Raw genomic sequence first — 57,671 nt, 5'->3', positions numbered from 1 at the left:
AAGGCTGCCAGTACGTAAATCCTCCGCCAATTCCCCAAGTAAAATTTGAAGGCTATCCCCGTCGCACACCATCAGATCAATACTTGCAAACAACAGAGAGCTTTTTTGCTTTTCTATGACCTTAAATGTAAACAACGGCCATTTACCGTGATCATAGGTTTTATGAGAAAGCTGCTCCCGTATTTTAAGTGCTTCTTCCTCAATCCTGCTTTCGCTCCACAATCCGGCATCGACAGCCTCTACTTTGTACTTCGCTGTATTCTGCATCACTTCCTGCATTCCATTTTTATGAAATACGGTACGCAGCGCCTCATGCCTCTTAATCAGTTTTTGTACACTGCGCTCCAGCCTGCTTGCAGAAAAATCCATATCAAGCTCAAAATAATAGTGTGCGTTATACCTCCCTAGCTCAAAGCTGCTATTTCTGCCCGTATAATACGCCAACTGCACACCAGTCATCGGATACTCATTTTTTAGTTCAGCCGCCGTTATGTTTTTTTCCTCATGCCGTACCGCAGAGCGTTCAATCTCTCTCGTCACCACTGCGGATAAGCTGCGGATATTTCCCTGTTCAATGATTGTGGTAAAAGGAATTTTAACTCCAAACTTCTTCTGAATCGACGTTCGTATCCTTTGCGCTGTAATTGAATCGCCTCCCAGAGCAAAATAATCATCATAAGGGCCAATCGCATCATAGCCTAAATTTGCGGCCCATATCTCCTTGATCTGCGGTTCTATTTCTCCCTGAAACGTTCCTCTTCCTTCCTCCGGAGCCTGTACATCCATGTGTGACAATGCTCTTCTGTCCAGCTTTCCGTTAGCGGTTAACGGCATTTCTGAAAGATGATGGAACTGTTTCGGAATCATGTATGGCGGAAGAAATGCCGCTAGGGACTCTTGTATCGCTTGCGCCTCAACTGCTTCATGCGAGGTATAATAAGCGACTAATTGCTTCCTCTTATTCAGTAAAACCACAGTCTCCTTAATGCGTGGAATTTGACGCATCTGCCCTTCAATTTCTCCCAATTCAATACGGTGTCCTCCGATTTTTACCTGTCCGTCTCGTCTGCCGAGAAAAACGACATAGCCGTCTCTTGTAAATTTTCCATAATCACCTGTTTTATAGAGCCTCCCGAAAACGTTTGCTTGGATAAATGCCGCATTGGTTTTCTTTTCGTCATTCCTATAGCCTTTAGCCAATCCAACGCCACCGATATAGATTTCTCCCGGCACGTCATAAGGGCAGATCTCATAGCTGCCGTCCAATACATATATTCTCTGATTGCTTAGAGGATATCCATAAGGTATGCTGTCCCATTCGGGTGCCACCCGGTCAATCGGGTAGTATATTGACCATATCGCTGCTTCCGTAGCACCTCCAAGGCTGACCGTTTTTGCGTTTGGAAAATGGTAGCGGATTTTTTCCGGCAGATCCGTACTGATCCAGTCGCCGCTCAGCAGCACAAGACGCAATTCAGGATTGATATATTCGTCTGTGACGCCTTCCAAGAAGAGCTCCATGAGAGCCGGAACCGAATTCCATATTGAAACAGCTCCTTCCTTCAACACATTTTCTATTTCTGCAGAATCTCTGGTTTCAGAAATCAGAGAAATCGTTCCGCCTGCCAGCAACATACCAAATACATCGTATACCGACAAATCAAAATTCAGCGCAGACAAGGCAATTGCCGTAGAAGACGCAGTAATACAAAATCTCTTGTTTATATCCAAAAGAGTGTTCACAACTGCACCATGTGTCATCTCGACACCTTTCGGCTCTCCAGTGCTTCCGGAGGTATAAATGACATATAAAGAGTCCTCTAGACTGCAAGGGCTTATTTTCTGCGGTTTGGCAGTTTCGTCCATATTCTGGTACAGCTCAGTTGCATCGAGGATCCCTTTAGCACCGGAATGCTTCTCGATATACTGTACACGCTGCTGTGGGTAGGCAGCCGGAACAGGAATATACACAACTCCCATGCGTACCATTGCGGTCAGTACGGCAATGGTTTGTATATTTCGCCTTGTAAGAACGACAATGGAATCCCCTTTTTCTATGCCTTGTGTTTGGATGTTTGCAATCAAGTGCTCACTTTTCTCATATAGCTCCCTATAAGAAAGTCTCTTTTCACCTTGAATGACCGCAATGTTATCGTTATATTTCAAAAGTGACTCTTGCAGCAGCAAATCCAAGGGCGCACCCATTTGCTTCTCTTGCGTTTGATTATATGCGCTGACCGCGCTCTCATCAGGAAAAATCACCCGATCCGTACTTTTTTGCATCAGGCTTTCAAGCATTTGGCAGTAATAACGAAACATGTCTTCTATCATATGCTCTGGATATAGCTTAATCAGATAATCCCAAGCGATTAAATAGCTGTCTTTTTGGCGGTGCACCTGACTGTCCAAACTAACCTGTGATGTTTGCGTAAGACTGTATTTCACACAATCCCAATCAAAATTTGAAGCACCATCAAACAGCATGCTAGTGAAAACGATTGGCATCAAGCTTTCAGTCTTAATTTCCTGTACCTTTGCTATTTCACGAATCAACTCAATTCCTTCAAACGCCGAATGGTCAAAGTACAGGTACATCCGGTCTCGCAATTCTCTAAGCCTACCGATAAGATCTGTTCTGCCATCTTGACAGGAAGTATAGTCCAATAAGACATTTGTTGTAAAGTCACCTACAACATTTTCAATGCCGTTCATTGTAAAAGGACGGTCAAAAACAGTAATATTGATGGCAAAGCGCTCACTGCCTGACCACTTTTCCAGAGTTTTTAAATAGCAATAGCACAAAACAACACTGACCGTCACAGACGCATCCCTTGCAAAGGCCTCCAACCTGCTCCATTCCTTTGACGAGTAACGCCGTTCCAAACGCTTTGTATCATTGCCTGAATGAGACATCTTTACATTTACAGGAAGAGCCGGAGCAGGGGGAAAATTCGATGCTCGTTCAACCCAAAATGCTCTGTCCTCTTTGTATTTTGAACTGGATTTTATTTCAGCAAGCTGCTCCAAATATCTGCGGTAGGAAATCGGTACATCTTCCAATGGACCTCCCTTATATAAAGCGATAAAATCCCGCAGTAATATGTGCATGCTCATCCCATCCGCTATGAGCATATCTATATCAACGATTGCCAATTGCCGCCTTTCTTCCGCTTCATTTATCTTTACATTTTTAACAGAAAACAGAGGCCACTTCCCGGGGTCAAAAACGGAATGTAAGCTTTCTTCACGGTTTTTTTGCAAATAAGCGGTACGCTGCTCTTCTTCAATGGAATCGGTTTGCAGAGAAAACGGTGGCAGCTCTTCTGCATTCATAATGTGCTGCTGGTTTTCAGAGAAAACGGCACGCAGCATTTCATGCCTTTTTATCAGCGCTTGCAGCGTTTCCTGAATTCTACTCTCATCCAAATTGTGCTGAATCTCCATGTACATATGGGTTCCGTTCTTTCCGCCAAAGAAAACCTGCTGACGGCCCAAATAATAAGCTTCCTGTATCAGAGTCACAGGCAAAGCACTGCTGCATGCTGCTTTTGTTTGATTTTCTCTTCCAAGCTTATCTTGCATCCTTCGAACTAAATCATGAACCGTATTACACTGGACTAGATCAAACATGCCAAGCTTTAAATGATAGTGCTTATTTAACAAGCCTAAGCAGCGAAACATCATCAGTGAATCGTTCATCACATCGTAAATGGCCGTATCCAGAGAAATATCTTCTTTTACAATTGTCTGTAATTGCCTTAATATATCTTCTGTCCCGCAGCAATCTATACTCTCTTTTCCGCCGCATTGGATACCGTCTCTATAGCTCTGAAGCAGCTGTGGCTTATTCACTTTACCAACTTGTGTCATAGCAAGGCTGCTTACAAAAATAACATCCTCTAAGCGTATTCCGGATTTGGAGTATACCCTTTGCATAATCTTTCTTTTTTTCTCCGTTATCTCCTCTTCGGTTATTTTCAGCTCTATAAACACATAAATAAGCGACTTGCCTTCCTGTGCAATATTTTCGCCACATGCAGCACACCTCCAACCGAATTCTTCCTGAATCATCTGCTCAATGTCTCGAAGAAAAATATTCCGTCCATTTAAAAAAAACATGTCCTTTTTTCTTCCAATAATAAAAAGCAGCCCTTGATTTATAAAACCGATATCGCCGGTATTAAGCCATCCATTATTAAAAAAATCGTCATTTTTTATATTGAGATAGCCTTTGCTTAACGTTTTTCCTCCGATTTGTATGTATCCAACAGTATCTTCACCCAGCTCGACTTCATTCTCATCAACAATCTTCATCGATACCCCTGAGATTGGCTTTCCTTGGCAAACGATATCTTTCAGCAGCAATTCTAACGCACTTTCATTAAATTCAATTCCCACCTTAAGCTGCCGGGCAGAAATCTGAGGACACCAGCCCTGAGTATTTGTAATAGGGGTACCACTGGCTTCAGTCAATCCGTACATAGGAACCATGCGATCGGCAGATAATCCAAACCTCTTTGTTTTTAAAGAAAATTGCTCTGTTACTTCGTGCGAAATCGGCTCTCCTGAATTAAGCATCAGCCTTATACTATCAAGCCTCCAGCTGTCCTGCATAGTGATGAGCTTACTCATCCGCTGAAACGCAAAATTCGGTGCGGAGGATATGGTGGCCTTATATTTTTCAATCGCGTCAAACCAGCTTTTTGGGTTTTCTGCAAATGCTTCCTTGTCTAGATGCACAATCTCGCAGCCCATAAAAATCGGCAGCAGCATAAAATAAGTAAGTCCTAGTGTATGTTCAAGGGGATACCATGCCATAAAAATATCCTCAGAAGTTACCTTATATTCCTGTGCAGTTGCAGACAATATACTCAGAACACTGTTATGTGTCCATACAATTCCCTTCGGATCAGATGTGCTTCCTGAGGAATATAAAACAGCGGCTTCATCCGTCACAACTGATAAATCATCATACTGTTTAAAAATGCTTTTGCCTCTTGTATCTTCTGCCTCAAATTCGTTATCCTCCAAGACGATAGATGCAGGGCTATCCCCGCTATAAAAATTGAGATACTTTTCTCCCGACTTATCACACAGTATATGAAACGCAGGATTTTGCTCAGAAATCCTTTTAAATTGCCGATATTGAACCTCATTGATGCAAACAGGTAACAGGATCGGAATTGCTCCCATATAAATCAAGGAAAGAATCGTGATAAACACATGTTGTTTCTTGTTCATTTGAAGAATAACACGCTCTCCTTTATGAATCCCCTTTTGCATCAGCAACTCGCTTATTTTGCATATGCAACGCCCAAGCTGCCTGTAATTTAAAACATTTGTACCATTTTGGTCTATAAAAATAATCTTCTTACCGCTGTTTACACACTGATATTGAATCATTTCACGCAAATTTGGAAATGACATCTCCATACTTTTCATTTTTTCACCTCATCTGTTTCAATAAGCCCAATTTACCCATATTTTTAAATCGACATATTCCAATCATTTGTCTGAATGATTGCTTTCAAAAGAGCCAAGTGCGACTGGTACATCGCCTGAATCTGTTTTTCCGTAAAAGCTTCTGTAACATAGTCCCAATTTACCGAAAGCCGGCCGGAAAAATCGGTTGCCTGATAGTCGAGAACAACCTGCGGTGTTTGGCTGATGCAGTAAATTTCTCTCATCCCCTCCGGAAAATAATTTAATTCGGACTTCAGCCCCTGTAAAACCCCTGTAAAAACCACAGGCATAACTGCTTTTCCCGGCTGGCTTCTACTCAATTTTTTTATCAAATCCACACCGTGATAATCCTTATATTTCACCAATGTCCAAAATTGTGCCTGCGTAAGCTTTACTTCCTCGAGAAAGGTTTGCCCCTCGCCTTCGTAGCTTGCAAGTGCATTATTTGTAAAATCGCCTAAAACCCGCGTGACATCTCTGTGAAGCGGAAGTCGATTATAAAGAGTGATATTGATCGACAGACTTTGCTCCGTACTAAATTCGGACAGAGTCTTCATGTAGGCGGTGCAAATAACTGCGGCCGGTGTCAAACGATATTGCTTGGCTCGCTCATATAAAATTCTGGTGTCCTCCTTTGATAAATAGGAATGGAGCCGGAAAAATCGGGGACTCTTTATTTCAAATAAATTTTTACAGTAAGGCAGCTGCGGGGAGGGAGGCATTTCGGGTGCCCTTCTACTCCAATATGCCTCAGCTTGAAGGGATTGCTCCTTCTTATTTTCTCTGTAACTGCTTTCCTCCAAGCAATACTGCCGAAAGCTATAATTGGGCCACGTAACGTCTTTGCCCTGGTATACTTCCATCAGGTTATGGAGCATCATTAATAAGCTCCATGCATCTAATATCATGCAATCAAAACTGATATGCAAATGCCAGTCACAGCTCTGCACGGAGCTAATGTGAATATCAAACATAGGCCATACTCCATAAGGGTATTTATGATGCGACCAAGCTTCCCTGCTCTCTTCACGCTCCTGCTCCGATTGAAATACATGCACGGGTACGGAATATTCTGGCACCCTCTCTTGAATCAGCTGCAAGCCGTTTGGGAGTATCACATTACGCAAGGCATCCTGATGCTGGATAACCGTATTCACTGCTGACTGAAACCGATCACAATCAATTTCCCCATACTCTGCTTCCATATAATAATGTGCATTTACATTTCCTAATTCATAATCTTCTCTCCGTCCCATGTAATAGGCACTCTGTATCGGCGTAAGTGGCAGTGCCTCTGCACTGCCACAAAGCGCATCCAGCTTTTGAAGGTAGAATATAATATCGTTTTTGCTTTCCTTAATCTTCTCAATTAAATTTTTTGTTAAGGCATTTTTTGGTGCTTGATACCTGAGCTTTTCTCCTTCTGCCCAAAGCTTCACTCCTGAAGCTTCACACAGGCTAAATACCTCTGTGCAGGCTTTTATATTTATTATTCCATCATGCATTGAGTAACGCCTCCTTAAGCATCGACGCTAAACGAATCGCATTTTCCTTATTTTCAAGACAAGTATAATGGTTTCCGTCAATTTCTGTGCGGCTAAATTCGCCAAGGCAGACATTTTCCCAATAATCCAGCAGCATATCCAGATGCTGAAATACTCCCCTCCTATCCTTCGACGCATAATAATGAATATCCCCAAAATAAGCTTCTGGTACAAACTGCAATGCTTGAAAAGACTGTTTAAAAGTATGAAAAAGTGTAGTCATCACTTTCGGTTCAATAAGCATACCGCTGTTTTCCCTGCTGATCTGCGCATACAATTCAAACCGATCCGGCTGTGAAGCCAGCCTCAGCTCTTCAATGCGTTCTCTGTCGCCGTCAGACAGATTCATGTCCACCAATGCCAAGGTTTTGTTTTTACTCTGCTCGATCTGCATAAAAGCTTTCTCCAGCAATGCCTGACTGCCAAATCCCAAGTCTTTTAATGTTACATGGATATTGTCAAGAAATAACAATTCATACAGCAACTCCTCCTGCAGCTGAATCGGCATAGTTCCTCCGTCAACAATTGACACGTCATCGACCTCAATGCCCCTTTCTAAAAGGCGCTTAGCCAGCTCAACTGCAACCACACCGCTGAAGCTGTAGCCGATTATCTGAACATGTTTGACTTTCATATCGCACAAGAGCTCCGTATATTGATCGGCTAAAAACTCCACCGCCTCATCCGCTTGCAGCTTGCAGTACTGCTCTATATCCGCAATACCAATTGCGAAAACGTTTCCCTGCTTTTGCTCTGCAAGTGCCGGACCTAAATGACGGAAAATATCTACCGATCCCAACACACCGTGTATCAATATCCGAGCCCGCTGCTCGCCAGAGTCTCTGCCGTAATTTTGAATATAAGCAAATGAATGGTTGTCATTAAAATCTTCTTTTTCGTCAACTTCACTCTTATCCTTTTTCTTTTCATGTGAAATAAATTGTGCCGTATCCTTGACTGTCGGATAATTAAGCATCTGCCGCAATATCGAATCAAATGGAATATCCAATTTTAATACATTCCTTATCTTTGTTGCAGCTTGTGCCATGATTAGCGAATCTGCCCCAAAATCATAAAAATTTTGATTTTTTCCTATCTTATCTATATTGAGCTGTCCCTTCCAGATTTGTGCCACCTGCTCTTCAAGCTTATTTTCAAGCTGCATCGACGCATCCTCACCCACATCTGCCTCATGTGAATTTGTAAAAACCTCTGCCCATTTCAACGCTTGCTTTCGATCTACTTTACCATTTGAAGTCAGCGGAAACCGGTTTGTGAAAATAATATGAGATGGCATCATATATTCCGGTAAATGTAAAGAAAGATAGCTTTTTAACTCATTCTCATCCACAATGCACTGATCTGTTTTATATTGCTTGATGAAGAGAGAAACAGATAGCTTTTGAAGTTCTGAACCATCCTTTGGTACCACTTTTACTGGCGAATCTTCTCCTAGAAGTCGAATCCAATCTTCAACGCTCGAAAATAGCGATTTATTCCTCAAATCATCTTGCGGCTGATTCATCATTAAGGCTTGGGAAGCGAGCAGCCAAGTCTCCTCCTGAACCGGCTCAGAAAACAAGAAATATCCCTTTGGCGCAATTAATTCTTCTATCTGTTTAAGGCTTTTTTTGATATCTTTGGCATTATTCATAACATAAGCACCTACAATAATGTCAAAGTAATTTGATGCAAACCCTTGCATTTTCATATCATCGTCAATGTCCAACAGGCAAAACTTTATATTAGGATTGATAAATCTTTCTTTTGCCGCCGGAAAAAAGTATTTGGTAACATCCGTAAAATAGTATTCAAATTCCGCTCCTTCCAAAGCTCGAAGGACATATTCTGTTGTTGCCCCGCTTCCCGCTCCTATTTCAAGAACTCTTAGCTTCCGTCCAGATGCCTTTGATACAATTTTTCGTAATGTTTCTTCAATGCAACGATTCAAATACGCTGCCATGGAATTATTAATATACAGAGCTTCTACAAAACGATCCTCTCCATTTGAATAAAGGAATCCCACGGGATCAGCCTTTCCGGATAAAATCTCCGTGAGGTTGTCTGCATTCAGCTTAATATAGTCAATGATATCTTTGCTTCCCAACGCAGTATCCCAGGCCCGGTATGCCTCACTCCACTTTTTAGCTACTGCATTTCGGGAGATATCCAAGCCGTCTCGCAACCCGTCGGCCTGTTGGTTAAAATACCCCTGTTTCTGTAAATGCGCCGCCCAGTGCCGTACGATCCAATGGTACTTTTCATCAATATGCTCCAATGCATCGGTAGCGAAATAACCACTTTCCTCAATTGCCCGACACATTGCATATGCAGCGGCAGTATTTCTGCTTTGAAGGGCCTTATCAAAATTTTTACCGTATAGTTCTTGATTCTCTTTTATAGCCGATATCTCAATGTCCTTTGTAAGCATCAAAAAATCTTCGCTAGATTTTTTTTTATCATAATTTCCGTCCTGCCGAATTTCTGCCAATGCTAAAATTTCATTTTTATTCTGATTCACACAGGCGACTGCGGACTGAACTGACGGTGCGTGGCTTAATACATGTTCGATTTCCCCTAATTCAATGCGGTTCCCCCGTATCTTAATTTGCGTGTCCTTTCTTCCTAAAAATTCAATCTCTCCGCCAGGCAGATAGCGTGCCATATCTCCCGTACAATAGATACGTTCTCCGGTATGCGGGTGGCGGACAAATTTTTCATCTGTTAATTCAGAGTCGCCGAAATAGCATTCCGCAAGACCGCTGCCCGCTATGTAAAGAGCGCCGGCCTTCCATACCGGACAATCCTGAAATTCGGCATCAAGTATATAGTATTTCTGGTTTGAAAGAGGTCTGCCATACGGAATGCTGACCCAATCTTTTTGTACCTCCTGATATTCGTGGTAATTGGACCAAATTGATGCTTCCGTCGCTCCACCCAGTGAGACAAGCCTTAGCTCCGGAATTTCTTTAAGAAGCTGTTCGGGCAGCTCCAAAGGAATCCAATCACCGGATAAAAGTGCGATCCGTAGCGGTATGTCTTCTTCTTGATATGATTTTAAGTATGTTAAGAACATTTGCATCAATGCTGGCACGCTGTTCCAAATGCTGACACGATACTTCTTGATCAGCTCACTCCAATGCTCTGGATCCATATATCTTGCGGCATCCGGATAAACCACTGTACCACCTGCCGATAATAGCCCAAAAAGATCATATACCGATAAATCAAAATTCAACTGTGAGATTCCGAACACCGCATCATTATGCCCGATCTGGTATCTTGCATTGATGTCCTCAATGGTATTACGAGCCGCCGCATGAGAGATAACGACGCCTTTCGGTTCGCCGGTAGAGCCTGATGTATAAATGATATATGCAGGCTTGGAAGCGCCGGTCAGTCTTGGAACGAAGTCAGTTTCTGACAGATTCAATTGATCTACTTCAATCACCGATAATTTTTCATCAAATGCCGTTTTCAAATCAGATGTCGTCAAAATAATCTCACTTTTGACATTCTCAAGGATTTTATTTCTCCGTATTTGAGCCTGCTTCGCATCAATCGGAACATAAACACCACCCATATAAAGTACGCCTAGTACGCCTGCCGCCTGATAGCGACACTTTTCCATGATGACGGCAATGTTATCCTGCTGCCTGCCGCCTGAACGAATAATTTCTTCAGCAACCTGCCTGGCCAGCTGGTCAAGCTCTTCATAAGACAATTCCCCATGTGCATCAGCAACTGCCGTATGTTTTGGATACTTTTTCACCATTTCAAGAAATTTTTCATGTAGTACGCCATTTGGCAAGAGAGCCTCTGTCGCATTCGCATGTTCTCTTTCGCTTTTTTGCCAATCCGGCAGGCTCACATGCAGAGGATTCTTCCAATTCTCACACTGCTCAGCCAGTAGATTCAGCTGCTGTTCAAATGCGCAGAACAGATCGGAGATCAACCCGTCGGGAAAAATTCCTTTCCGAACGTCCCAGTTTACCTGTAGTCCGAAATAACCGTCCATCGCCTGGCAATCAATAAAGACCTGCGGTGTCTGCGTAATCCCATAATCTCCAAACTGTCCAATCAATTGATTATTTGAATCTACCAATCCGATTGCACTTGTAAATACAATCGGCATAAGTGACAGTTCACGCCCATGAATTTTTACCAATTCACGAATCATCTCGACGCCGGAATAAAGCCTATGATCCAAATCGTTGAATAGTCTGCTGTTTATATTTTTTGCCCGTTGGACGAAATTATCTTCCCTGTTATAATAAACCGGCAATAAATTCAGCGATGTGAAATCACCAACCACGCGGTTAATATCCTTAAAGATCGGCATCCTGTTCAGTACCGTCATATTTATGCAAAAGTCCCGATTTAGACTCCAACGGGCGAGTGCATCGGCGTATGCCGTAAGTACAGAAACGGTGGGCGTAACTCCCACAACCTGAGCGTTTGCTTTCAACGAATTCCAGCGATCCGGATTCAGACGCAGCATATACCTCTCAAACTTCGGCCGAATGCTTTCTGAAAGATTACGTTTCAAGGGAAGCTGCGGTGCAGACGGAAATCGTTCCAACTGCTCCAACCAATATTTTCTATCCCTTAGATAAGAATCTCCGTTTTTGATTCTTTTTTCTCCTAACACACAATCACGGAAAGTGACACGTATTTCCGGATTCACCTCTTCTTTATTAAAATAAATTTTTTCAAATTCAGCAAATAAGGACCATATGCTGACCCAATCAGCCAAAAGAAACTCCATTGAGAAATGAAGAATATCTTCGTGACTATGTTTGGATACAGCAATTTCAAACATAGGCCAATTTCCAAGCGGGTACATGCGGTGTCCCATATCCTCACGCAGCCTCACCAATTTTTCTTCATCATCTCTCATATCGTAGCAATTCACGCGGATTTCAGGAATATCCTCCAGTATCGCTTGGTATCCATTTTCATACATTACTGCATGAAGCATGTCGTGACGTTCAATCAAGGTTTGCCAAGCAGCTTGCACCCTTTCTTCCTCAAGTGATTCATACAAAAGCTCTAAGTAAACATGGCAGGCAACCCCACCATATTGGAAGGTATCTTTCCGCCCCAAAACATATGCGGTCTGAATATCGGTCATTGGAAACGGATCATACTTAGATTCCGGATCCGATTTCACCTGCTCCTCCTCACTTGCCGTCATGTAATCAACAAGTATTGCTTTGTTATCTTTGAGTATCTGCAATGTTTCCTCAGACAGGGAAGATAAAGGCGCTTTATAGCGCAATTTTCCTTCTTCTGTCCACAGTTGGATTCCTTGATCCATAAAATATTCAATTAATTCTTTTCCCTTTTGAAATTCCATATTTTTCGTAGCTCCTTATTTAATACTGTCAGCAGTCATTTTAATCATTTGAAATGGAGTGTAGTGACGCTCATTGTCCTCTGTCAAGCGTGCATAGCCAAATGTTTTTGTCATTTCCGTCCATTGTAATGCGCATAAAATTTCCTGCTGCGCCTTTTGATTCACATTCTTCTCTCCCAAAATTAATTCTCTTACTGAAATTAAATCCTTCGAAATGGCATATGGCCACCCCTGTGTCACAACAGATTTAAAACTTCTGCTTTTATAGTCTCCCAATATTTCCATTGAATTTTCATCCAAATACGCAGGATATGTCTCCTCTGCGTTTGCCGTATTGTACAGCAATGTCGGTATATGCATCCGCGGCTTCCAGGTCACCGGTCCAAAGGTGTCTTCCAAGGTAAGGCGTCCACTTTCATACACCAGCGCAATATTGTGCAAAAGGTGCATGTAATTATCCGGGTCATGCGGATTGATTTGGTTATGGTATTCAATTGTAATAGGGATAGAGCCCAGTTCTCCAACCAATACATCAAACGGCCCCACTTCCTGAGTTAAATGATAAATCTTCCAGTTTCGGACAGACGGAAGAGCCTGCATGAGTATATCCATCGCAGGGTAGGAAACCTGCGGCGCAAAGGATGCATTGACATAAACGGGAGCCTCCGTCTTATTCAGTTCTCTGGCAATTGTTATAAAACGCTCTACTTCCGGGAGATTTGGATACAGATCTCCTGTCATAAAGTGCACCTTATGCTTTCGGGCAGTTCGATGGCATAATTCCAAATCCTTTGGATGAATTGGCTGCTCTTGTATCACACTGATTCCTTTTTCCAAAAATTGCAGAGCTACTTCAGTTCCCTTGCCTCCAATTGCACCGGAGCGAATTACAACACAAGCTAGGTCAATATCCTCCGGTAAGTCTGCCATTGACGTATATAGCGGGATATTATGCTTTTCCGCACATAACCTTGATCGCTCGCTCCCCTTTGCAAAAAGTCCGGCAACTTCAAACTGCCCACGCAGCTGTTCCAATGCTTTTAAATAATGCTGACCGAATGTCGTTCCGCACACAATAACGCGTATTTTACCACTCATATTAAAGCGCCCCCTCTACCTCTTCATACAATTCTCCAATTGTATGCTCATAAATCTGTATTCCCCCAGAAGGAGCTATTTTCATCAGTTCCTCCGTGTATCCTTCCGTGTGTGGGCTTTTCCCAAGAAGATATGATCCTTTTGGCATTTTATGTTTTGATATAGCCAAAACTACAGCCGCAGTCGCTGAGGCAGTGAAATGAGATGGGCTTCTGAACAGACAACGGAGTGTCTCCGTTTTTTTTCTACCGGAACGCTCTCCATTCAGCTGAATCAACATTCCCGCATATCCCTTTCTGGCAGCGCAATCCGCTTTTGACGCTGCACATAAATCCTTGACTGCTTCATACGGATTGCGCATATAGTTGTATTTAATTTTTTCCAAAGCCTTGCAAGTACAATCTCCATCAATCCCCATATACCATACTCCGTTTTTCAGACGGAGTTCTTGGGCAACAAAGGAGGACTCTTCGTCAAAATACGGGAATGCCCTCACATACTGCTGCGATACTTTTATACGGGCACTCTGCGACGTGAATGGAACTGCCCGTCCATCTTTCCATATCGCAATTGCTTTATTCTGACTATCCGATAATCCCTCTAAGTAATCTCGGGCGGCAGTCTCAGTAAACGAGCCAAGCCCCGCATAATAAAATTCCAAATCAAATACCCTGTCAAATTTCTTCGAAAGCCAGCGAGGCAGTAGTCCGGATAAACCTGGCATTGAGCCGGCACCGTATACCGCACACAGACCACTATTTCCTTTCAAGGAGGATGGACTCTGTTCAGCCGCACCGAGATCGACGTAATGGCTGCCGGCATCCGTCGTTATTTCTGCTACCTGCGCAGAACTTTCTTTTTTTAATCCGGCACAATTTACCACAATGCGGCAACCATCAACAAACGCCCGTAAACTGCCAGCGTCACTCACATCTGCCTGCATCCACGCGAAATGCTTATTATCAAATTGTACCGTGTGCTTCTTATGCCTGCCCCCGATACGTATCACTTCCTCTGTTTCATTAGAAAGTATCTGTGACAGCTTACCTCCAATATCACCACATCCACCAAGGATTCCAATCACAGTTCTCCCTCCACCACCGGCTCAAGATGATCCAGTTTTTTCTCGGCTAAAGCCGCTATGCTTTGTAAAAACGGATTGTCAAAGATTTCACGCAAAGAAAAATTAATTCCCACATCTTCCTTTAGTAATGAGATAAATTTTGTTGCAGAAAGGCTGTCTCCTCCGATTTCAAAAAAACCCTGCTGTCTGCCAACCGCTCCACAGCCAAGTAATTCATGCCAAATGGCTGCAATCCGCTCTTCCATGCGGGAATATACAGTATCAGCTACGTCTTGCTGTGCAGTTGCAGAAATGGTGTCTACTATTTTTCTACGGTCAATTTTCCCGTTATCATTCAAAGGAAATTGAAGAAACAGACAGATTGTATCCGGAATCATATATTGTGGCAAGTAGTTGCAAAGCTCCTCTTGCAGCTGCATCAATGTAAACTCCTTTTCTTTTCCGCGTTTAGCTTCAATGAAAAGCACCCCGTCGTCCGCAGAAACCGTAATTTTTGTATGTTCAAATTGAGATTTTAAAAATATTTGCTGCCATTCTTCTTTATCCAGCAGTGGTGTATCAGCTCTTTTCCTCATGCAGGCAAACCTCTGAAATCCATTTTCCAATACAGCTGATGAAATCAGTGCCACTGGGTCTAGTTCCTCAAGCTCTACGGCCAGCAAGCATCCCTGCTTTTTTAGTAATGAGTATGCATAATCAAGCCCGCTCTGAGGATTAACATATCGGTGAAGTGCATTTACAGAAACTGCAAAATCATATGTATGGACATGCTCCGATGCAAGCATCCCGTTGGAAGTCGATGCGTACCGAACAACGGTGCAGCTTTCATCCCATCTTTTTTCAGCTTGATGGAGCAATCCTGCTGAATCATCAAAAAGTGTCAGTTCGCATGCAATTCCTTCCAGTTTGTCATAAAGATATTTAGCCGCAAGGCCGGTTCTAGCACCCAGCACAGCTATTTTTACGCCACCGCCGGAATGCTGCTTGATTATGGAAGCAATCTGGTCAATGCAAGAACGGATGTGGCTTCCCTGCATAGACAATGCTTCCGGAGAAAGTTCTTCCATTTGAAGTATCACATTTGCAGCGTCTTCTCCAGAAAGTATTTTGCGATATGTCTCCACGCTCTGATTTAATACAGCTTGTAATGGCGTTGTTTTTCTGCACCGGCTAACATCAACCTCTCGGTAACGATTTCCCGCTGTTATGATTCCATCTTCTATTTTTACAATATCTTGGCGCTGTAACCAACGGCACCAAAAATCAAATAAAGGCTGAGCCTGCTTACTGACCCATCTTTTTTCCGAATTGATAACTAAGTTATCAAACGAGCATAAATGTAACAGGTAGGCTTCGATTAAATTTTTTCTCTCGTTTAACTTCTCATCTTTCCATTTTGTCTTGTCCTTTTGCAGAACACAGTGGGCTTGTCGATTTTGATTTTTCTTTGCCGTTACAGCCAAAGCCAACTGAGAAGATCGATTGCTTTCGATCACAACTGCTGCCGCATCTTCAATCATTTTCTCCAATTTGCAGACAGACTCTATTTCACCTAACTCAATCCGGTACCCTCTTAGCTTTACCTGATTGTCCAGCCTTCCTAAAAACTCCACAGTTCCGTCTTCCCAATAAAGGGCACGATCTCCTGTCCGATACCAACGGACTCCATCTACTGAACAAAAGCGCTCCTGCGTCAGCTCTTCCTGCTGTATATACCCTTTCGCAACCCCGCGCCCTCCGATCCACAGTTCCCCGCTTACATAGTCCGGACAATCCAAGCCGTTTTTATCTACGACCCGCATCTTTTGATTACTTAGCGGTTTTCCGTAAGGTATTGATCTCCATTCTTCGCATATGCCCAGTACTTCGTAATAATTCGACCAAATAGCGGCCTCTGTAGCCCCTCCCAAAGCGATCAAACGGCAACTGTCTGCTATTTTTTTTAAGCGATCATATAGGTTTAGCGGCACCCAGTCTCCCGACAACATAACTATCTTTAAAGGCAGCTTCTCCCCTACGGATTCACAGACCGTCAGAAGCATGTTAAAAAGCATTGGAACACTATTCCAAACCGTTACCTCTAAAGCCTTTACTATTTCCATCCAGCTTGCAGGCTCTTTTTTTTCCTCTTCCGATATGAGTGCGGCACACCCGCCTACACTTAAAGGCGCAAAGACATCGTACACAGATAAATCAAAGTCCAATTCCGATATAGCAAATATGCAATCTCTCCTGCCAATATTCATTTTTTCGTTGATGTCAACTATGGTGTTATTCGCTGCATCGTGTGAGATAACGACGCCCTTCGGCTCTCCCGTAGAACCTGATGTAAAAATAATATAAGCAGCAGCCTGCGGATCAGGGAAAAGCGGGGAGAGCATTTCATCATACTGCGTACGTTCCTCAATCATTACAGGCAGCAATCCGAACGGAAGTTGTCTTGTATTTACATACTCTTTATTTGTCAGCACATGTACAGCACCAGTAGCTTGAGTAATCCGCTCCACTCGTTTTTGTGGATGCGATACGTTGACCGGCACATATGTACAGCCTAATGCAAGTACAGAAAGAACGGCAATGATCTGCTCATACCCTTTGGGCAGTGTAATTAGAACATTACTATCCGATTTTATTCCTCGTGCTTTTAATAAAGCAGCGGTTTTCATAACCTCAGAATACAACTGTTGATATGTAAGTGTTCTTTTTTTTCCCTTTTCAAGCCACACAACAGCTGTCAAGTCTGGTGTTTGCTTTACACTTTTAAAAAAGCCTTCGTGAATACAGGATGCTACAATCTCTTTATCGGTCTGATTGACTGATTCTCGAACAAATGCCTGCGTTTTCATCTGTTCTTTTGACAATACGTTCGTTTCCGCATTTAAGTGAATCGCTCTTTTCATGTCGCTACTCCTTCTCTCTCTGGTAAGCCTCCGTCGACAGCAGCGCAAACAAGCTGGGCGCGATACCAATCTTCTAAAACAAAGAAGTGCTCTCCTTTGAATCCACTTACACTGACCCGACTTGTCGTCACAGAACCCCATCTGCTCATAACGTCTGGGTCTGCCTCGCAATCTTGGTCTGCCGCATGTGCAAAAATGGGTATGCTTATGCGCTCTCCATGGTATATGAGGCTTTCATTTAATTCGTAATCCCTGCGTAATTCTGAAACGATATGCTTTAATAAATCGTTATTTAAAAAAACTTCTTTTGGAGTGGCTTTATAACGCTTTAGCTCATCGAGCAACGCGCTGTCAGGCATGTGTGTCTTGAATTCGATAGGATTCTCTTCATTTGGCGCCTGTCTCCCTGCAACGATCAGTCTCTGCGGAGTTATCCCGTAAAAGGTTTCAAGCCTATATGCCGTATAAAAAGCCATCGCTGCACCCATACTGTGTCCAAATAAAAGAAAAGGTTTCCCATCGCTTTTTTCTATGATTGCTTGGCATAATGGATCTAAAATAGATTTAAAATCATTCTCAAAGATTTCACTGCGCCGAGCCCCCTTGCCCGGAAGCTCTACACAAATGAAATGCACAGAAGATGGCTTTAACGTCCATTTTCTATATGTCGCGGCGGTTCCGCCCGCATGATGAAAACAGAATATCTTAGGTTCATAGCCCGTTAAATATTTACTTTCAAATGGAAAATATTTATTTAGTATTATAGTATCCACTTACCTCACCTTTCTGCTATAATAGCTTAGAATTTTGTTCGCATTTACCAACTTATTTTCCATAAGTTAGCATATGCTAACTTATGCCAATATCATATCACACATATTAATAATTTCAATATTTTTTTTAATATTTAGAAATTTTTTTATACTCTTGAGGGAATTATCTATTGATTTCTATGTTCTTCCTTTCAAAAAAATATTTTTAGATATGGATTAATTTCAACGACTTCGGAATATTTTACCCACCGGCACAGCCAGTGGATTTCTAATACATATAAAAAAATATTAGGACTCATACGCCCTAATATTTTTTGTATTTTGATGATAGCCTTTTGTTCTTCCTCATAGCTAAAGGGAGGCCTGCCGATCATATTAGGGCAATGCACATCAAAACCAGCGTTTAGAAACATCTGGCATATAGTCTCTATAAATCTATTGATTCCGTATGACAGACTCTCCAATAAAACAATTAATGGATTATCTAACCCCGAAACGTGCTTTTGCTGTGTGCTCTGCTTTTCCAATAGATAAAAAGGGCAATTAAGAATGATATCGCTTGCGCAATTGAAATGCGTATTATCTGTAACTCATCGACACCGGAAAGAGAAACGATGTGAAGAATATTTATAATGGTATTATTAAAAAAATGATCTGCCATAGACATCCAAAGAGAGCCGGTAATCTTGGTGAGCAGACAAAACTTAACTCCGACAATTCCCGTTGTCAAGATAAGCATCAGCGCATACACAGCTGCACCGCCACTGCTCATCTCTCCATCCAGCAAACTGCGTACCGGAGCGGCAACATGCCACAATCCAAATAGGACGGAAGAAAAAATAGTGGCAGCGATAAAAGAATACCTTGTTTGTCCGAGCTTAATAAATAGGCCTCTGAAAATGCCTTCTTCCATAATCACGTTTATTATATTACCAATCACACAGAGAGCAAAAAATATAAAAGCTGTTTGTTTCCCTTGGTTGCCGCTGATCGCATAACTGGTAACATAAATTTGTAATGAAGGTATGTTTCCTCTTGAAAATTGTATTAGAAATTCACTGCCATAAGTAATTATATATACAACGAATCCAAGCAGAAGGCCGTAAAAACTGTTTTTCATCGCGAATTTGCTCGTAAAGCCAATTTCTGACCTCCTAATCGAAAAAAATCTTGCTGCAAGTACGAGTACAAAGATGCCGATCAGTTTGTGTATAAATGCCTCGCCAAAGAAACTTTGATCTGTGCGGATTAATAGATATTCGACCATTCGGAATGAAAAGCATGCTAAGTAAATAATTAGGATGAACTGCACGGGATTAAAATACTGTTTTTCTTTCATTTTAAGCCTCCATTTCAATTATATAGATCGCACACGCACGCTCCTTTTTCTTATCTATATTTTAACATACTGTCTGAAATTTTCATATGGAACATCTCATTTCATATATTCTGGATTCATGTCCTTACAGATATTAATCAAATCCCTATTTTTTGCATCTTAAGTGTTATTTTTTCTATTCTGCTTTCTAATCCGACGCCTATAAATTTAGGGAGTCTGATTTCACTTGCAATCTTCCCATCCAGCATGAACAGAATACGTTCCGTGCGAGCTGCAATCTTTACATCGTGACTCACAAGCATAACAGCAGTACCCTTGGCGTTAATTTCAGAAAAAATGTCCATGATTTCCTGTGCAGATTTTGAATTGAGTGCACCAGTCGGTTCATCTCCGAAGATTATTTTAGGATCATTCATAAGTGCACGGCAAATCCCGGCACGTTGAAGCTGTCCACCCGATACCTGAGTAGTGCTGCGAGATTCAAGCTTAAGTATGTCAGTTTCCTTCATCAACGATCTGGCTTTTTCAACAATTTGTGCAGTGTTTTTTCTATTGTCACGAACGGATGGCAGTATGATATTATCAAGAATGCTGAGGTTTTTTAACAGCGTGGGCTGCTGAAAAACGAATCCCATTTCCTTACGCCGAATATCGGCCAGGCGATCCTCTTTTAGTTCCGCCAGATTTTTTCCATTGAAGAACACTTTTCCACTATCTATATTGTCCATGCCGCTTAAAGCGAACAGAAGCGTCGATTTTCCGGAGCCGGAAGGCCCCATTACAGACACGAATTCGCCCTCATTTATTTCCAGAGAAACGCCGTCGAGAACGTTACGCTTTTCATCGGCATCACCAAATATTTTTATTATTTTTTCGCCACTTATTACCTTTTTCATTTTCTCACTCCTTAATGTATTCGGGTATTTTTATCTTTCCGGCATCATGCACACCTATAAAGACTGCGACAAGCACAGCAAATAGCAGCATGAGTGGAGAAATAATGTAAGCGCTGACAGGATTAATAATAAACTTGAACGATGAAGCACCGAAAGAAGAAATAATGGCCCCTGCGAGAACTTCGCCGAGTGTATTTGCTAGAATTGTGCCAACGACCATGCTTATTATGAGAACAAAAATCAACCTCGAGATGTACTGCTTTTCTATATCTGAGCTCCTGAAACCCAATGCTTTCATCGCTGCAATCGAATATCGATCTCTGGAAAGGATCATTTTTATAAACAACACCGTTATTAACGCAGAAATAATTAGCGCAACCGAAGCCGAGACAACTGCTGCGTTTTTTACGGAGCCTATTGTCGACCCAAAGGTTTGGTATATATATTCATCCACGTCAGAAACTTTGGCAAAGGTAAATGCTGCTGTATAATGCTTTATCTTTCCACCAATAGATACATCGTCTGCAAACTCTGCACTGATCACGCACCACATGGTTGCTGCCGTTTCATCGGTGAATATCGCTTTTGCTGTTTTCCCGCCATTGGTGATATCAGAGTATACTCCACAAACAGAAAGATTTCTTTCCTTTCCTCCAATCACCAAGCTTATGGAATCCCCCACCTCTTTTTCTAGTTCCTTTGCGTTGATTGCTGAAAGTGCGATTTCGTTTTCAGAGGAAGGTGCTTCTCCAGAGCTATACTTGACGGGGAAAATAGAGTGATCGCCAAGCTCAACCTTTATCGTATCCTCCGTTCCCTCATCGGTTATCATTTTCAGAGATTTTGTTGTAAGCACAGTATATTTTGAAATATTGCTGTCCATTTCCAACGTCTCAGCAATTTCAGCAGCTTTTCCGGAAATGTCATCAGTCTGCTAAATGTCAAATCTGAGGTCACAGTTTCCAACTCCCATGTACTCGATGAAATCTTTGGAAGAAAGGGTGTTATAGAGATTCTTGGGAACTACCGTGATAAAAATTGCAATGGAAAAGACGATTAAAATAGATGTGTACAGTCTTTTTCTTGAGAAAACATCAATGATACCCATAAAAGCATTCGTACTCATAAGCCGATTCCGACTCAAAGATAATCTCCTGTTCTTGCTTGCTTTTTCCTGAGTTGTTCCGAAACGAACCGCTTCTGCTGCTGATAACTTTCGTAAACGTCTCAGTACGCCACTAACAAATATAAGGACAGCAAAAAAGATAAACACAATCCCAAAAATTCCGAAAAGAATAGCGATGCCTGCATCTTCGTTTTCGCCCATGTACAGCCGAATGTTCTCAAGAAGCATGCCTTTAAATGCGAAAGAAAGCACACAGCCTAGAGTGCACCCCAAACCCGCAAGAGCAGCATATTTTGAAAGGTAGATCCGTTTAATATCGCTTACACGCAACCCGATCGCTTTCATAACTCCAATTTCCCGGAAATCTTCTTCCATTTTAGCTAGTAACGTAAAGCGTATGCATAAGAAGGCGACTGCAACAATGAGCAGACTCACGAGCAGTATCACGCCGATCATCATTCCGTCACTGATTGCGTTCAGTATTCTGATAAGCGGATATGTGATGGCTGGCCCGTTCCTTTCGAGTCCCGCTGACGTATAAGCTGTTTCAAAGTCGGAGATCCCCGCCTGATCTTTTAGCCGAAACGCAATCAAATATTCAACACTTCCGCTGTCTTTAAGTGCCGTGAGGGCGTTATCGCTTACGAGAAAACGCTTTGAGGAAGAAAGGGTCGACATCATTAGTGAATCCCGAACAAACCCCGCAACAGTAAACGATTTTCCGCATATCCGTATACGATCTCCTACTTTTGCGGTTCCATCCTTCAAATAGCATATCGGAACGTAGACTTCATCATCAGAAGCATTTATTGCTTGCCCGTCCAGATCGAATAGATAGTCAAAATCACTGCTCTGCGTACTTAAACCATTATCCTGTACCGATCCTGCAAGAGAATTTTCGCCGATGGTAATCTCTGCCCCATCAATATTTAAAAACTCAGCTATCTGTAGTTTTTCAACATTTCCGTTCTGCTCCGCAAAGAGTTCAAGCCGACTCCTATCTATTGTTCCCGAATGCATCTGCATAAAATGCGGCGTTTCAGCTCTTGTCATAAGTGTATCAATTGATCCGAAGAGATTAACCGTAAGCACTGCAGCAAGTGACACAAGCATAGCTGCCGAAGCGATAAACAACATCATGATTATGTTAATAAGTTTACTTTTCTTAATGTCATTACGAATTATTCTGAAGTACATACGCAACCTCTTTTCTCCAGTTCTTTTATGCTCCTCATAACGTAAATCGCAAATGCAGTAACACATAAAAGCATCCCTGCAATGATTATTTGAAAACCGGCGCCTCTGCCATTTCCAGTACCAATCACTTTTCCAATGGTTCCCGCAAGTGCTCCGTCGTTACTTAAAAGAGGGGTAAACACATAATCCGAAAGAATGCCTGAAAGAACATAGGCTATAACATATCCCAGCTGTGAAATAAGCCCTATCAACCCCCATGCTCTGCCTTGAACGACGTTTTTGATATTCGTACGAATAAGATAATCCAGACTCGTGTTTGCCAGCGGAAGCATTGCAAAAAACAAAAATCCCATGATGCAAATGAGAACAAGGTTCTCACGGAATCCGAATCCCACCATAAACAATCCGGCGCTGAACAACGAGCCTGACAGCAGCTTCACATAGCTCTTTTTAATGGGAACAATTCCAACGATGACGCTTGTCACCAACATACCAGAGGCGCAGATCGTTTCGGTAGTTCCCAGCAAAGCACTGTCTGAAAATGCAAGGATCATTGGCGCAGAGAGCGTTTGTATAAATCCAAGAAAAAAAGTTATAATTGAAGTTATCATTACAAGAATCAGCACCCCACGTTTTTCAGATATTGCTTCCCAGCCTTCTTTAAATTCACAGATGAAAGAATCTATTTGTACTCCTGATTTTGCCTTGAGACCGCGGCGCACCACAAAAGTCGATAAAACTGTTACAAAAAAGGTGCTGATATCAATAATCAGGAGCAGCTTGATATCCGAAACAACAAGCAGATATCCGGCGATGATAGGAGAAATCAGATATTTTGCTGAGGCTGCCGTCTGTACAAGTCCGCTTGCTTTTGTATACTGCTCTTCGGTCAGCAAATCCGTAACCGTCGCTTTATATGAAGGCTCAAGAAGAGATGAGAAAACAGAGCTGATACTTACGCCGACACAAATTTGCCAAAGGTGCGCTTCCCCGTAAAGCATACAGATGAGGATAAACACTAACCCAACTGCGGAAAGGCTGTCACCAATTACCATTAACAGCCTGCGGTCATAGCGGTCGGCAAGCACGCCTGCCGGTGCACTTAGTAAGAGTGACGGCAAAAACGCAAGCAGAGTGACAAGTGCCATAGTAGACACCTTTCCGGTCTGCTGATAAACATATACACCTAGTCCAAAGGCAGTAAGCCCGCTGCCAATTGCAGAAACAAGCTGACCTGACCAAAGAAGAATGAACTTCCCAAAAGACTGTTTTGAATTATTCATGATCCTCCTCATCACTGCTAACAAGCATCCGCATAACATACTTGACCATACTTCCGGCAGGAACTCCAAGTAATCTTTCTATATTGAAAATGAAAGCCTGAATCCTCAGCTCTTTTTCATCCGCACTCATAACAATCATCGCATCATCAAAAATGGTGCTTCCATAGGCCATAATCATTTCCATGCATTCGTATGGATAAGGTGTATCGTAAATTCCCTGATCGTTTCCCTCGCGAACTATTTCAGCAAGTATGGGTGTTATCCCCATGAGCATAGCATACTGTGTCTTCTGATGCATCAGTGCATTTTGCGGTTTATGCATCTGTTCGATAATCTGACTGCCGCTCCCACCGCTTATGTTGAGCGAAGTGATCGCTCGAACCATGCGTTCATTTACTGATAAACTCTTATCACTGGCAGCCTTTTTTGCATTTTTAATCAGTTGCTCGTTATAGCGCTCAATCAATGCATCCAAAATCTCCTCTTTTGACTTGAAATGATAATAAAGCGTCCCCCTCGCAATTCCTACTATATCTAAAATATCGTTTGTACTGGTACCGTCAAATCCTTTTTTACCAAAGAGTTCGTCAGCCGCATCCAGAATCTCATTACGGCGTTCTACAGCTTCTTTAACAATCCTCATTATTACATCTCCAATCTTACAGACCGACTGTCTGTCGATATGATGATATAGTACTTTGTATGCTTTGTCAATAGCCCTCGGTTAAAAAATTGTTTTAGGAGGTTTTGCCTGGCCATTAAACTTGGAGTTATTGAGAAGCTAAGGCTCCAATGCTATGAAATTTCGATTGACAACGTGAAATTACTATAATATAATTCAAACATACTACTGGTATGTTATAGAGAAGGAGGTGCACTATGGCGCGGAACAAATACCCAGAGGAGACCATCCGATTGATATTGGACGTGGCACAGCAGCTGTTTCTCGAGAAGGGATATGAGCACACTTCCATACAGGAAATTATCAATGGTCTGGGCGGCCTTTCCAAAGGTGCCGTCTACCATCACTTCAAATCCAAGGAAGAGATTTTCAATGCAGTGGGTGACCGATTCAATAAGCAAATCATCAGAGAATTGACAGCCATTCGGGATGATTCCAGACTTACCGGTTACGAAAAACTGAAAAGGATATTTTATCAATCGCTTTCCAGCGCAGACCGTGACATTGTTTTTACAGTAGCACCAAATATGTTGAAACATTCAAAATTGTTGGCCATGCAGATGCATGAAATCTTTTCGGATGTTGTGCCGCACTATGTCCAGCCTGTCATTGAGCAAGGCGTATCAGATGGCTCTATTCTCACAGAGTATCCAAAGGAACTTGCGGAGGTCATCACTATGCTGACGAATCTTTGGCTTAATCCGTTAGTGATTGAAACGGATGTGGATAGTATGGAAAAGCGGGTTCGCTTTTTCAATTCGATCTTAAAGAATATGGGAATCGAGTTGCTAGATGAACAGATGATAGAATCTTACAGGAGATACTGCGCTCTCGTGAATCAGAAACCCAAATAAAATGAATGCCCAATAAAGGGTTTCATTTTTTAAATTTATACATACCAACGTTTGGTATTTATCAAGGAGGAACTTACATGAACACAAAACTATTTCATCGAGATTTTTTAATGGTTGTAATCGGCCAGATCATTTCTCTGTTTGGCAACAATATCCTTCGTTATGCGTTGCCGCTCTATCTGCTTAACAAAACCCATTCCGCCGCACTGTACGGGCTTGTTATGGCGCTTTCTTTTCTGCCGATGCTACTACTTTCACCAGTCGGTGGTATTGTAGCCGATCGAGTAAACAAGCGGAACGTGATGGTATGGCTGGATTGCTTTACCGCAGCACTGATGCTATTTTACTCACTAAGCTTTGAGAGCCTCCCTTTGGTGCCTTTACTCATCACCGTCCTGATGCTGCTCTATGGCATTCAGGGCGCATATCAACCCACAGTGCAAGCATCATTGCCGGTGCTGACACCACCCGACAAGCTGATGGCCGGAAACGCCGTTATTAACATGGTAAACTCACTGTCCGGAGTAGTAGGTCCTGTCCTGGGCGGACTGATCTTCGGATTTTACGGAATAAGGCCGGTTTTGTATCTCAGCATTGTCTGCTTTTTCTTCTCTGCCGTTATGGAAATCTTTATTCACATTCCCTTTGAAAAGCGAGATTCTGAGGGGAGCATACGCTCTCTCGTCGCTTCCGATCTGCGGGAAAGTTGGCATTTTATCCGTCATGAGCGTTCAGAAATTATACGGCTAGGTTTTCTGCTCTCCGCAGTCAATATGGTCTTTTCGGCACTGATTATTGTAGGTCTACCCATCCTCATCACCAGCCATTTAGGATTTGACCAAGCAACCGGAAACCGCCTTTACGGTTATGCCGAGGGTGCACTGGCGGCTGGCGGGCTATTGGGCGGACTGCTCTCAGGCATGGTTGGTCATAAGCTAAAAGCAAGCCACGGAGCAAGGCTGCTCTTCTGGTGTACGGCGTCGCTATTCCCAATGGGCCTTGCACTTCGACTACCAATCGGTTCAATGACAACATATTTTCTTATTTCCGGCTTTTGTGTAATTATGATGGTGATTTCAACGATCTTCAACGTGGAAATGATCACCTATCTGCAAAAGATTACACCTGGTACCCTCACCGGAAAAGTCATGGCTTTGATCATGTGCCTTGCCATGTGCGGTAATCCGATTGGACAGGTGATATACGGCGTGTTGTTTGAATTCCTTTCAACCAACGTTGATTGGATTTATTTTGGTGCATTTGCAGCCTGCCTTGGCTTGTGCACAGTGTCCCAAGCCGTGTTCCATCAACTGAGTGATACGGTAATTGCATCCTAATAGCATGAAATAAAGTAAGAATAAGCTACCAGGCTACGTCCGTGATTTATTCTAAACGATTATCAAACCAAACTATTCATTCATGGTGTAGTAATATATAACAAAAAGTTCGGTAAACCGTTGATTTCTGATTTCCCGAACTTTTCCAGTGGTGGAGAATAGGGGGATCGAACCCCTGACCTCTTGACTGCCAGTCAAACGCGCTCCCAGCTGCGCCAATTCCCCTCATATTCTTTTCTATTTACTAATATAGAAAAATTTATCTATTTTGTCAATACATCTAATCGGACATTTTCTTTTAATAGTCATCTTCTTATTCTACTTTTTATTCTTTTATCAATAAGGTTTTTATCGTAATTATTTCACGCTTATGGTAAAATATGATTTAATAGTTATATCTGATAAGAAAACCGTTTTTATTGAGGGGAGATATTTTTTGCTTTTTTCATTAATACTTATTCCATTTGTTGTTTCATTTTTTATTATGATATCCCATCGATTTATTAAAACAAAACTGGGCTGGACAGCACTTCCGGTTCCAATTGTGCTGTTTTTATTTTATCTTGCAATGCTGCCACGAACCCTTTCAGGTGAGACCATATCAACAAGTTTATCTTGGATTCCTATGTTAAAAATTACACTTTCTTTTGAAATCAACGGTCTTTCACTATTTTTTGCACTTCTCATCAGCTTCGTTGGAATTTTAGTAATCCTGTACTCTATATACTATTTATCCGAGCGAGAACGCTTGGTTCACTTTTATGCTTTCCTGCTCCTATTTATGGGGGCGATGTTGGGCGTTGTTACTTCAAACAATTTAATACTGCTATACTTTTTCTGGGAGTTGACAAGTATATCCAGCTTCCTTTTAATTGGCTTTTGGTTTGAGAAGGAGCGTTCCTGCTATGGCGCTCAAAAAGCGCTGCTTATCACTGTTTCCGGTGGATTTTGTATGTTAATTTCGTTTATTCTTATTGGAAATATAGCCGGTACCTTTGAAATCAATGAACTAATGAATTCCTATGATTTGATCCGTCAAAGCAGCCTCTATCCGGCCGCTTCTATTTTACTGCTAATCGGTGCTTTTACTAAATCTGCGCAAGTACCCTTTCACATTTGGCTTCCGTCCGCAATGGAGGCTCCAACACCGATCAGCTGCTACCTGCACTCTGCTACTATGGTAAAGGCCGGGATCTTTCTCGTTGCCCGTTTCACACCACTTCTTGGAGATACCGTATTGTGGAATACAACAATTACCTTTGTCGGCCTTATTTCTCTTCTTTTTGGCTCTTTTACTGCTCTCAGTCAAAAAGATTTAAAGGCTTTGCTTGCTTATTCCACCATAAGCCAATTGGGTCTTATCTTATGTTTATTCGGTATCGGTACTAAAGCCGCAATCTTTGCTGGCTTATTTCACCTTTTGAATCATTCTGCTTTTAAAGGCAGCTTGTTTCTTATGACCGGAATGGTAGATCACGAGACAGGAACAAGAGATTTGTCACTGCTTCACGGACTGGGAAAAGCCATGCCTTATACGGGTATGATTGCTTTTATTGCATCATTTTCTATGGCAGGTCTTCCTCCATTCTCAGGTTTTTTAAGTAAAGAACTTTTCTTTGAGGCTGCTGCGGAGGCTCCGTCTCATGCCTTTTCCTTCTTAGGAAGCTTTGCCTACATCATTCCTCTGATTGCAGTCTTAGCGAGCCTTTTTACATTTGTATATTCACTGCATCTTTTCAGTGCTGTTTTTCTTGGTAAGGAAGTCTCTTGCGTCACTCCAAAAAAACCACATGAAGCACCGATTGGTATGCTTTTTCCTACAATACTTTTGGTTCTTTTGAACCTGCTTGTTGCTTTTTTCCCAAACATCGCAGCCCATGCTTTGATTGCGCCGGCTGCTCTTGTTGTAAGTGGTTCTCTTCCTGAAATACACGTTATGTTCTGGCATGGATTTACCGTACCGCTTATGATGACCCTTGTCGTTGTTATTGGAGGTGCGATTTTATACAGTCGTCTAACTTTACGTAAACCAGAACTTGGACAAGACTCCTTCCCGCTTAGTGCAAATCGTATTTACGACACCTGTTTATATGGTCTGCCAAAAGTAACGGGGCGTTTTACGAATTTTTACATGACAGGTTCTCTCACCAATTACTTGTCCTATATCATTCTCGCATGCTTACTTCTTGTTGGATATCCAATTTTGTACTATGGCTTTATCTCTGCAGTGTCTACTAACGATCTTGCTCAAATTGAATTAATTGAAGTTGTTATGATATTTGTCACAGCGACAGCAGCCATTCTTGCCACACGAATGAAAAAACGTGTTGCCGCTATTCTTTCAATGGGAATTGTCGGTTATATGGTCGCCATGTTCTTTGTTATGTTTGGTGCCCCTGATTTAGCCTTGACTCAGCTTTTAGTAGAAACGGTCACTCTGATTCTGTATGTATTGGTCTTAAAACAGTTTCCGCTTGGCATGGAACCACATGCACAAAGTAATCCAAAAAAGAGAGTCTCAAACATTCTCCTATCATTACTTGTGGGATTCAGCGTTGCTTTCCTTAGCTTTTTCTCCCATTCAAACCGATTCTACGAATCCATTTCCTGGTTTTACACCGCATTCAGCAAGTCAAAGGGTGGCGGCAGCAACATTGTGAATGTAACTTTAGTAGATTTCCGTGGTCTGGATACACTGGGAGAGATCACCGTTCTTTGTCTCGCATCCTTAAGCATTTATGTCGTTCTTCACCTTTTTACCGACGACAATGGAAAGGTACAATCCATTTCTGATGATGCTTATATAGATGAAGATATTACTTATTTAAAAGATTACACCGAGACAAATGCGCTTGCTTCTACCACACTGCAAAAAACTCATCAAAAGGACAATGACCTAGTTATCTTAACCTTTTCAAAGCCGGTTGCCTTCATTATTTTGTTTGTATCGGTCTATCTTCTGCTCGCTGGTCATAACGCCCCGGGCGGTGGATTTATTGCAGGACTAATGACATCATGCGCTCTACTTCTGATGTACATTACAATTGGGAAAGACTTTATGTCTCATCTGCCATTTAAAGTAGGTTTGTTCCTGCCTTTGGGGCTTTCTATCGTTGGGGGCTGCGGTATTTTATCCATTTATTTTCATAAGCCGTTTTTAACACAGACCTTCGGACATATCATCCTTCCTTGGTTTGGAAAAATAGAGCTTGCCAGTGCATTGATTTTTGACATTGGTGTTTATTTCGTAGTACTTGGAACCGTTATGTCGATTCTATTTAATATCGGCAAAACAAAATCATAGAAAGGAGACTCTTATGGAATTACTGATTGCTTTATTGATTGGGATATTATTTTCTGCTGGTACTTATATGATACTTTCAAGGAGACTTCTTCGCATTGTCTTTGGTACCTCATTGCTCTCGAATGGAACTTTATTATTTTTGATGACCTCCGGAAAACTTCAGAGGGGAGAATCTCCTATTTTAGGAAGGCTTTCTGCCATATACACAGACCCATTGCCACAGGCAATGATTTTAACAGCCATTGTTATCAGCTTTGCAACCACTGCATTTTGTTTGGTTCTTGCTTACCGCACATATCAGGAAATGGAAAGTGATGATGTAGATGATCTTTTAGGAAAGGAGCATAACGATGAGCACTAACCTTCCTTTGCTTCCGGTTCTAATTCCTCTGATAAGCGGGATTCTTTTGTTATTCTTTCGAAAAAATGTACTCGCACAACGTTTATTCAGCTTTATCAGCTGCACGTTAATGATTGTCCTGTCTGTATTCTTACTCGTTCAAGTTCGTACAGAGGGAATATTGATTTTCTGTGCCGGCGGCTGGTCTCCTCCCTTTGGTATTGTTTTCGTTGCAGACTTGTTCTCTGTCATTTTGCTTTGCCTGAGCAGCTTATTATTTTTTACAGGGCTTCTCTTCAGCTTCGAAACCATTGGTGTCGAGCGTGAAAAACACGATTTTTATGTGCTCTGGCAATTTTTAATGATGGGTATTCATGGTATTTTTCTAACAGGAGATTTATTTAACTTATTTGTATTCTTTGAGATTATGCTCTTGTCGTCTTATGCGCTCTTGGTTCACGGTGCATCCAAAGCACAACTCCGTGAAACCTTTAAATATCTTTTGATTAATATCGTTTCATCTACAGTATTTTTGATCGCACTTGGCGTTCTTTATGCAATGCTTGGAACGATGAATATGGCAGATGCCGCTCAAAAAGCAAGTATGGTCGAAAATCAAGGTTATTTCACAGTTGTTGCTATGCTACTTATAACAGTATTCGGCATTAAAGCTGCTATGTTTCCTCTGTACTTTTGGCTCCCAAAAGTACATACAGTTGCAACCGCTTCTGTAAGCTCTATCTTTTCCGGCCTTGTAATTAAAGTTGGCGCTTATGCAATGATCCGGACCTTTACTTTAATTTTCATCGGCGATACTGCACACACGCATCTCATTCTTACCGTATTAGCCATTTTATCTATATTCCTTGGCGTATTCGGAGCTGTAAGTCAAATGAATTATAAAAGCATATTGGCCTATCATAGTATATCGCAGATAGGCTATGTTATATTAGGTCTTGGTCTTTTCAGTGTTTCATCGATTAGCGCTTCCATCTATTTTATCTTTCATCACGGTGTTGTAAAAGGCTGCTTATTTCTAACTGCAGGGATTACTGAAAAAATCACCGGGACACGAGATTTAAAAAAGATGGGGGGTTTGCTTGCAACACATCCTGCGCTTGGTTGGACCTTTTTTATCGTTGCAATGTCACTTTCCGGCGTTCCTCCCTTATCCGGTTTCTTTGCAAAATATATGATCGCTTTATCTGCTGCAAACCAGCAAAATTATTGGGCACTCACCTGTGCAATCGGTGCTGGCGTATTCACATTATTTTCAATGATAAAATTATTTCTATATGTATTTTGGGGAAGAGCTCCGCGTGAATATGTCCCTGCTGCTGGTTTTCAATATAAAAATGCACTGATTCCATGCTTTCTTCTCGCAGGTATCTCTCTTCTTTTGGGTATTTTTGCACAACCAATTCTTTCTCTTTGCACCGAAGCTTCTGAGCAGCTTATGACACCGCAGACGTATATCGATGCGGTATTAAATACTATTGGAGGCAGATAGGAGGTAAAATGGCAACTCAAATCGTATTAAATTTAGGTCTGGCAGGTATATGGTTATTTCTCAGTGATTCTCCTTCCATCGCAAGCTTTCTTTTTGGGTATTTACTGGGTGCATTTTTCTTATCTGTTTTTTATTCGCAAGCACACAAGCAGTTTTATCTTAGAAGAATATGGAGAGCTTTCATACTTTTTTTCGTTTTTTGTAAAGAGGTAATCGTTGCAAATCTTTCTGTACTTCGGTATGTCTGCCTTCCTTTGTCGCATTTAAATCCGGGAATTGTAGCACTTCACATCGATTTGCGAAGTAATTTTGAAATTGTACTTCTTGCAAATATGATTACACTGACCCCGGGAACTTTAACCGTAGAGATTGCCCCAGAAGGCAATATTTTATATGTTCATATGCTAGACTGTGCCGATGCACCAAAGGTTCTAGCCCACATCGAAAAAGAGTTTGTAAATCGAATCAAGGAGGTCGTCGGCTATGATTAATTTTTTGCATGACTATCCAATCATTAATCTTGTGGTCAATATTGTATTGATTTTTATCTCTATATCTTTGGTCATTAATTTACTTACAGTCGTCACAGGTAAAACGCTTGCAGACCGTGTCGTCGGCTTGGATGCGCTAAGCACCCAAACACTGGCACTCATTATCCTCTATGCTTTTAAGCATGGCACTGCCTATTATATGGATGCTGTTTTGATTTTATCCATTCTAGGCTTTGTCGCAATGGTCGTTTGGAGTAAATATATGCAAAAAGGGGATGTTCTTTATCCATTGAAAAAATACCCTCAAAAACCTAAAACACAGGATGAAATCAAATATACTAGAAAAAAAGGAGAGGATCTTTAACAATGCAAATGTATGATATTTTTTGGCAGTTTCTTATCTGTGCCTTTCTTATTGTCGGTGCCGTATTTTGTTTTGGAGGCAGTGTGGGTCTCTTACGTTTTCCGGATATTTATTGCCGTATGCAGGCACTTTCAAAGCCAGTTACTCTTGGTATCTTCAATTTAATTGTCGCCTATATTCTTTTCCTTTATTATACCGATTTAGGCTTTTCTCTAAAAGGAATTTTAGCTATTGTTTTTCTTATCATTACAGTACCGCTTGGCTCTCATATGATGGTCAAAGCATCTTACCGCAGCGGTATTCCAATGTGGAAAGAGAGTATGGTGGATGAACTGGAGAAATGGAATAAAAAAATGCAGTGAAACATTCACTGCATTTTTTAGTCTTTTAACGCTGCGGTACGATTTCGATCCAATATCCGTCCGGGTCTTCAATAAAATAAACCCCGAACTTCGTATTCTCAAAACACACCACACCCATTGCTTTATGCTTCGCTAAAGCGGCTTCATAATCATCGGTCACAAGTCCCATATGGATTTCATTATCTCCAAGGTTATACGGCTCTGTACGCTCTTTCAGCCATGTAAGCTCAATCTGATGCGTCGCATTTTCATTGGCAATAAACGATAGGATATAATTTCCTTCCTCATCCGTAAGCCTTCTAACTTCTTTCATATCTAAAGCTTGTTCGTAAAATCGCATAGAACGTTCCAAGTCCAATACATTTATGCAATTGTGAGTCAATGCAAATTTCATATTCATTTCCTCCTATCTGTAACTTTTTTATTCTATACCCTTTGTATTAATTTTACCAGTTCTTTTTTATAATAAAGTTTATTTCCATATTCCCTAACAAATGAAATAGACTCTTCTGCTTCTTCTTTCTTCCCGCTTTTCAGTAATATCTCAGCGATGTAATAATGCATGGCTACTTTTTGAAATTGATGCTGTGCCGGATTTTTTTCAAAATATTTTTTTACAAAATCCAGGTCGAGATTCGCTCGATGCATATGGAGTTCTTCTAATCGTAGAATCACGTCTAAATACATTGCATCTTTTTTTCTACAACGTTCTTTTAATTTTTTTATTTCATTAACCAAATCAAATCTTTTGCTGTCCCAGCAAAATTGCCCGTAAGCATTCAAAAGATTATTATAATAAATCGCCTGATATGCAACTCTCATACGAGAAGGGTTCTCAATTTTATTTGAAATCGAAATCGCCTCTTGCGGCTCCCCTGCCAGCAGCATGCACTGTGCCATCGCAATCAGCAATTGATTCTTAACATTCTTAGGAATAATTCTCCAATGATTTTTATAGTAATCAATAACGGTAAATTGCAGATATGGATCACATTTTTCATACAGTGCGGTTTGAAATTTTATTTGATTTTTTCTTATAAATCGTAAAACAAGCCAAAGTATTACAAGCTCAACAAGCAGATATACCTGCACACTGTAGAGCTTAATACTGGTTAAAATTGCAAATAATGCAACAAATAGGAGCACAAATTTTTGGAGGATAAATTTTCTCGCTATTTGATTCCCTATTTTCTCCACTGCTTTTAATTCTCTCTGAATATCTTCATTCATCTTACTAATTTTCTTTCCTTCCTCGCAAGCAAAAGTAAAAATACTAATTATTAAAGGAATCAATCTATAATAAAATGTCATTCATCATTAAAGCAAATCACTCAAATAAATTTCCTCAAGAGATTTACGTTATCAATATACTCATACCATGTCTTAACGCTTGTTAATATTTAATGGAAATGAGTTTTATTTTCTATTAGATAAAAAAAGGCGACCGTAAATACGATCGCCATATGGAAACAAATTAACGTTTGCTGAACTGAGAAGCTTTTCTTGCTTTCTTGAGTCCGTATTTCTTTCTTTCCTTCATTCTTGGGTCTCTAGTTAAAAAGCCTGCAGCTTTTAAAGCAGGTCTGTGTGCAATATCTGCTACACAAAGGGCTCTCGATACTCCATGTCTTAAAGCACCTGCCTGACCGGTAAATCCGCCGCCTCTTACTGTTGCAATAATATCAAACTGGCCTTCAACACCAGCAACCTCTAAAGGTCTTCTTACTTCTCTCTTAACAATTTCCATACCGAAATAATCTTCAAGAGGTTTTTTGTTTACTGTAATGGTTCCTTTGCCAGGGATCAATCGAACTCTAGCAACAGATGATTTTCTTCTGCCTGTTCCGCAGTACTGCATTTTTGCCATTTCTGATTCCTCCCTTTATTAATAATTCCAAATTTCTGGTTTTTGTGCTGCATGGTTATGCTCTGGGCCTGCATATACCTTAAGTTTCTTGTACATTTCACGTCCAAGAGGTCCTTTAGGCATCATGCCCTTCACTGCATGGCGAATAATTTCTTCCGGCTTTCTAGCCTGCAACTTTTCAAAAGTTAATTCACGAAGACCACCCGGGAATCCCGTATGTCTTTTATAAATTTTCTCTTTTCTTTTCTTTCCAGTAACCTCTACTTTTTCCGCATTGACAACGATGACATAATCACCTGTATCAACATGCGGTGTATAAATCGGTTTTCTCTTACCTCTCAAAATAGAAGCAATTTCTGTGGCTAGACGACCGAGTGTTTTTCCCTCTGCATCGATAACATACCACTTTCTTTCTACTTCCTGAGGCTTCGCAATAAATGACTTCATTTTTACCTCCTTACCTACTGAGATTGTCCAAACAATCGTGTTCGGTTTCACTGCAATAACGTTTCGGCCACGGCCGGTAACCCAGCCTGCACCTTATGTTAAAAACCCCCGGTAAAAGGGCTTCTTACACGATCTAATGTGTTTTTCACACAACGCAAGAGTATTATATTATGTATTCTCATTTAAGTCAAGCTGATTCTTTCAATTCCATTCCTTCTTCTTTCATTCCTTCTCTGTTTTCAAATGAAGCGATTCATTCCCCAAAATCGGTTCTTTATCTTCCTCTTTATTATACAGAAATTTACGAATTGCAAAAATCCCCGCAATGGCTGCTACGGCAAAAAAATTTTCTATCATTGATGTATGCTCTACAATCATCTGGCGGGCTACTGCGAACAATAAAACTTCAAGAACTGCTCCATGTGAATGCTCCATAAGCATCTTAATAAATTCCAAGCCAATCACTAGCCAAAGAATACTGCCTAAAATAGAATTCAGCTGTGCGGAACCTAAGTTTTGAAAATCCAATACATCAAACCGATCAACCATTACTATCGTCTCGATAACAATAACCAGTAAGATGATGATTGAAATGATTCCTTCAAGAAGGCTGCATAAGTAAAAAATCAAATTTGCCAAAGTATTCATGCTTTGTTTTATTTTTTCCATATTTGCTCACCACCTTTACTCCTAATTATAATCAATTTTTTTATTATTCATTCTTCAAACTTTCCAATGCGCTTAAATTCATGGCACGGCGAGCTGGGTGGTATCCGGAAACAACGCCGATTGTAGTTGAAAAAATTAAAGATCCAGCTGCAACCCACCATGGAATAATAGAAACGGTTGATCCCATGCCGCCGCCAATGCTGCCTAAAATTCCACTCATTACTCCCAAGAGCACCGTATTCATGAGTAAGGATAGGATATAACTCAAGATCAAACCGATCACGCCTCCAAGAAATCCAATCATTGCCGCTTCTAAAAGAAACATCCTTTTAATATCCCTAAGATTTGCACCGATTACCTTCATAACACCAATTTCCTTAGTACGCTCATAAATCGACATAATCATAGTATTTGTGATTCCAAGAGCCGCTACTAAAAGAGAAATTGCACCGATTCCGCCTAAAATCCCTTGAATCATACGAGCCGTATCTTGCATTGATTTTAACCAGTCATTTAAACTGTCGGTTTGAAATCCCATTCCCCTGATAGTCTCACTCACACTCTCCACATCATTGATATTACCAACATAGACCATCACTTCATCGTATCCTTTTTTTTGATAACCTGTATTCTCTTTTCTTGCCTTTTTTAAATCTTTTTGAATCTGCTCTAAGCCTTCTAAGCTCATATAAGCACTCCAGGCTGATTCGTCATTTGGATTCGCTAAAATGCCAACGCCTTTTGCTTTATATTCTTGATAAGTGATTTTTTCCTCATCCGGAGAATTCTGCTTTTTCTGACCATATTGATAGTCCCCCGTAATCATCAACTTATTAGTGATTACATCGACCTGTGGTTCCGCACCCCAAGTATAATCTCGTGTTTTTTTGGGGTTATAAAACCACGACGGTATTTGATTTCCAAATACAATGGCATACTTATCTCCTTGCTGCAAAAGCCGACCTTCCTCTACATCATATCCAAACTTTTGCATCACTTCCGGACGAATACCGACCACTTCTGACTGTGCCACATATTTGCCGATTACCAAAGTTAGATATTCTGAGATAGTTGGTGAAGCAGCGTCTACACCTTTGATCCGTTCTATTTCCGCAATTGTTTTATTGTCGAGTACTGCTTGTTTTTTATCTCCGGTCCCACCATAGGAGCTCATTCCGCCCCCGGTACGCACATTTACTAGATGCAGATTTCCGTAGCTTTCAATTTCTTCCTGAAAGCTGACAGACAAGCCAAACCCGATGGAAAGCATAACCACAATCGCACACGTTCCAACAACAACCCCCATAATAGCTAACAAGGTTCTGGTCCGCCTCCGCAGCAGATTCCTGCCGCATAAGCTGATTAAATCCCAATTATTCATCGATTTCCATCTCCTGATGCAGCTTTTTACGTCTTCTCCTTCTCCAGAAAATAACTCCTCCAATTACAATTACGGCTGCTGCTGCTATACCAATTGCAAGCCATGGCTTCTTCTTTACCTCTTCTTCCGGCATCATTTCCATGTCGTCAAAAGGCATTTCCTCCATGACCTGAAACTCAAACGGTTTTTCAAATCTCATTTCTTCACCGGACGCATTCTCATAAATAAACGTGATGACACCGGACATCGGTCCCTGTTGTCTCGGTGTAAAAGAATAGTCAAAAGAATCGCTCTTTCCGCCTTCCATATTTCCAACATAATACAGGTTGGATTCCATCGTATCAAAATCGCCGCTTATATCCACTCTTAAATTATTTAAAACGGTTTTTCCCATATTATAAAATTTTACAGATCCGCCTGTTTGCATTCCTGCATAGAGCTCTGAAGGTGCAATGATATCATCAATTACCAACCTTGCTTCCTGCATGATTGGAATAGAAATAACATCTTTTGCTTCCAGTGCGTTCCCAGCTGAATCCTCATAACTCATTTCAACCGTCAGTGTAGATGTTTTTTGTTCCGCATCCTGCTTCGTGGTCATATGTAAAGCGTGAGACATTCTTTCTTTCGCTTTAATTCCATCTATATAGAAGGAATTGCTGCTCTGCACCGGAATAAAAGTTCCGTCCTCTGAGGAAACAGTCACCTTTATATTTTGTAAATCATGACTTTTATTCGTATTGTAAATGCCTAAATTCAGTATGAATTCATCTCCTGCCTGTACGTATGAGCCTCCATAGTTATAGGATTCTACCATGAGCTGCGGTGTCTTTGAGCTCCCCGAAACCCCTTTTACAAGTGTCCCCGCAAATTGAGAAATAGAGCTGCCTTTATTCTCACCCATCGGTTCCACCGTGATTTTAAAGGAGTAATATTTTTCCGTTGTCTTGTCCGGGCACACCATTGTAACATTATAATTCTTAGTCTCGTTTTTCTCTAATTTCTTCAAAGAAAATACATTCTTTGTTTTATTGACAATTCCCTCCGGCATTTCTACCGATACTTTTAAGTCACTCGCATCTGTACTGCCCTGATTCTTTACAGCAAAGGACAGGGTAAAATCCTCTCCGCCAAGCACCTGGTTCGGCATGGACACATTTGTAATATCAACATTGTCCGTTGAATACGTACTGTTTCCTGCAATGACTGGGAAATAAAATACTTTTTTCAGGTTTTGAGAAGAATTCTCTCTATCTGCCCCTAAAATATTTACTTCAATCGGATAGTTTTTGCTTTCCATCTTAGAATCGACAGTCAACGGAAATTTTGCTGTATAACTACTTCCGATAGTAACATAACCCGCGTTCACAGAGGTAGAAGCATTGTGTGGGGTAATTCCTTCCGGCAAAGTCAGACTGACATCCGTATTTTTCAAATGTGTATTTCCTCGATTAAACAGTTGCACTGTTAAAATATTGTCAGACCCAGCAAGCAAACCTTCTGAATGATTGGTCGTACATTTTACATCAAAACTGATGGTATAATTCCCATCATAACTGGCTCTTGGAGCTGCATACTTTTCTGCTACCGAAAATCCACTAAGTGTCTCCTCTAAGATTTTCCTCTTCCCATCATTCTGATACAACACCAGTATCATATCTCTTTCGCCAGCTGATGCAGACTGATCAATGTCCGCATCGAAAGACAGCTTATGGACCTCACCAGAAGGAATCGTCACTTTCGTATCGAGTTCTTCCACTGACACTCCACCACCAGTAACCTCCAAAGTTGCCTTGTCAAATTCAAATTCTTTTTTTGTATTGTTGTTTTTGATTTTTATTTCTATACTAACGCTTTGCCCTGGTTCTTGAAAAGTATCATTGCATGTGATTTCAATTTCATCTGCTGCATAGACATCCATCGGAAGGTTTACGCACCCAACTGCAATCAGCAGCACTAAAATCCCGCTAAAAAATTTTTTAACACGCTTCGATTTTCTCCGCGTCTCTTTTCGATTCACACTATTCATCGTTATGAAAGTTCCTCCTTCGGCCCCTTTTGTAAATTTTGTTCTTTCTCTTTCTGTTCTATATTTACAATATTCCCATCTTGAATGGTAACAACCTTATCTGCATAGCTCGCAATGCTTCGATCATGTGTCACTAAAATCAGTGTCTGATTATGTTGTCTCACTTGATTTACAATCAGGCCCATTACCTCTTTGGTCGTATTGGTATCCAAATTACCCGTAGGCTCATCGGCAAAAATAATTTTGGGATTGCCGGCTAACGCTCTCGCAATTCCGACACGCTGCTGCTGTCCTCCCGACATTTGCGAAGGTTTTCTTTTCTCATAACCCTTAAGTCCAACTGCTTGCAGCATCTCTTTTGCAACCGCATTTCGCTTCTTTGTTTCAACACCACGAAAAATAAGCGGTAAACTTACATTTTCTACCGCTGTCATCATAGGCATTAAATGGTATGCTTGAAAAATAAATCCGATGTTTTTCTGTCGAAACAAAGTCACATTGGCTTCATTTAATTTATGAATTGGAATTCCGCCGATAAAAATTTTCCCTTTTGTTGGTTTTTCCAAGCCAGCTACCATATTTAAAAATGTAGATTTCCCCGATCCCGAAGTACCGAGGAAACATACAATTTCGCCTTTTTCAATTGTAAGACTTACATCATCTAAGGCAACGACTTTCTCATCGCCCATTCGATACACCTTTCGTACGTGCTCTACCTCAATCAATGATTTCTTCTCATTATTAGAAAGCGGTATCGTTTGATTTTCCATTTTTTAATCCCCTTTTACCCATCTTGTATATTATTAGACGCTATAAGTCTCCAAAATGTTGCAAAATATTTGTTACTTTTTTGTGTTTTTATTTATATTTATCATCTTTTTTTGAAATTTTATATACTTAAAGGATAATTGTTTCTTTTCGACAAAAAAAGAACTCTTTGTCGTATATTCTACCATATTAGAGTCCTTTTTTTATTAATTTTTTATTAATTTTTATATGAAAAAAGCCTTCCTCTATCTTCCATGTCTTTTCCTGATGCCTTACCAATCTGTTTTTTCTGAACGTCAAATACAATATCTGTCATCTAAATTGTCAAAGAGGAAGGTTTTTTCAAGCAAAATAAGGGTAATCGAGATTTTATGCCGCTTTTTCTTCTTTCACTCTATCCATAAAATCATATCTGCCAATCCCGAAAACCATACTTAGGAACATAACTCCCAGCATAGCGAAAGAATAAAATACAAACGGCATGATTTGAACGGCAGTTAACGGTGCACTGCTGTCAGCTGCAAAACCCAGCGTATAAATCATAGCCGGTGTCCATGGCAGACAGTAACATAAGGTGTTAGACTGTGCATCCATAAGGTTTGCTGCTCTGTAAGGGCTGATCCCATGCTGTTTTGCCAAAGGTTTTGCAAAGGATGCTCCGACTGCCAATATAGCCGGTGCGTTTAAACCCATAAGTGCAGACAGAACAATGACCATTAAAGATATCGTAATCTCTGCGGAAAATGGAGTTTTTGCCACTTTTCCAAGCGCATTTAGAAGTTGAATATCTCCTTGTCCTTTTCTCATAATAGAAATAGAACCGAATAAAAGCAATGCTAAGATACATACCTGCAACATGCTTGCAATACCTGTATAAATGACACCATCTACCGTACGGTCTAAACCCTCACCATGTACTGAAATTACGGCAGGAACGCTAGGGTCCACTGCATCAATCTGAACGAAGTCAAAGAGTCCGAATGCACAAGCTGTTACGATACCCACTAAAGAACCAATGGTAGTCGCAATAATTATATCTCCTGTCTTGATTGCGATATAAATTGTAATTACAACCGGAATAAACATCATCAAGGTCTTCGGATCGTAAGCATAGGAATCTACAGTACCAGCTTCTCCGGCAGTCATCGTTCCATATATTAAAATAGCTACAACTGTAATCGCTCCGGCAACCAAAGCATACTTTAATCTGGATCTTACTACTCCCGGTACGTCAACACCCTGGGAAGTTGCAGAACAAATCGTTGTATCCGATACCGGTGCAAGATTATCTCCAAATGCAGCCCCGGATATGATGGCTCCCGCTAAAAGTCCCGGATTGCCTCCCAATGCAATTCCTGCCGGATAAAGAACACCCATCCCGGCTGCAATGGTGCCAAATCCTGTCCCTGATGCAGTCGCAAATACTGCTGACGCGATAAACGTGACAATTGCGAATAAAGTGCTGTTTACACCTAATCCCGCAGCAACACCCGCAACACCGGATGCAAGTCCGGACATCCGAAGAATCCTAGAGAATACACCTGCAAAAATCCAACATACTACTGGAATAATTGCTTCCTTGCTTGCCATTCCTTCAATAACCGCATCTGCGTATTCTCTCTTGCTTTTCGCAAAGAAAAATGGAATAGCTAATGCGGAAAACGCCGGCACCCATAAAGCACCATCTGAAATAGATGCCCAATGGAAGGTCGTTAAGACGATTAATGCCAAAAAAACGATGAATGGCAAGAATGACATCCATACGCCGCCATAAAACTCCAAGCGTTTTGTTCCTTTTTCCATAACACTGCCTCCTTTTAAAAATAACTTCCAAATATAATTTCACTTTTATAATATTGCAAACATCATGCCAAGAATATTTGTTTATTTTTTATGAAATGCGTAGAATTCTTTCGGATTTTACTATAATCTTTGATTCCGCTTATACACATAGAGCCAGTCCTTGATTTACAAAGACCTTAAAGTATTTCATCTGTTCTTCTTAATCTTAATAAAATTTTAAATCAATCAATCAGCGACAGCTGTTTTTCTCCCTGCCTGCTATATATATATAACAATTTCCATTATTAAAAAAGCACCATGCAAAAAATTTCATATCGGAAATTTTTTGCATGGTACTTTTTTGCCGTTTTTTATTTTTCACTTGTATCGATTTTATATTCCACAATTTTATTGAAAAGCTGCCGCCTGCTCATTCCCATTCTTTCTGCTGTTTTTGTGATGTTGTTTCCGCAGGTGAAAAGTGCTTCTTTAATATATTTTTTTTCAAACTCCTGCTTCGCCTCCTTATAAGAAAGTAACTCGTCCTGACTGGATGAAGAAGAAAGATTTTCTTCAAAAATCTCTATTTGTTCCGACTGATTTATTTGCAAAACGCCATTATTGCTTAAAATCACTAATCTTTCAATCATGTTCTTTAACTCTCTTACATTTCCCGGGTAATCATAATTCAATAAGAATTCTTTGGTTCTTGGCTCGATTTCTAAAATGCTTTTTCCAGTTTCTCTACTGAAACGCTGCAGAAAAAATTCTATAAAGTCTTCTAAATCCTCCCGTCTTTTCCGCAGTGGAGGAATGTGAATTTCAATAGTGTTGATGCGATAAAGAAAATCTTCTCGGAATGTTCCTTCTTTTACTTTTTCGTATACATTTTTATTGGTAGCAGAAATTAAACGAAAATCTACATTAATTAATTTATTCGATCCAATCCTCTCAATCTGCCTGCTTTCCAATACGCGCAGCAGCTTCACCTGCGTCCCCAAATCCATGTCACCGATCTCATCCAAAAAAATGGTACCACCATTCGTTTCTTCCAGCTTGCCGACTCTTTTGCTCAATGCTCCGGTAAAGGCACCTTTTTCATGCCCAAACAATTCCGATTCAATTAAGTTTTCCGGATAGTGCTGGCAATTTAATGGAATGAACGGTCGTTTGCCTCTTCCGCTGATTTGGTGCAGTCTCTGTGCCACAATTTCTTTTCCAACGCCTGACTCTCCCATAATAAGAATGCTTGCTTTTGAAGCAGCTACCTGCTGGACAAGCTCCCAAAGCTCATGCATTTCTTTGTTCTTGCTCCCTAACAGCGCATCTTTATTGCTCTGTGATTCATTATGGATATTCATGCACGTAAGTTCCATCATTTTTTCTACTTTTTTAATTTCTAGGACTAATTCTTCTGGATCATGACTTTTTATAAAATATCCAAATGCTCCCATCTTCATTGTCTGCACTGCTGTTTCAATGCTCCCATATCCGGTTACCATAATGACTTCGATGGTATTATTATAGATGCTCTTAATTTGTTTCAAAAATTCAATTCCATCAATTCCGGGCATAAGAATGTCTGTGATAACCAGAGGAAAATATTCATGCTCCAATATCTCAAGCGCCTCCTTTGCAGAAGCAGCGGTAACAATTTCGTAGCCTTTTCCGCAGAGCAGCATCCTATAAGTTTCTCGATAATCCGTGTCATCATCTACAATTAATATTTTAAAGCTGCTTTCTTGTATCGTGACTCCTTCTCCTGTTCCTGCGGAATGACGATGGTAAATTTTGTTCCTTTTCCCAGTTCGCTGTCTACCGTAATCGTACCATTCAGCCTTTGTACCTCAGAATATACAATAAATAGTCCTAATCCAGTCCCTTTTCCCGGTTCTTTTGTTGTAAAAAACGGATTGAATAAAGTATCTAAATGATTCTCGTCAATCCCGCTTCCATTATCCTCACAGATGACACAAAATGCGTGTTTCCGCAATTCTCCGCAGATTCTAAGAATTCCACCCTCGTCTAGTGCATCAATGGCATTTGCACTCAGGTTTAGCAGAATATGCTTCAATGTCTCTGTACTGCAATACACCCAAATATTCGGATCACAGTCTAATGAAATCTTAATTTTTTTCTTTTTTGTTTCTTCACTTTGAAGTGCAATGATATCCTGCATACTTTCTCTCAAATTCAAATGCTCCGGCTTATCATCTGACACTCTCCAAAATTTCATAACATTGTCTATAATTCCGCCTGCACGCTTTATATTTGCATCAATAAAATCCAACGACTTACTTGCGGTTTCAGAAAGACGTTCCCCGCTGCGCAAAAGATAGCTTTGCGTGCGAATAATCCCAAGTGGATTTCGAATTTCATGCGCCATTCCGGCTGCAAGCTGCCCAATTGCAATCATTTTTGAAGATTGTAACAGCTGATTTCTCTGTATCTTTTCAATGGAAACATTTCTCAAGGTAATCAAAACGCCGCTTTGGGAATCAGAAAGTCCGTAAACTGCCATCTCATATACTTCGCTCTCGATCGCCACTTCCCGCTTTACGGTTCCGCCGCTTTCCAAGCATTCGTCAATCGGACATGCACTACAATCTTTACAAAGTACAGAAAACAGACCTTCACAAGGCTGTCCGAAAACTGCTTCTTGCTTTTTACGCAAGCAGTTCATTAGACCTTGATTGGCATTCATAATCACCTTATCCTTGCTGATAACCGCAATATATTCTGTAATGCCGTCAAAGATCATCTGCAACTCATTTCGACTGTCTTCCAGCTCCACTGTACGTTCTTTTACCTGCCGCTTCAAAGCATGATTATTCACCATGATAAAAATTAAGATTGCAAGCACTGCACCCATAGGAATTCCAAAGAACTTCAAAAAGTCCTTTCGAGGATTTGCCTTTAATAGAGGGGTTGAAATTCCAAACCATTTTTGCTGTATTTTCTCAAGCTGCCCTTTATTTCGTATATTCGTAATTGCATCATTTAATATTGGAATTAATTCTGATTTTTGCTTGTTAAGCGCTAGAACCACATCTTCTTCATAGAGAGCGGTATTGATCAATTTAAAACTGCTGTAATCCTTATTATGGCTCATCGTATAATAAACAACCGGCTCATCTCCTATGACTGCATCCACTTTTTTTTCTGAAAGAAGCTTCATTCCGGAAGAAACATCTGGCACATAGACGAGCTCTGCCTTTGAATAATTTTTTTTCAAATACGCATTTGCATAATCTCCTTTTTGTGTCGCAATGCTCATATGATTGATGTCTTCCAGCGTGAAATCTGAATCTCCCTGAATCGCAAGAACCGTTCTAAGATTATAAATTGACTTCGTTGCGGCATATTTGGCACTTCGCTCTTCGTTCATAAACATATCACAGATATCCGTATCGCCGTTTTCCAAAGCAGCTAGAGCATCCTCCCAAAGATATGGAACGGTCTTAATTTCCACACCGATTTCTAATGAAAGCTGATTCATAAAGTCAACTACAACACCTTTATAGATACCATCCTCATCCAAAAAACGCAAAGGGGGTGCATTCTGATCCGCACCGTAGATTAAAATACCATCCTCTGCAAGACGCTTTAAAACATCTCTTTTATGCTCCTGGTCCATATAAGCTTTAATGCCTGGTATTACTGCAATAACCAAGACTGCTACTAAAAAAACTGCCAATAATATTTTTTGTCTGCGATCCATTTTCATAGAGTCTTTTCCTCTCCCTAAAATATCGGGCTTTCTGTTCTTGTTAGTAACGACAACGCATTCCCCTCTTATTTTCCCCTTATTCACCTCCGCTGAATAACAAAGAAACCGCCATCGAAAAACCATAATCTGAAATTATGGCTTTTCAAGGCGGTATTCATGATTCGATCTAAATCAATTCCACTCTATGGAAAGTCTTTTTCCCTTTTTTAATTAGAATGGCATTCTCTTTAAACATTTCTCTTGTCAAAATTAATTTTTTATCCGTTACTTTGACATCGTCTATAGTCAGTCCGCCTTGTTCGATCGTACGGAACCCTTCTGCATTGCTTGGAACCAGTCCAATTTCTTTGATTAAGGTAACCACACCCATTCCTTCTCCTTCAAACCGAGAGGCTTCCATCTGTGTTGTCGGTACATGATCCATCGCACCGCCTCCGGCAAACAAAGCTCTTGCCGCAGACTGTGCTTTCTCTGCTTCTGTTTCACCATGAACCAGCTTCGTTACCTCATACGCCAAAATTTCCTTCGCCTGATTGATTTCAGAACCTTCTAAAGAGGATAAGCGTTCTACCTCTTCCATTGGCAGGAAAGTCAGCATGGAAAGACACGTACGAACATCTGCATCTTCTACATTTCTCCAATACTGATAGAATTCATACGGTGTTGTTTTCTGCGGATTCAGCCATAACGCTCCTTTTTGCGTCTTACCCATTTTTACGCCTTCACTGGTCGTCAAAAGCGAGAATGTCATACCATATACCTGATTACCAAGTTCTCTTCGAACCAAATCAACTCCACCCAGTATATTAGACCATTGGTCATCTCCACCAAACTGCATCTTGCAGTCATACCTCTTATTCAACTCTAAGAAATCGTAGGACTGCATCAGCATATAATTGAATTCCAAGAAAGAAAGCCCTGTTTCCAAACGCTTTTTAAAGCATTCTGCACGCAGCATATTATTTACAGAAAAATGTCTGCCGATATCACGGATGAAATCAATATAATTTAAGTTCCAGAGCCAATCTGCATTATTGACTGCAATTGCTCTATCCTCAGAAAAATCAATAAATTGATTGAATAGCTTTGTAAAATGATTGCAGTTATCCATGACAATCTCTTTTGTCATCATCTGACGCATATCTGTTCTGCCGGAAGGGTCCCCGATCATACCTGTTCCTCCTCCAACCAGAACAATTGGAGTATGTCCATACTTTTGCATATACATCATAATAATGATCTGCATAAAGTGTCCTACGTGCAAGCTGTCTGCCGTCGGATCAAATCCAATATAGAATTTAACTTTTTCTTTTCCTAAAAGCTCACGAATTTCTTCTTCATGTGTCGTTTGTTTAATAAATCCTCTTTCTTTCAGGACATCAAATACATTTGTATGTTTACTTACGTTATCATCAATCTTGTACATATCTATCACCTATCCTCATATCCTCCGATGATTTTATTATTATCAAAGCCGACCAAATTAAACCAAAAATATTGATTTTTTATTTTGTACCATATAAACGGTCGCCGGCATCTCCCAGACCTGGAACAATATAGGCATGTTCATTCAAGTGGCTGTCTTTTGCTGCAACAAAGATATCAACATCGGGATGATCCTGCTCAATGACTGCAATTCCTTCTGGTGCGGCAATCAGACACATCAATGTAATCTTTGTTGCTCCTTTTTCTTTTAAAAGGCTGATTGCAGCACTTGCTGAACCTCCGGTTGCAAGCATCGGATCTACCACAAATAATTGACGCTTATCAATGCCCTCCGGCAGCTTGCAGTAATATTCTACCGGCTGTTTTGTCTCAGGATCACGAAACATTCCAATATGTCCAACTCTCGCATTCGGTACAAGAGAAAGAAAACCATCTACCATTCCCAGTCCTGCGCGAAGAATCGGGATGATTGCCAATGATTCTCCTGCAAGCATTTTCATAGGCGCTTTGCATATTGGGGTTTCCACTTCAACTTCTTCCAATGGTAAATTTCGAGTTGCTTCATACGCCATAAGCGTAGCAATTTCTCTTACCAGCTCTCTAAAATCTTTCGTTGAAGTTTCCTTATCTCTCATAATTGCCAGCTTATGTTGAATCAATGGATGATCAAATACGTATACTTTTCCCATTCGTTTCTCCCTCCGTTTTACATTTCGTTTAGCATGTCCACACGTCTTTGATGGCGTCCGCCCTCAAACTCAGTATCCAGCCAAGTATCAACTATTTTTGTCGCTTCTTGAAGATTCAAGACGCGACCTCCTAAGGCTAAAATATTCGCATCATTATGCTTTTTAGCCATTTCAGCCATATATTCATTGGTTGCAAGCGCACATCGAACGCCACACACCTTATTGGCTGCTATACTGATACCAATCCCTGTTCCACAGCATATGATACCAAGCTCTGCTTTACCCGAGGCAATCGCCTCTCCGCATGCTTTCCCGAAAAGCGGATAGTCCACTGATTCTTCGGAATTTGTTCCTAGGTCTAACAATTCAAACCCTCTGTTTTTTAAATGCTCTTTTATCTGCTCTTTCAATGCAAATCCGCCATGATCGCTTGCAAGTGCAATTTTCATACATTTCCTCCTAAACTTGAATAACGTGATATCCCGCAGATTTCCACATACGGTTCATCACTGCAAATCCTATTGAATTTTTATCACTTAATGCACCGGCCAAAATAAAATCCACGTGGTCCTCATCCATCTGACGCAATTGAGAAAAAAAATCATGCGCTGCTTGTTCAAATTCGTTTTCATCAAACAAAATCGTCCCCACCTTGCTTCCCTGTTTTCTTTTCTCATCTGCAATACGTTTCATCTCTTCTTTTACACGGTTAAAATCACCTTGTAAAATCATCATTTCTGCTTTTGGTGCATAATGCTTGTACTTCATACCGGGTGCCTTGGGAGCTATCATTTCAGTCCCACTGACATCCCTTGGTCTATGAACCAGCAGCGCCGGATCTAAAATTACTTTTCCTCCAATTACTCTTTCAATCTGTTCTGGAGTTAAAATTCCAGGTCTCAGAACCATTGGGATCTCTCCGGTCATATCTAATACGGTTGATTCAATCCCCACTCTGCAAGGTTCTCCCTTAACAATGGCATCAATCGCTCCGTTTAAATCCTGATACACATGTTCCCACCTTGTCGGACTTGGCTTTCCCGAAAGATTCGCACTCGGTGCTGCAATCGGGCAACCTGATTCACGAATCAGGGCAAGCGCAATGGGGTGATCCGGCATCCGTACCGCTACGGTATCCAAACCTCCTGTAGTTTTATAAGGCACTTCTTCTTTCTTTTTAAATATCATAGTCAAAGGTCCCGGCCACAAATTATCCATTAGTTTCTTTGCCGAATCCGGCACATTACTTGTAAGCTTCGCTAAATCTCCCAGTTCTGCAATATGAACAATCAGTGGGTTATCAGAAGGTCTGCCTTTTGCTGCATATATTTTTTCAGCAGCTTTTGGATTCATCGCATCTGCACCAAGACCATACACGGTTTCTGTCGGAAAGGCGACCAAACCTCCGGCACACAAAAGGGACGCAGCTTCTCTCAACTGCACTTCTCCCTTCTTTATATCCGTTATATCGATTAGTTTGGTCTCCATTTTAAACTCCATTCCGATTTTAATTTATCATTAGTAATTCTGCATCTTTTCCGCTTGCTCAGTCGTCACAAGGCCGTCAATAATTTCGTCAATATCACCATCAAGAAATTGATCTAAGCGGTAAATCGTCATACCGATTCGATGGTCGGACACACGACCTTGCGGAAAATTATAAGTGCGGATTCTTTCACTTCGATCTCCGCTCCCTACCTGACTTTTCCGTGCAGCGGCTTCCTGTGCCTGTTTTGCTTTGGTTTCCATATCATAAAGCCGTGCTTTTAAAACTTTAAATGCTTTTTCTTTATTTTTAATTTGCGACTTTTCATCCTGGCACGTAACAACAAGTCCGCTTGGCGTATGAGTTAGGCGCACTGCCGAGTCCGTTGTATTTACGCACTGCCCTCCATTTCCGGATGAACGATAAACATCAACGCGCACATCATTTGGGTTGATCTCCACCTCAACATCATCGACCTCCGGAAGCACAGCAATTGTAGCTGCTGACGTATGCACTCTGCCGCTGGATTCAGTTTCCGGAACACGCTGTACACGATGCACACCGCTTTCATACTTTAATCTGGAATAGGCTCCTTTCCCTTTTATAATGACAACCGCTTCCTTCACGCCTCCGATGTCTGTGTCATTTAAGTCCATTAGCTCCGTCTTCCAGCCGCGCCGCTCCGCATAACGGGTATACATGCGCAATAAATCTGCTCCAAAAAGAGCCGCTTCGTCACCGCCTGTACCAGCACGCACTTCCAAGATAACATTCTTTTCATCATTTGGATCTTTTGGCAAAAGAAGTATGCGAAGCTCATCACTTATACTTTGCCGCTTTTCTTCCAAATCAGCTAATTCCATCTTAGCCATATCACGCATTTCTTCATCCAAGCCATTTTCGGTCAATAATTCTTTCGTGGCTTGCAGGTCTTCATTAACTTTCTTATATTCTTTATATTTATTGACAATCGGCTCCATCTCACTCATTTCTTTGATGTGCTTTTGCCAAACTACCTGATTGTTGATAATATCAGGATCGGAAACTTTGAGGCTCAGTTCCTCATATTTTTCCTCAATAAATTTTAATTTATCGTACATGAATTGTTCACTCCCGCATAAAAGTATTTTTTTCGATTTCTTCCCATTATATCTGAACTATTCTACCACAAAAAGGCTTAAAAAAAAACCTGAAATCAAGATTTCCAGGTTTTTTTGTTATTATTCGATATTGAACTTTTTCTTGAATTTTTCTACACGTCCGCCTCGATTAATGAACTTTTGCTGTCCGGTAAAGAACGGATGGCAAGCAGAGCATACATCTAATCTAAGCTCTTCCTTTGTAGACTTCGTAACAAATGTGTTGCCACATGCACATGTAACTTTACATTCTTTGTAATCTGGATGAATTCCTTCTTTCATGTTTTTCACCTCTTTCCTGCTATTTTTACACATTGTAAAAATAAAATTATCTATCTGCCATATCTTTATAGATACGAATCCCTATACACGATAGCTACTATATATTAGCACAAGCATTGATTTGCTGCAAGTATTTTTTTGTTTTTGTCGATTATTTCCTGAATTTCTGATGACTTTCTCCATCATTTTATCCATATCGTTAATTTTGATTCTTTTAATGTGTAAAGCTATTTGTCCGCTTTTGCCCATATAATCCGATCTTTTCCGGCTAAATCCTTTTTTACCTCAACGGTTTTAAAAAAATTGCTCTCCTCTAGAAATTGTATAACCTCTTCTGCTTGATCATGCCCAATTTCTAGAAGCATCAGGCCGTTTGTTTTTAAATAATTCTCTGCATCTTTTGCGATGCGGCGATAGAAATCCAGTCCGTCAGCGCCCCCATCCAAAGCCATCCTCGGTTCAAAACAAGCAACCTCCCTCTGCAAGGTAGGAATCACATCACTGCATATGTAAGGAGGGTTTGAAACAATCAAATCAAATTGCCGCTTTCCTCTCCCTTTTCTATTTTTGGGAAAAGCTTCAAAGAGGTCACTGTGAACAAAGGATATCCCTTTTGCCGGTCCATATCCTGATGCGTTTTCCTTTGCAATCAAAAGTGCTTTTTCACTATAATCCGCAGCTGTAATTTTCGCTTTAGCTGTGCCTAAATAGTAAGCTAGGCTGATTGCAATCGCACCACTTCCGCAGCATAAGTCTAAAATTTCAAATCCGCCCATCGGTGTTTTTGTATCCTTTAGATACTCTAAAGCGGTTTCTACGAGCGTTTCGGTATCTTGTCTTGGAATCAGTACATCTTCATTCACTTGAAAGCGCAGCCCCATAAATTCCTGATTACCCAAAATATATTGTAAAGGTTTTCCGGTCGCCCGTATATCAATCTGTTCAAAGTAAAATTCACACCTTCGATCATCCAGCTCGTCTCCAATGTGGCTAAATAAAAAGCTGCGGCCTCGTTTTAGCAGATCGCAGAGTAAAAGCTCAGCATCTAGTCTGGCATCCATACAAGACGCATCGGAAAGTCTTCTTTCGCCAATTGCCAACAATTCCTTAATCATTAAACCCATCTTCTAGTCCTCACTTCTGCCTGCATCCCTGTCATCGGGCTTTTCTTCGTCTCCTGCTGTTTCTTCTTCTGCTTTTGTAATTTCTTTAAAAATACCATCCGGTCCGCATTCTGCAATATATGCACGTGCGTCCTCTTCCTTTAGTACTTCTTTCATTGCCGCAATTGCAACTTCAAGCTGTTCGTTGCTGGGGCGCTTCGTGGTCAGCATTTGAAGCAGCAGACCCGGCACGCTTAACACCTTTACCACCCAGGAGTCACTTCTGCCTGCCCATTGTAAAAGCTCATAAGACAATCCCGCAACGACGGGAATCAAAAGCAGTCTTGATCCAATTCTCATCCATAAATTTTGCCAGCCCAAGAGAGAAAACAGCAATAGACTGATTACCATAACAAACATTAAGAAACTCGTTCCGCACCTTGGATGGAGGGTTTCAAACTGCTGTGCATTTTCCGGTGTCAGATTCAGTTTGTTTTCATAGCAATGAATGGTCTTATGTTCTGCTCCATGGTATTGAAATACTTTTTTTATGTCTTCCATTTTTGAAATTACAGCAATGTATAGAACAAACATCAAAATTCGCACCACCCCTTCAATCAGGTTCAATGCAATTTCGTTCTCAGTTACAGACTCTGCCACACTCGTCAACGCAGTTGGCAAGATAATAAAAACTCCAACCGTAAAAAGAATAGCAAGAACGACAGAAAAATAAAGCATCGCACTAAATGCGCCTTTTTCACCAAACCGTTTTTCAAGCCACAATGTCATCTTATCTTTTTCATAAACAGTTTCCGTATCAAATTGCTCCAGCATCTCTGCAGAATAAAGCAGGATGCTCGTTCCTGTTACCAGCGAATCCACAAAGGCAGCCACCCCTCGCACAATCGGAATCTTTCTCCATTTACTTGGTTTTTTTAACGGGTCCACCTTCATATGCATTCCACCGTCAGGTTTTCTAAGAACTGTTGCAATGCGATCTTTTCCACGCATCATAATGCCTTCTAAAATGGCTTGCCCTCCCACCTTTGTAGGAGATGCATTTTTTATAAATATTTTACTAAAATCCATAATTTTCCTCTTAACGGTCTGAACGACCGTTTGTCTGGTTCTGATTGTCTTCCAAATGAATTTTTTTCAAAACCTGTATAAAATCATCATTATTTTTTGTATGCATCAATTGATCGATAATTTTTTCTGTAACTTCCTGTGTACCGACATTTGCCATGGCACGTCTCATAATCCATACCGCTTCCATTTCTTCCTGCGACATTAGCAGGTCTTCTCTTCTTGTCCCTGATTTATTTAAGTTAATTGCTGGGAAAATTCTCTTTTCTGACAACTTTCGATCTAAGTGCAGTTCCATATTTCCAGTGCCTTTAAACTCCTCAAAAATAACGTCGTCCATTCGGCTTCCGGTCTCTACAAGTGCAGTCGCCAAAATTGTAATACTTCCGCCTTCTTCCATATTACGAGCCGCTCCAAAAAATTTCTTAGGTTTATGCAAGGCTCCCGGATCAAGACCTCCGGATAGCGTTCTTCCCGAAGCCGGTACTACGAGGTTATATGCTCTTGCTAACCGGGTGATGCTGTCTAGGAGAATCACAACATCCTTTCCATGCTCCACAAGTCTCTGCGCTCTCGCCAGCACCATCTCTGCAACCTTGACATGGTTTGCCGGAAGTTCGTCAAATGTAGAATAAATGACTTCTCCTTTAATGGAGCGCTGCATGTCAGTTACCTCTTCCGGGCGTTCATCGACTAAAAGAACAATCAGTTCAACCTCAGGATATTTTTTTTCAATATTATTAGCTACTTTCTTTAAAAGAACCGTCTTTCCTGCTTTCGGCGGAGCTACAATCAGGCCTCTTTGCCCTTTCCCGATTGGAGCAACCAAATCGATGAGGCGCATTGACAGATCCCTTCCATCTTCAAGCGTCATACGTTTATTTGGGAAGATTGGAGTTAAATCATCAAAATCCGGTCTGCGAATGGATACGCCGGGCTCATCTCCATTTACTTTTTTTACATAGAGTAAAGCACCAAATTTTTCTCCTTCATTCGGCTTTCTCGTAATACCCCTGATTTTATCCCCTTTTTTCAGATTAAAACGCCGAATCTGAGAAGGAGATACATATACGTCACGCTCACTGGTCAAAAAGTTATGAAAGCGTAAAAATCCAAAGCCACCCTCTGCAATGTCTAAGATTCCTTCTACCTCGGGACGCTCCTCTTGAGAATACGTGCGCTCTTTTTTGACCACGTGCTCCTCTTTTGTCTCTTCTGCAGATTTTTTTTCCTTATACGCTTCTTGAACTTCCTGTTTTTTTTCACCCTGTAAAGGTTCATCACTCGGTCTAGCTTTATCCTCCGGCTCTTTTTCTTCTTTTGACAAATCTGATTTTCCAGAATTCACAATTGCTTCTAATAGCTCTGCTTTTTTCATTTTTTCAAATCCGGCAAGACCCATATGCTGTGCAATTTCTCGCAATTCTGCTACCTTCTTTGCTTTAAGAAGTATCATTTTTTCACTCATTTTTATTCTCCCGGTGCTGCATATACATCTGCATATGCAATCTTTTTGTCCATATTATGAATGGCTTCAATATAACGAACAGTCCCTGTTTCACCCCGCATAACTACTGAATGCGTTTTTACTCTGCTGCCGGAAAGGTAACGCACACCCTTCAACATATCTCCATCGGAAACGCCGGTCGCTACAAAAATAACTTCATTTGTTTTCACAAGTTCATCAATCGTTAATACACGATCAAAGTCTTCTTTTGGGGCTTTTAGTTTTTCCTCCTGCGTCATGGGGAAGAGCCTGCCTTGAATTTCTCCACCTAGACAACGCATTGCAGCTGCGGCCAGTACCCCTTCTGGTGCACCTCCGATTCCTACCAAAACATCAATTCCGCTGTCTTCTATACAGGTAGCGATCGCCATCCCAACATCTCCGTCACGAAAGAGTTTAATACGACATCCAAGTTCACGACATTGTTTAATATAAGCATCATGACGGTCTCTTTCCTGGATCGTGACGGTCAAATCTTCTAGGTTTTTACCCAATGCAACTGCGATCGCTATAAGATTATCCTTTAGTGGTTTATTTAAATCTATGCAACCCTTTGCTTCCGGTCCCACCGCTATTTTTTCCATATAATACACCTCTGTATTGTACAAAGTACCTTTCGGTGCGACTGCAATTACAGAAATCGCATTGGACAGCCCTTTTGCAGTGGAGGTTGTTCCATCTAGCGGGTCGACTGCGATGTCAACCATTGGTGCATGTGCGCTGGCCTTTCCGATCCGCTCCCCAATGTAAAGCATAGGGGCCTCATCCTTTTCTCCCTCTCCAATCACAACCGTCCCATCAATATCAATGGTATCAAACATACGACGCATACCGTTTACGGCTGCTTGATCTGCAGCTATTTTATCTCCTCGTCCCATCCATTTCCCACATTCAATCGCAGCGATTTCTGTAACGCGCGCAAGACTTAATCCCAAATTTCGATTTATGGAATTCATTTAAAATCCTCCTTTAATATCGTTAAAAGCAACAAATATTTCTTCTTATTTATTTTTACAATTCTTGCATTTTTTGCTGAATCATTAGACTTGTTTAAATGGAGTTATATAAAAATAAAATTTTTTAAGAAGTGCCAAACAGGCTTTCCCTATTTGGCACGAATAGAAAACAAATCGTTTTTTACAACCCACCACTGTCTAGGACCATTTTAGTCTCGTGTTTAGTCTCGTCTTTTTTCCCGTCTGTGGTTTTATCAGATTCTTCCGGTGCTTCAATCGAATAGATTTGTGTAAGCATATCTGCAATTTCCTCTGACTGAGGGTATACATAATAAGGCGGCTCCGGATCTGGTTTATTTGGCATCATATACGTTTCAATATTTTCTGGTGACATCCCCAGTGCTTCTTTTGCAATTTTTAAAGACATATCCAACGTAATATCTGAATCGACATTTTTAAAAATTTCTTTTGTGATTTGAGGTAGTTTAAAACTCATCATTTGTTTAAATGCAGATTTCATAAATTCTTGTTGCGCCTTCACACGCCCGATATCACCTTCTGGATAACTCTTATAACCAGAGCCTTTATTTGCATGGCGAAATCGTAAAAATTGAACTGCATGTTCACCGTCTAATACCTGCGGTCCTTCTTTTATATAGATTTTAAGCGGCGGTTTATCATATCGATCAATATATTTCATTGTAAACGGGATGTCCATAGGAACCCCTCCCATTGCCTCTACAATATTAGATACGCCCTCATACGTTACAACCGCGTAATAATGAATCGGCATCCCCAAAAGAATATCACTTACGGCTCTAGCCGTGTTAACTGGTTCCTTTTGATAAGCGGCATTGATTTTCATCTGCGCCGGAAGGTTGTAGCCAGGTCGTTTGTAATACGTGTCACGAGGAACAGAAATCAAGTCAACATGCTTTGCCTTCATATCAAAGCTCGCTAGTATAATGGTATCCGTTAATCCGGTATTTACCCCCAAAAGCAAAATATTAACTCTCTGCTTGTCCTCAAAAGCCTCAAAAAAAGGACTGCTTGCATCATACAGCGGTGACATCTCATTCAATAAATTAGATTCCGATTCACCAAAAACCGGTGCTTCTGCAGCCGAACGAAACGTCCAATGAAACGGTATCCCAATCCCGGTAAATATTACAAGTGCAATTAAAAATACTTTTATAAATTGTTTTACGCCTGTTCCCCTTTTCAGACTTTCTTTTCCCAATGTCATCTCCCTTTCTATTTTATAAAATAAGTAATCGTAATTATTTTATCCCTTTTTTCAAAAAAAAGAAATAGGGAATCAAAAGATTCCCTATATTTTTTTCTTGATTATTCTTCTTTTTCCGTATTTTGCTCTTTTGTTTCATCCGTTTCATCACTAATGGAATAAATTTCTTCGATCATTTCCTTTACTTCCTCATCTTTGGCAAACCAATAAGATGCCTTGTCCACTGTTTTTGGATAGCCCGGTATTAAATAAGTTTGAATATTTTCTTTGGAAAGGCTCATTGCCTTTGTCGCAATTTTTACTGCAATGCCCACGTCAACATCCGAATCCACATTCGCAACCACAGTCCTAGCAACATTCGGAAGGTTAAAGCCCAATGCCTGCCGAAATGCAGATTTCATAAATTCTTGATGCGCCTTAATCCGACCGATGTCCCCTTCCGGGTAACTCTGGTAGCCGGAGTTCTTATTTGCATGGCGGAATCGCAGAAATTGAATCGCAGTATCCTTGTTCAATACCTGTTGACCTTTCGGAATGTTAATATGCAGAGCCGGCTTGTCATATGGATCATCATATTTCATATGAAATGGAATATTCATCGGAACGCCTCCCAATGCCTCTACAATGTTTCCTACACCTTTATAGTCAATCACAGCGTAATAATGAATTGGCATCCCCAAAAGTACATCACTAACCGCAGTTGCCGTTCCAACAGCTCCGCCGCTATTACTGCTATGATAAATTGCATTAAT

At 40.9% G+C, this 57,671-nt stretch carries 44 protein-coding genes and 1 tRNA gene (2 of these 45 only partly in view); 8 read left to right on the top strand and 37 right to left on the bottom strand.

Going from position 1 to position 57,671, the window contains the following annotated elements; all coding sequences use genetic code 11:
- The 13 genes from U5921_RS07425 to U5921_RS07365 form a co-directional block, all read right to left on the bottom strand.
- Positions 1-5,442, bottom strand: the 5' portion of a protein-coding gene (locus tag U5921_RS07425) for a non-ribosomal peptide synthetase (RefSeq protein WP_324825835.1). The gene continues 2,583 nt to the left of window position 1, outside the view; only the first 5,442 of its 8,025 coding nucleotides appear in the window; the start codon lies at positions 5,440-5,442; the stop codon falls past the left edge of the window.
- A 44-nt stretch (positions 5,443-5,486) separates the two neighbouring features.
- Positions 5,487-6,968, bottom strand: a complete 1,482-nt coding sequence (locus U5921_RS07420; RefSeq protein ID WP_324825834.1) for a condensation domain-containing protein — start codon at positions 6,966-6,968, stop codon at positions 5,487-5,489.
- Complete coding sequence (locus U5921_RS07415; RefSeq protein WP_324825833.1) at positions 6,961-12,366, bottom strand: non-ribosomal peptide synthetase; 5,406 nt, start codon at positions 12,364-12,366, stop codon at positions 6,961-6,963. The genes U5921_RS07420 and U5921_RS07415 overlap by 8 nt, the downstream gene beginning before the upstream one ends.
- Before the next feature lie 15 nt (positions 12,367-12,381).
- Positions 12,382-13,464: a Gfo/Idh/MocA family oxidoreductase gene (locus U5921_RS07410; protein WP_324825832.1), complete on the bottom strand. Its 1,083-nt coding sequence runs from the start codon at positions 13,462-13,464 to the stop codon at positions 12,382-12,384.
- A 1-nt stretch (position 13,465) separates the two neighbouring features.
- Positions 13,466-14,548: a saccharopine dehydrogenase NADP-binding domain-containing protein gene (locus tag U5921_RS07405; RefSeq protein WP_324825831.1), complete on the bottom strand. Its 1,083-nt coding sequence runs from the start codon at positions 14,546-14,548 to the stop codon at positions 13,466-13,468.
- The gene (locus U5921_RS07400) at positions 14,545-17,448 is read right to left on the bottom strand and encodes an amino acid adenylation domain-containing protein (RefSeq protein WP_324825830.1); all 2,904 of its coding nucleotides are present in this window, start codon (positions 17,446-17,448) and stop codon (positions 14,545-14,547) included. Before U5921_RS07400 ends, U5921_RS07405 begins: the two co-directional genes overlap by 4 nt.
- A complete protein-coding gene (locus U5921_RS07395) occupies positions 17,445-18,221 on the bottom strand; it encodes a thioesterase II family protein (protein ID WP_324825829.1) in 777 nt (258 codons plus the stop codon). The genes U5921_RS07400 and U5921_RS07395 overlap by 4 nt, the downstream gene beginning before the upstream one ends.
- Before the next feature lie 484 nt (positions 18,222-18,705).
- Positions 18,706-19,560, bottom strand: coding sequence for a CPBP family intramembrane glutamic endopeptidase (locus U5921_RS07390; protein WP_324825828.1), 855 nt, complete (start codon positions 19,558-19,560; stop codon positions 18,706-18,708).
- 137 nt (positions 19,561-19,697) lie between these two features.
- On the bottom strand, positions 19,698-20,456 hold the full coding sequence (locus U5921_RS07385; protein ID WP_324825827.1) for an ABC transporter ATP-binding protein: 759 nt from the start codon (positions 20,454-20,456) through the stop codon (positions 19,698-19,700).
- A gap of 4 nt (positions 20,457-20,460) precedes the next feature.
- Entirely contained in the window at positions 20,461-21,339 is an 879-nt protein-coding gene (locus U5921_RS07380) for an ABC transporter permease (RefSeq protein ID WP_324825826.1), read from the bottom strand.
- Between the two features lie 51 nt (positions 21,340-21,390).
- Complete coding sequence (locus U5921_RS07375; RefSeq protein ID WP_324825825.1) at positions 21,391-22,779, bottom strand: ABC transporter permease; 1,389 nt, start codon at positions 22,777-22,779, stop codon at positions 21,391-21,393.
- Positions 22,764-24,062, bottom strand: a complete 1,299-nt coding sequence (locus U5921_RS07370; RefSeq protein ID WP_324825824.1) for an MFS transporter — start codon at positions 24,060-24,062, stop codon at positions 22,764-22,766. Before U5921_RS07370 ends, U5921_RS07375 begins: the two co-directional genes overlap by 16 nt.
- Positions 24,055-24,705, bottom strand: a complete 651-nt coding sequence (locus tag U5921_RS07365) for a TetR/AcrR family transcriptional regulator (RefSeq protein ID WP_324825823.1) — start codon at positions 24,703-24,705, stop codon at positions 24,055-24,057. Before U5921_RS07365 ends, U5921_RS07370 begins: the two co-directional genes overlap by 8 nt.
- 236 nt (positions 24,706-24,941) lie before the next feature.
- Here U5921_RS07365 and U5921_RS07360 point away from each other — a divergent pair, with 236 nt between their 5' ends.
- Entirely contained in the window at positions 24,942-25,598 is a 657-nt protein-coding gene (locus tag U5921_RS07360; protein WP_324825822.1) for a TetR/AcrR family transcriptional regulator, read from the top strand.
- Positions 25,599-25,675: 77 nt separating this feature from the next.
- Positions 25,676-26,935: an MFS transporter gene (locus U5921_RS07355; RefSeq protein ID WP_324825821.1), complete on the top strand. Its 1,260-nt coding sequence runs from the start codon at positions 25,676-25,678 to the stop codon at positions 26,933-26,935.
- Positions 26,936-27,084: 149 nt separating this feature from the next.
- Here the strand turns inward: U5921_RS07355 and U5921_RS07350 are convergent.
- A tRNA-Ala gene (locus U5921_RS07350) sits at positions 27,085-27,160 on the bottom strand.
- 211 nt (positions 27,161-27,371) lie between these two features.
- On the opposite strand from U5921_RS07350, the gene mbhE reads away from it, so the two are divergent.
- The 6 genes from mbhE to mnhG are packed head-to-tail and all read left to right on the top strand — an operon-like array spanning position 27,372 to position 33,306.
- Positions 27,372-30,239: a hydrogen gas-evolving membrane-bound hydrogenase subunit E gene (mbhE, locus tag U5921_RS07345; protein ID WP_324825820.1), complete on the top strand. Its 2,868-nt coding sequence runs from the start codon at positions 27,372-27,374 to the stop codon at positions 30,237-30,239.
- A gap of 13 nt (positions 30,240-30,252) precedes the next feature.
- Positions 30,253-30,600, top strand: a complete 348-nt coding sequence (locus U5921_RS07340; RefSeq protein ID WP_324825819.1) for a Na(+)/H(+) antiporter subunit C — start codon at positions 30,253-30,255, stop codon at positions 30,598-30,600.
- Entirely contained in the window at positions 30,590-32,089 is a 1,500-nt protein-coding gene (locus U5921_RS07335) for a proton-conducting transporter membrane subunit (RefSeq protein ID WP_324825818.1), read from the top strand. Before U5921_RS07340 ends, U5921_RS07335 begins: the two co-directional genes overlap by 11 nt.
- Before the next feature lie 8 nt (positions 32,090-32,097).
- On the top strand, positions 32,098-32,580 hold the full coding sequence (locus U5921_RS07330) for a Na+/H+ antiporter subunit E (RefSeq protein WP_324825817.1): 483 nt from the start codon (positions 32,098-32,100) through the stop codon (positions 32,578-32,580).
- Positions 32,573-32,944 (top strand): monovalent cation/H+ antiporter complex subunit F, encoded by a 372-nt coding sequence (locus U5921_RS07325; RefSeq protein ID WP_324825816.1) that lies wholly within the window; start codon positions 32,573-32,575, stop codon positions 32,942-32,944. The genes U5921_RS07330 and U5921_RS07325 overlap by 8 nt, the downstream gene beginning before the upstream one ends.
- 2 nt (positions 32,945-32,946) lie before the next feature.
- Complete coding sequence (gene mnhG, locus U5921_RS07320) at positions 32,947-33,306, top strand: monovalent cation/H(+) antiporter subunit G (protein WP_324825815.1); 360 nt, start codon at positions 32,947-32,949, stop codon at positions 33,304-33,306.
- Between the two features lie 25 nt (positions 33,307-33,331).
- Here mnhG and U5921_RS07315 read toward each other — a convergent pair whose 3' ends face one another.
- The 23 genes from U5921_RS07315 to U5921_RS07205 form a co-directional block, all read right to left on the bottom strand.
- The gene (locus U5921_RS07315) at positions 33,332-33,700 is read right to left on the bottom strand and encodes a VOC family protein (RefSeq protein ID WP_324825814.1); all 369 of its coding nucleotides are present in this window, start codon (positions 33,698-33,700) and stop codon (positions 33,332-33,334) included.
- 32 nt (positions 33,701-33,732) lie between these two features.
- Positions 33,733-34,536, bottom strand: coding sequence for a hypothetical protein (locus U5921_RS07310; protein ID WP_324825813.1), 804 nt, complete (start codon positions 34,534-34,536; stop codon positions 33,733-33,735).
- Between the two features lie 244 nt (positions 34,537-34,780).
- On the bottom strand, positions 34,781-35,173 hold the full coding sequence (gene rpsI / locus U5921_RS07305; protein ID WP_324825812.1) for a 30S ribosomal protein S9: 393 nt from the start codon (positions 35,171-35,173) through the stop codon (positions 34,781-34,783).
- 18 nt (positions 35,174-35,191) lie between these two features.
- Positions 35,192-35,620 (bottom strand): 50S ribosomal protein L13, encoded by a 429-nt coding sequence (gene rplM / locus U5921_RS07300; protein WP_324825811.1) that lies wholly within the window; start codon positions 35,618-35,620, stop codon positions 35,192-35,194.
- Positions 35,621-35,842: 222 nt separating this feature from the next.
- Positions 35,843-36,289: a phosphate-starvation-inducible PsiE family protein gene (locus tag U5921_RS07295; RefSeq protein WP_324825810.1), complete on the bottom strand. Its 447-nt coding sequence runs from the start codon at positions 36,287-36,289 to the stop codon at positions 35,843-35,845.
- A gap of 43 nt (positions 36,290-36,332) precedes the next feature.
- The gene (locus tag U5921_RS07290) at positions 36,333-37,670 is read right to left on the bottom strand and encodes an ABC transporter permease (protein WP_324825809.1); all 1,338 of its coding nucleotides are present in this window, start codon (positions 37,668-37,670) and stop codon (positions 36,333-36,335) included.
- Positions 37,663-39,699 carry a COG1361 S-layer family protein gene (locus U5921_RS07285; protein ID WP_324825808.1) on the bottom strand — a complete coding sequence of 679 codons (2,037 nt, stop codon included), beginning with the start codon at positions 39,697-39,699 and terminating at the stop codon, positions 37,663-37,665. The genes U5921_RS07290 and U5921_RS07285 overlap by 8 nt, the downstream gene beginning before the upstream one ends.
- Positions 39,700-39,701: 2 nt before the next feature.
- Complete coding sequence (locus U5921_RS07280; protein ID WP_324825807.1) at positions 39,702-40,469, bottom strand: ABC transporter ATP-binding protein; 768 nt, start codon at positions 40,467-40,469, stop codon at positions 39,702-39,704.
- A gap of 367 nt (positions 40,470-40,836) precedes the next feature.
- Positions 40,837-42,270 carry a Na+/H+ antiporter NhaC family protein gene (locus U5921_RS07275; RefSeq protein WP_324825806.1) on the bottom strand — a complete coding sequence of 478 codons (1,434 nt, stop codon included), beginning with the start codon at positions 42,268-42,270 and terminating at the stop codon, positions 40,837-40,839.
- Between the two features lie 350 nt (positions 42,271-42,620).
- Positions 42,621-43,931 carry a sigma-54 dependent transcriptional regulator gene (locus U5921_RS07270; RefSeq protein WP_324825805.1) on the bottom strand — a complete coding sequence of 437 codons (1,311 nt, stop codon included), beginning with the start codon at positions 43,929-43,931 and terminating at the stop codon, positions 42,621-42,623.
- A 38-nt stretch (positions 43,932-43,969) separates the two neighbouring features.
- On the bottom strand, positions 43,970-45,976 hold the full coding sequence (locus U5921_RS07265) for a transporter substrate-binding domain-containing protein (RefSeq protein ID WP_324825804.1): 2,007 nt from the start codon (positions 45,974-45,976) through the stop codon (positions 43,970-43,972).
- Positions 45,977-46,145: 169 nt separating this feature from the next.
- Positions 46,146-47,405 carry a tyrosine--tRNA ligase gene (gene tyrS, locus U5921_RS07260; RefSeq protein WP_324825803.1) on the bottom strand — a complete coding sequence of 420 codons (1,260 nt, stop codon included), beginning with the start codon at positions 47,403-47,405 and terminating at the stop codon, positions 46,146-46,148.
- A 79-nt stretch (positions 47,406-47,484) separates the two neighbouring features.
- Positions 47,485-48,114: a uracil phosphoribosyltransferase gene (gene upp, locus U5921_RS07255; RefSeq protein ID WP_324825802.1), complete on the bottom strand. Its 630-nt coding sequence runs from the start codon at positions 48,112-48,114 to the stop codon at positions 47,485-47,487.
- A gap of 17 nt (positions 48,115-48,131) precedes the next feature.
- On the bottom strand, positions 48,132-48,563 hold the full coding sequence (rpiB, locus tag U5921_RS07250) for a ribose 5-phosphate isomerase B (protein WP_324825801.1): 432 nt from the start codon (positions 48,561-48,563) through the stop codon (positions 48,132-48,134).
- Positions 48,564-48,573: 10 nt separating this feature from the next.
- Entirely contained in the window at positions 48,574-49,602 is a 1,029-nt protein-coding gene (locus tag U5921_RS07245; RefSeq protein WP_324825800.1) for an L-threonylcarbamoyladenylate synthase, read from the bottom strand.
- Positions 49,603-49,632: 30 nt separating this feature from the next.
- Entirely contained in the window at positions 49,633-50,700 is a 1,068-nt protein-coding gene (gene prfA / locus U5921_RS07240; RefSeq protein WP_324825799.1) for a peptide chain release factor 1, read from the bottom strand.
- Positions 50,701-50,820: 120 nt separating this feature from the next.
- Complete coding sequence (gene rpmE, locus U5921_RS07235; RefSeq protein WP_324825798.1) at positions 50,821-51,021, bottom strand: 50S ribosomal protein L31; 201 nt, start codon at positions 51,019-51,021, stop codon at positions 50,821-50,823.
- A gap of 227 nt (positions 51,022-51,248) precedes the next feature.
- Positions 51,249-52,145, bottom strand: coding sequence for a peptide chain release factor N(5)-glutamine methyltransferase (gene prmC / locus U5921_RS07230; protein ID WP_324825797.1), 897 nt, complete (start codon positions 52,143-52,145; stop codon positions 51,249-51,251).
- Between the two features lie 3 nt (positions 52,146-52,148).
- Positions 52,149-53,213: a DUF1385 domain-containing protein gene (locus U5921_RS07225; RefSeq protein ID WP_324825796.1), complete on the bottom strand. Its 1,065-nt coding sequence runs from the start codon at positions 53,211-53,213 to the stop codon at positions 52,149-52,151.
- A gap of 10 nt (positions 53,214-53,223) precedes the next feature.
- Positions 53,224-54,678 carry a transcription termination factor Rho gene (gene rho / locus U5921_RS07220; RefSeq protein ID WP_324825795.1) on the bottom strand — a complete coding sequence of 485 codons (1,455 nt, stop codon included), beginning with the start codon at positions 54,676-54,678 and terminating at the stop codon, positions 53,224-53,226.
- Between the two features lie 2 nt (positions 54,679-54,680).
- Positions 54,681-55,673: a class II fructose-bisphosphatase gene (gene glpX / locus U5921_RS07215; RefSeq protein WP_324825794.1), complete on the bottom strand. Its 993-nt coding sequence runs from the start codon at positions 55,671-55,673 to the stop codon at positions 54,681-54,683.
- Between the two features lie 181 nt (positions 55,674-55,854).
- Positions 55,855-56,913, bottom strand: a complete 1,059-nt coding sequence (locus tag U5921_RS07210) for an LCP family protein (RefSeq protein WP_324825793.1) — start codon at positions 56,911-56,913, stop codon at positions 55,855-55,857.
- Between the two features lie 107 nt (positions 56,914-57,020).
- On the bottom strand, positions 57,021-57,671 hold the 3' portion of the coding sequence (locus tag U5921_RS07205; protein WP_324825792.1) for an LCP family protein. It continues 345 nt past the right edge of the window; the window shows 651 of its 996 coding nt (coding positions 346-996); its start codon lies off the right edge, out of view — the gene reads right to left on this strand; its stop codon occupies positions 57,021-57,023.

Source organism: Sinanaerobacter sp. ZZT-01 (assembly GCF_035621135.1).
Taxonomy (GTDB): domain Bacteria; phylum Bacillota; class Clostridia; order Peptostreptococcales; family Anaerovoracaceae; genus IOR16.
The sequence above is the reverse complement of the archived record's forward strand: the minus strand, read 5'-3'. Positions and strand labels throughout refer to the sequence as shown.

Excerpts from the sequence above, each read along its gene's own strand:
- U5921_RS07420 (WP_324825834.1), bottom strand. The coding sequence starts at position 6,968 with ATGCATGATGGAATAATAAATATAAAAGCCTGCACAGAGGTATTTAGC.
- U5921_RS07415 (WP_324825833.1), bottom strand. The coding sequence starts at position 12,366 with ATGGAATTTCAAAAGGGAAAAGAATTAATTGAATATTTTATGGATCAA.
- U5921_RS07245 (WP_324825800.1), bottom strand. The coding sequence starts at position 49,602 with ATGGAGACCAAACTAATCGATATAACGGATATAAAGAAGGGAGAAGTG.
- U5921_RS07390 (WP_324825828.1), bottom strand. The coding sequence starts at position 19,560 with ATGAAAGAAAAACAGTATTTTAATCCCGTGCAGTTCATCCTAATTATT.
- U5921_RS07265 (WP_324825804.1), bottom strand. The coding sequence starts at position 45,976 with ATGAAAATGGATCGCAGACAAAAAATATTATTGGCAGTTTTTTTAGTA.
- U5921_RS07275 (WP_324825806.1), bottom strand. The coding sequence starts at position 42,270 with ATGGAAAAAGGAACAAAACGCTTGGAGTTTTATGGCGGCGTATGGATG.
- U5921_RS07370 (WP_324825824.1), bottom strand. The coding sequence starts at position 24,062 with ATGAATAATTCAAAACAGTCTTTTGGGAAGTTCATTCTTCTTTGGTCA.
- U5921_RS07400 (WP_324825830.1), bottom strand. The coding sequence starts at position 17,448 with ATGAAAAGAGCGATTCACTTAAATGCGGAAACGAACGTATTGTCAAAA.
- U5921_RS07225 (WP_324825796.1), bottom strand. The coding sequence starts at position 53,213 with ATGGATTTTAGTAAAATATTTATAAAAAATGCATCTCCTACAAAGGTG.
- U5921_RS07325 (WP_324825816.1), top strand. The coding sequence starts at position 32,573 with ATGATTAATTTTTTGCATGACTATCCAATCATTAATCTTGTGGTCAAT.
- U5921_RS07340 (WP_324825819.1), top strand. The coding sequence starts at position 30,253 with ATGGAATTACTGATTGCTTTATTGATTGGGATATTATTTTCTGCTGGT.
- U5921_RS07280 (WP_324825807.1), bottom strand. The coding sequence starts at position 40,469 with ATGGAAAATCAAACGATACCGCTTTCTAATAATGAGAAGAAATCATTG.
- U5921_RS07385 (WP_324825827.1), bottom strand. The coding sequence starts at position 20,456 with ATGAAAAAGGTAATAAGTGGCGAAAAAATAATAAAAATATTTGGTGAT.
- rpiB (WP_324825801.1), bottom strand. The coding sequence starts at position 48,563 with ATGAAAATTGCACTTGCAAGCGATCATGGCGGATTTGCATTGAAAGAG.
- rplM (WP_324825811.1), bottom strand. The coding sequence starts at position 35,620 with ATGAAGTCATTTATTGCGAAGCCTCAGGAAGTAGAAAGAAAGTGGTAT.
- prmC (WP_324825797.1), bottom strand. The coding sequence starts at position 52,145 with ATGGGTTTAATGATTAAGGAATTGTTGGCAATTGGCGAAAGAAGACTT.
- U5921_RS07380 (WP_324825826.1), bottom strand. The coding sequence starts at position 21,339 with ATGGACAGCAATATTTCAAAATATACTGTGCTTACAACAAAATCTCTG.
- U5921_RS07330 (WP_324825817.1), top strand. The coding sequence starts at position 32,098 with ATGGCAACTCAAATCGTATTAAATTTAGGTCTGGCAGGTATATGGTTA.
- U5921_RS07290 (WP_324825809.1), bottom strand. The coding sequence starts at position 37,670 with ATGAATAATTGGGATTTAATCAGCTTATGCGGCAGGAATCTGCTGCGG.
- U5921_RS07315 (WP_324825814.1), bottom strand. The coding sequence starts at position 33,700 with ATGAAATTTGCATTGACTCACAATTGCATAAATGTATTGGACTTGGAA.
- rho (WP_324825795.1), bottom strand. The coding sequence starts at position 54,678 with ATGAGTGAAAAAATGATACTTCTTAAAGCAAAGAAGGTAGCAGAATTG.
- U5921_RS07375 (WP_324825825.1), bottom strand. The coding sequence starts at position 22,779 with ATGTACTTCAGAATAATTCGTAATGACATTAAGAAAAGTAAACTTATT.
- U5921_RS07410 (WP_324825832.1), bottom strand. The coding sequence starts at position 13,464 with ATGAGTGGTAAAATACGCGTTATTGTGTGCGGAACGACATTCGGTCAG.
- rpmE (WP_324825798.1), bottom strand. The coding sequence starts at position 51,021 with ATGAAAGAAGGAATTCATCCAGATTACAAAGAATGTAAAGTTACATGT.
- U5921_RS07335 (WP_324825818.1), top strand. The coding sequence starts at position 30,590 with ATGAGCACTAACCTTCCTTTGCTTCCGGTTCTAATTCCTCTGATAAGC.
- tyrS (WP_324825803.1), bottom strand. The coding sequence starts at position 47,405 with ATGTACAAGATTGATGATAACGTAAGTAAACATACAAATGTATTTGAT.
- prfA (WP_324825799.1), bottom strand. The coding sequence starts at position 50,700 with ATGTACGATAAATTAAAATTTATTGAGGAAAAATATGAGGAACTGAGC.
- U5921_RS07270 (WP_324825805.1), bottom strand. The coding sequence starts at position 43,931 with ATGCTGCTCTGCGGAAAAGGCTACGAAATTGTTACCGCTGCTTCTGCA.
- rpsI (WP_324825812.1), bottom strand. The coding sequence starts at position 35,173 with ATGGCAAAAATGCAGTACTGCGGAACAGGCAGAAGAAAATCATCTGTT.
- mnhG (WP_324825815.1), top strand. The coding sequence starts at position 32,947 with ATGCAAATGTATGATATTTTTTGGCAGTTTCTTATCTGTGCCTTTCTT.
- U5921_RS07310 (WP_324825813.1), bottom strand. The coding sequence starts at position 34,536 with ATGAATGAAGATATTCAGAGAGAATTAAAAGCAGTGGAGAAAATAGGG.
- glpX (WP_324825794.1), bottom strand. The coding sequence starts at position 55,673 with ATGAATTCCATAAATCGAAATTTGGGATTAAGTCTTGCGCGCGTTACA.
- U5921_RS07365 (WP_324825823.1), bottom strand. The coding sequence starts at position 24,705 with ATGAGGATTGTTAAAGAAGCTGTAGAACGCCGTAATGAGATTCTGGAT.
- upp (WP_324825802.1), bottom strand. The coding sequence starts at position 48,114 with ATGGGAAAAGTATACGTATTTGATCATCCATTGATTCAACATAAGCTG.
- U5921_RS07295 (WP_324825810.1), bottom strand. The coding sequence starts at position 36,289 with ATGGAAAAAATAAAACAAAGCATGAATACTTTGGCAAATTTGATTTTT.
- U5921_RS07285 (WP_324825808.1), bottom strand. The coding sequence starts at position 39,699 with ATGAATAGTGTGAATCGAAAAGAGACGCGGAGAAAATCGAAGCGTGTT.
- U5921_RS07355 (WP_324825821.1), top strand. The coding sequence starts at position 25,676 with ATGAACACAAAACTATTTCATCGAGATTTTTTAATGGTTGTAATCGGC.
- U5921_RS07360 (WP_324825822.1), top strand. The coding sequence starts at position 24,942 with ATGGCGCGGAACAAATACCCAGAGGAGACCATCCGATTGATATTGGAC.